Source organism: Arcicella rosea, from assembly GCF_040543805.1.
Taxonomy (GTDB): Bacteria; Bacteroidota; Bacteroidia; order Cytophagales; family Spirosomataceae; genus Arcicella; species Arcicella rosea.
In genome coordinates, this window is the sequence record NZ_JBEUMS010000003.1 from 57,672 (window position 1) to 115,342 (window position 57,671).

At 35.0% G+C, this 57,671-nt stretch carries 52 protein-coding genes (1 of these 52 only partly in view); 23 read left to right on the plus strand and 29 right to left on the minus strand.

Annotated elements, in window-relative coordinates; genetic code table 11:
- On the plus strand, nt 1-1,222 hold the 3' portion of the coding sequence (locus tag ABID42_RS04935) for a serine hydrolase domain-containing protein (RefSeq protein ID WP_367282712.1). It extends 293 nt beyond the left edge of the window; the window shows 1,222 of its 1,515 coding nt (coding positions 294-1,515); the start codon falls outside the window, past its left edge; the stop codon is at nt 1,220-1,222.
- A 50-nt stretch (nt 1,223-1,272) separates the two neighbouring features.
- On the opposite strand, the gene ABID42_RS04940 is transcribed toward ABID42_RS04935, so the two are convergent.
- The 5 genes from ABID42_RS04940 to ABID42_RS04960 all read right to left on the minus strand — a co-directional run bounded on the left by ABID42_RS04940 (nt 1,273) and on the right by ABID42_RS04960 (nt 3,832).
- Nucleotides 1,273-1,734: a GNAT family N-acetyltransferase gene (locus tag ABID42_RS04940; protein WP_367282713.1), complete on the minus strand. Its 462-nt coding sequence runs from the start codon at nt 1,732-1,734 to the stop codon at nt 1,273-1,275.
- 45 nt (nt 1,735-1,779) lie between these two features.
- On the minus strand, nt 1,780-2,073 hold the full coding sequence (locus ABID42_RS04945) for a helix-turn-helix domain-containing protein (RefSeq protein ID WP_367282714.1): 294 nt from the start codon (nt 2,071-2,073) through the stop codon (nt 1,780-1,782).
- The gene (locus ABID42_RS04950) at nt 2,070-2,414 is read right to left on the minus strand and encodes a type II toxin-antitoxin system RelE/ParE family toxin (protein WP_367282715.1); all 345 of its coding nucleotides are present in this window, start codon (nt 2,412-2,414) and stop codon (nt 2,070-2,072) included. Before ABID42_RS04950 ends, ABID42_RS04945 begins: the two co-directional genes overlap by 4 nt.
- 101 nt (nt 2,415-2,515) lie before the next feature.
- The gene (locus ABID42_RS04955) at nt 2,516-2,929 is read right to left on the minus strand and encodes a Dabb family protein (RefSeq protein ID WP_367282716.1); all 414 of its coding nucleotides are present in this window, start codon (nt 2,927-2,929) and stop codon (nt 2,516-2,518) included.
- Between the two features lie 33 nt (nt 2,930-2,962).
- A complete protein-coding gene (locus tag ABID42_RS04960) occupies nt 2,963-3,832 on the minus strand; it encodes a 3-keto-disaccharide hydrolase (RefSeq protein WP_367282717.1) in 870 nt (289 codons plus the stop codon).
- 123 nt (nt 3,833-3,955) lie between these two features.
- On the opposite strand from ABID42_RS04960, the gene ABID42_RS04965 reads away from it, so the two are divergent.
- The 4 genes from ABID42_RS04965 (at nt 3,956) to ABID42_RS04980 (ending at nt 7,369) form a co-directional block, all read left to right on the plus strand.
- Entirely contained in the window at nt 3,956-4,795 is an 840-nt protein-coding gene (locus tag ABID42_RS04965) for an AraC family transcriptional regulator (RefSeq protein WP_367282718.1), read from the plus strand.
- A 213-nt stretch (nt 4,796-5,008) separates the two neighbouring features.
- Nucleotides 5,009-5,854, plus strand: coding sequence for a glycerophosphodiester phosphodiesterase family protein (locus tag ABID42_RS04970; RefSeq protein ID WP_367282719.1), 846 nt, complete (start codon nt 5,009-5,011; stop codon nt 5,852-5,854).
- Nucleotides 5,855-5,901: 47 nt separating this feature from the next.
- Nucleotides 5,902-6,711: a 4-(cytidine 5'-diphospho)-2-C-methyl-D-erythritol kinase gene (ispE, locus tag ABID42_RS04975; RefSeq protein ID WP_367282720.1), complete on the plus strand. Its 810-nt coding sequence runs from the start codon at nt 5,902-5,904 to the stop codon at nt 6,709-6,711.
- Nucleotides 6,712-6,796: 85 nt separating this feature from the next.
- A complete protein-coding gene (locus ABID42_RS04980; RefSeq protein WP_367282721.1) occupies nt 6,797-7,369 on the plus strand; it encodes a cytochrome c oxidase subunit 3 in 573 nt (190 codons plus the stop codon).
- 46 nt (nt 7,370-7,415) lie between these two features.
- On the opposite strand, the gene ABID42_RS04985 is transcribed toward ABID42_RS04980, so the two are convergent.
- The 5 genes from ABID42_RS04985 to ABID42_RS05005 form a co-directional block, all read right to left on the minus strand.
- Nucleotides 7,416-10,028 carry a TonB-dependent receptor gene (locus tag ABID42_RS04985; RefSeq protein ID WP_367282722.1) on the minus strand — a complete coding sequence of 871 codons (2,613 nt, stop codon included), beginning with the start codon at nt 10,026-10,028 and terminating at the stop codon, nt 7,416-7,418.
- 19 nt (nt 10,029-10,047) lie between these two features.
- On the minus strand, nt 10,048-10,764 hold the full coding sequence (locus tag ABID42_RS04990; protein ID WP_367282723.1) for a sulfite exporter TauE/SafE family protein: 717 nt from the start codon (nt 10,762-10,764) through the stop codon (nt 10,048-10,050).
- 156 nt (nt 10,765-10,920) lie between these two features.
- Nucleotides 10,921-11,274 (minus strand): winged helix-turn-helix domain-containing protein, encoded by a 354-nt coding sequence (locus ABID42_RS04995; protein WP_367282724.1) that lies wholly within the window; start codon nt 11,272-11,274, stop codon nt 10,921-10,923.
- Nucleotides 11,275-11,421: 147 nt separating this feature from the next.
- On the minus strand, nt 11,422-12,951 hold the full coding sequence (locus tag ABID42_RS05000; protein ID WP_367282725.1) for a GH3 auxin-responsive promoter family protein: 1,530 nt from the start codon (nt 12,949-12,951) through the stop codon (nt 11,422-11,424).
- A 145-nt stretch (nt 12,952-13,096) separates the two neighbouring features.
- Nucleotides 13,097-14,920, minus strand: coding sequence for a glycosyltransferase (locus tag ABID42_RS05005; RefSeq protein ID WP_323327012.1), 1,824 nt, complete (start codon nt 14,918-14,920; stop codon nt 13,097-13,099).
- A gap of 618 nt (nt 14,921-15,538) precedes the next feature.
- Here ABID42_RS05005 and hemB point away from each other — a divergent pair.
- On the plus strand, nt 15,539-16,510 hold the full coding sequence (hemB, locus tag ABID42_RS05010; RefSeq protein ID WP_323327010.1) for a porphobilinogen synthase: 972 nt from the start codon (nt 15,539-15,541) through the stop codon (nt 16,508-16,510).
- Nucleotides 16,511-16,565: 55 nt separating this feature from the next.
- On the opposite strand, the gene ABID42_RS05015 is transcribed toward hemB, so the two are convergent.
- Nucleotides 16,566-17,672 carry a DUF2911 domain-containing protein gene (locus ABID42_RS05015; RefSeq protein ID WP_323327008.1) on the minus strand — a complete coding sequence of 369 codons (1,107 nt, stop codon included), beginning with the start codon at nt 17,670-17,672 and terminating at the stop codon, nt 16,566-16,568.
- A gap of 211 nt (nt 17,673-17,883) precedes the next feature.
- Between ABID42_RS05015 and ABID42_RS05020 the strand changes: the two genes are divergently transcribed.
- The 3 genes from ABID42_RS05020 (at nt 17,884) to ABID42_RS05030 (ending at nt 19,653) form a co-directional block, all read left to right on the plus strand.
- Nucleotides 17,884-18,441 (plus strand): Riean_0653 family protein, encoded by a 558-nt coding sequence (locus ABID42_RS05020; protein WP_323327006.1) that lies wholly within the window; start codon nt 17,884-17,886, stop codon nt 18,439-18,441.
- A 161-nt stretch (nt 18,442-18,602) separates the two neighbouring features.
- Nucleotides 18,603-19,112: a gamma carbonic anhydrase family protein gene (locus ABID42_RS05025; protein ID WP_367282726.1), complete on the plus strand. Its 510-nt coding sequence runs from the start codon at nt 18,603-18,605 to the stop codon at nt 19,110-19,112.
- Nucleotides 19,113-19,260: 148 nt separating this feature from the next.
- Complete coding sequence (locus ABID42_RS05030; RefSeq protein ID WP_323689763.1) at nt 19,261-19,653, plus strand: HIT family protein; 393 nt, start codon at nt 19,261-19,263, stop codon at nt 19,651-19,653.
- 75 nt (nt 19,654-19,728) lie between these two features.
- Here the strand turns inward: ABID42_RS05030 and ABID42_RS05035 are convergent, their stop codons facing one another.
- The 3 genes from ABID42_RS05035 to ABID42_RS05045 form a co-directional block, all read right to left on the minus strand.
- A complete protein-coding gene (locus tag ABID42_RS05035) occupies nt 19,729-20,754 on the minus strand; it encodes an NAD(P)H-dependent glycerol-3-phosphate dehydrogenase (RefSeq protein WP_323327001.1) in 1,026 nt (341 codons plus the stop codon).
- Nucleotides 20,755-21,448: 694 nt separating this feature from the next.
- Complete coding sequence (locus ABID42_RS05040; RefSeq protein ID WP_367282727.1) at nt 21,449-21,826, minus strand: DUF779 domain-containing protein; 378 nt, start codon at nt 21,824-21,826, stop codon at nt 21,449-21,451.
- A gap of 134 nt (nt 21,827-21,960) precedes the next feature.
- Nucleotides 21,961-23,511: an aldehyde dehydrogenase family protein gene (locus tag ABID42_RS05045; protein ID WP_367282728.1), complete on the minus strand. Its 1,551-nt coding sequence runs from the start codon at nt 23,509-23,511 to the stop codon at nt 21,961-21,963.
- A 281-nt stretch (nt 23,512-23,792) separates the two neighbouring features.
- On the opposite strand from ABID42_RS05045, the gene ABID42_RS05050 reads away from it, so the two are divergent.
- On the plus strand, nt 23,793-24,746 hold the full coding sequence (locus tag ABID42_RS05050) for an AraC family transcriptional regulator (RefSeq protein WP_323689760.1): 954 nt from the start codon (nt 23,793-23,795) through the stop codon (nt 24,744-24,746).
- Nucleotides 24,747-24,827: 81 nt separating this feature from the next.
- Here ABID42_RS05050 and fusA read toward each other — a convergent pair whose 3' ends face one another.
- The 3 genes from fusA to ABID42_RS05065 form a co-directional block, all read right to left on the minus strand.
- Nucleotides 24,828-26,921, minus strand: coding sequence for an elongation factor G (gene fusA / locus ABID42_RS05055; protein ID WP_323689759.1), 2,094 nt, complete (start codon nt 26,919-26,921; stop codon nt 24,828-24,830).
- A gap of 296 nt (nt 26,922-27,217) precedes the next feature.
- Nucleotides 27,218-27,763, minus strand: coding sequence for a hypothetical protein (locus ABID42_RS05060; protein WP_323689758.1), 546 nt, complete (start codon nt 27,761-27,763; stop codon nt 27,218-27,220).
- Nucleotides 27,764-28,054: 291 nt separating this feature from the next.
- Complete coding sequence (locus tag ABID42_RS05065; RefSeq protein ID WP_323689757.1) at nt 28,055-29,008, minus strand: N(4)-(beta-N-acetylglucosaminyl)-L-asparaginase; 954 nt, start codon at nt 29,006-29,008, stop codon at nt 28,055-28,057.
- 343 nt (nt 29,009-29,351) lie between these two features.
- Here ABID42_RS05065 and ABID42_RS05070 point away from each other — a divergent pair, with 343 nt between their 5' ends.
- The gene (locus ABID42_RS05070; RefSeq protein WP_367282729.1) at nt 29,352-30,608 is read left to right on the plus strand and encodes a T9SS type A sorting domain-containing protein; all 1,257 of its coding nucleotides are present in this window, start codon (nt 29,352-29,354) and stop codon (nt 30,606-30,608) included.
- 46 nt (nt 30,609-30,654) lie between these two features.
- Here ABID42_RS05070 and ABID42_RS05075 read toward each other — a convergent pair whose 3' ends face one another.
- Together ABID42_RS05075 and ABID42_RS05080 are read right to left on the minus strand one after the other, a co-directional pair.
- Nucleotides 30,655-31,797: an FAD-dependent monooxygenase gene (locus ABID42_RS05075; RefSeq protein ID WP_367282730.1), complete on the minus strand. Its 1,143-nt coding sequence runs from the start codon at nt 31,795-31,797 to the stop codon at nt 30,655-30,657.
- A gap of 5 nt (nt 31,798-31,802) precedes the next feature.
- The gene (locus ABID42_RS05080; RefSeq protein ID WP_367282731.1) at nt 31,803-32,228 is read right to left on the minus strand and encodes a DUF3995 domain-containing protein; all 426 of its coding nucleotides are present in this window, start codon (nt 32,226-32,228) and stop codon (nt 31,803-31,805) included.
- A 155-nt stretch (nt 32,229-32,383) separates the two neighbouring features.
- Here ABID42_RS05080 and ABID42_RS05085 point away from each other — a divergent pair, with 155 nt between their 5' ends.
- Complete coding sequence (locus ABID42_RS05085; RefSeq protein WP_323689753.1) at nt 32,384-32,620, plus strand: hypothetical protein; 237 nt, start codon at nt 32,384-32,386, stop codon at nt 32,618-32,620.
- A gap of 60 nt (nt 32,621-32,680) precedes the next feature.
- Here the strand turns inward: ABID42_RS05085 and ABID42_RS05090 are convergent, their stop codons facing one another.
- The 5 genes from ABID42_RS05090 to ABID42_RS05110 all read right to left on the minus strand — a co-directional run bounded on the left by ABID42_RS05090 (nt 32,681) and on the right by ABID42_RS05110 (nt 40,311).
- Nucleotides 32,681-36,034, minus strand: coding sequence for an efflux RND transporter permease subunit (locus tag ABID42_RS05090; RefSeq protein ID WP_367282903.1), 3,354 nt, complete (start codon nt 36,032-36,034; stop codon nt 32,681-32,683).
- A 118-nt stretch (nt 36,035-36,152) separates the two neighbouring features.
- Nucleotides 36,153-37,316 carry an efflux RND transporter periplasmic adaptor subunit gene (locus tag ABID42_RS05095; protein WP_367282732.1) on the minus strand — a complete coding sequence of 388 codons (1,164 nt, stop codon included), beginning with the start codon at nt 37,314-37,316 and terminating at the stop codon, nt 36,153-36,155.
- Nucleotides 37,317-37,373: 57 nt separating this feature from the next.
- Nucleotides 37,374-38,723, minus strand: a complete 1,350-nt coding sequence (locus ABID42_RS05100) for a TolC family protein (protein ID WP_367282733.1) — start codon at nt 38,721-38,723, stop codon at nt 37,374-37,376.
- 7 nt (nt 38,724-38,730) lie between these two features.
- Entirely contained in the window at nt 38,731-39,333 is a 603-nt protein-coding gene (locus tag ABID42_RS05105) for a TetR/AcrR family transcriptional regulator (RefSeq protein ID WP_323689750.1), read from the minus strand.
- A 456-nt stretch (nt 39,334-39,789) separates the two neighbouring features.
- Nucleotides 39,790-40,311 carry a cupin domain-containing protein gene (locus tag ABID42_RS05110; RefSeq protein ID WP_367282734.1) on the minus strand — a complete coding sequence of 174 codons (522 nt, stop codon included), beginning with the start codon at nt 40,309-40,311 and terminating at the stop codon, nt 39,790-39,792.
- Between the two features lie 146 nt (nt 40,312-40,457).
- On the opposite strand from ABID42_RS05110, the gene ABID42_RS05115 reads away from it, so the two are divergent.
- A complete protein-coding gene (locus ABID42_RS05115) occupies nt 40,458-40,943 on the plus strand; it encodes an ElyC/SanA/YdcF family protein (protein WP_323689748.1) in 486 nt (161 codons plus the stop codon).
- Nucleotides 40,944-40,995: 52 nt separating this feature from the next.
- On the opposite strand, the gene ABID42_RS05120 is transcribed toward ABID42_RS05115, so the two are convergent.
- Nucleotides 40,996-43,071, minus strand: coding sequence for a protein-disulfide reductase DsbD family protein (locus ABID42_RS05120; RefSeq protein WP_367282735.1), 2,076 nt, complete (start codon nt 43,069-43,071; stop codon nt 40,996-40,998).
- 227 nt (nt 43,072-43,298) lie between these two features.
- A complete protein-coding gene (gene msrA / locus ABID42_RS05125; protein WP_407654188.1) occupies nt 43,299-43,865 on the minus strand; it encodes a peptide-methionine (S)-S-oxide reductase MsrA in 567 nt (188 codons plus the stop codon).
- Between the two features lie 237 nt (nt 43,866-44,102).
- Here msrA and ABID42_RS05130 point away from each other — a divergent pair, with 237 nt between their 5' ends.
- Nucleotides 44,103-44,861 carry a phosphatase PAP2-related protein gene (locus tag ABID42_RS05130; RefSeq protein ID WP_367282736.1) on the plus strand — a complete coding sequence of 253 codons (759 nt, stop codon included), beginning with the start codon at nt 44,103-44,105 and terminating at the stop codon, nt 44,859-44,861.
- A 409-nt stretch (nt 44,862-45,270) separates the two neighbouring features.
- Nucleotides 45,271-46,086, plus strand: a complete 816-nt coding sequence (locus ABID42_RS05135) for a phytanoyl-CoA dioxygenase family protein (protein ID WP_323327086.1) — start codon at nt 45,271-45,273, stop codon at nt 46,084-46,086.
- A gap of 81 nt (nt 46,087-46,167) precedes the next feature.
- Here ABID42_RS05135 and ABID42_RS05140 read toward each other — a convergent pair whose 3' ends face one another.
- A complete protein-coding gene (locus ABID42_RS05140) occupies nt 46,168-46,809 on the minus strand; it encodes a VTT domain-containing protein (protein WP_323689744.1) in 642 nt (213 codons plus the stop codon).
- Between the two features lie 117 nt (nt 46,810-46,926).
- Complete coding sequence (locus tag ABID42_RS05145; RefSeq protein WP_323326963.1) at nt 46,927-47,688, minus strand: phosphosulfolactate synthase; 762 nt, start codon at nt 47,686-47,688, stop codon at nt 46,927-46,929.
- A gap of 321 nt (nt 47,689-48,009) precedes the next feature.
- On the opposite strand from ABID42_RS05145, the gene ABID42_RS05150 reads away from it, so the two are divergent.
- The 8 genes from ABID42_RS05150 to ABID42_RS05185 all read left to right on the plus strand — a co-directional run bounded on the left by ABID42_RS05150 (nt 48,010) and on the right by ABID42_RS05185 (nt 56,262).
- Entirely contained in the window at nt 48,010-48,432 is a 423-nt protein-coding gene (locus ABID42_RS05150) for a DUF2147 domain-containing protein (RefSeq protein ID WP_367282737.1), read from the plus strand.
- A gap of 43 nt (nt 48,433-48,475) precedes the next feature.
- Entirely contained in the window at nt 48,476-49,090 is a 615-nt protein-coding gene (locus ABID42_RS05155; RefSeq protein ID WP_367282738.1) for a TetR/AcrR family transcriptional regulator, read from the plus strand.
- Entirely contained in the window at nt 49,083-49,529 is a 447-nt protein-coding gene (locus ABID42_RS05160; protein ID WP_367282739.1) for a PaaI family thioesterase, read from the plus strand. The genes ABID42_RS05155 and ABID42_RS05160 overlap by 8 nt, the downstream gene beginning before the upstream one ends.
- A gap of 120 nt (nt 49,530-49,649) precedes the next feature.
- Nucleotides 49,650-51,032, plus strand: a complete 1,383-nt coding sequence (locus ABID42_RS05165; RefSeq protein WP_367282740.1) for a TolC family protein — start codon at nt 49,650-49,652, stop codon at nt 51,030-51,032.
- Between the two features lie 18 nt (nt 51,033-51,050).
- On the plus strand, nt 51,051-51,614 hold the full coding sequence (locus ABID42_RS05170; RefSeq protein WP_367282741.1) for a glutathione peroxidase: 564 nt from the start codon (nt 51,051-51,053) through the stop codon (nt 51,612-51,614).
- A 33-nt stretch (nt 51,615-51,647) separates the two neighbouring features.
- Nucleotides 51,648-52,697: an efflux RND transporter periplasmic adaptor subunit gene (locus ABID42_RS05175; protein WP_367282742.1), complete on the plus strand. Its 1,050-nt coding sequence runs from the start codon at nt 51,648-51,650 to the stop codon at nt 52,695-52,697.
- A 161-nt stretch (nt 52,698-52,858) separates the two neighbouring features.
- The gene (locus ABID42_RS05180) at nt 52,859-55,921 is read left to right on the plus strand and encodes an efflux RND transporter permease subunit (protein WP_367282743.1); all 3,063 of its coding nucleotides are present in this window, start codon (nt 52,859-52,861) and stop codon (nt 55,919-55,921) included.
- Nucleotides 55,922-56,013: 92 nt separating this feature from the next.
- Entirely contained in the window at nt 56,014-56,262 is a 249-nt protein-coding gene (locus ABID42_RS05185) for an acyl carrier protein (RefSeq protein ID WP_184135108.1), read from the plus strand.
- 131 nt (nt 56,263-56,393) lie between these two features.
- On the opposite strand, the gene ABID42_RS05190 is transcribed toward ABID42_RS05185, so the two are convergent.
- A complete protein-coding gene (locus ABID42_RS05190) occupies nt 56,394-57,665 on the minus strand; it encodes an aminotransferase class V-fold PLP-dependent enzyme (protein WP_367282744.1) in 1,272 nt (423 codons plus the stop codon).
- Nucleotides 57,666-57,671: the final 6 nt, after the last annotated feature.

The window sequence follows — 57,671 nt, forward strand, 5'->3', positions numbered from 1 at the left end:
AATGGCGATTTTGAAACTGAGAGATGAAGGAAAATTGAAACTGGATAATCCAGCTTATTTGTACATTCCTGAATTAAAAAACCAACAATTACTTAGCAAAGATGCGCCAGCGATTACTGTTCGTAATTTATTGACACATTCAGCAGGTTTTCCGGAAGATAATCCGTGGGGCGACCGACAATTAGCCATCAGCGACGAAGCCATGTTGAAGATGTTCCGAAAAGGCATTTCATTCTCTAACAACCCAAGTACCGCTTATGAATATAGCAACATGGGTTTTGCGATGTTGGGTTATATCATTAAAAAAGTATCTGGAAAAACATATCAACAATACATCAACGAAAAAATTTTGAAGCCTTTAGGCATGAACCATACTTATTGGGAATACAGCCAAGTACCAGCAGAACAATTAGCGCACGGCTATCGTTGGCTCAATGAAAATTGGGTTGAACAACCATTATTGCACGACGGAGCTTATGGCGCAATGGGCGGAATGATTACCACGATTGATGATTTTGCGAAGTACGTTGCTTTTCATCAATCGGCTTGGCCAGCGAGTGATGCACCAGAAAAAGGACCCGTAAAAAGAAGTTCTGTGCGTGAAATGCAACAGCCTTGGCAGTTTATTGGTGTGAATCCAAATTACAAATATCCGACTGGTCGCAAAACACCGATGGCAAATGCTTATGGCTATGGTTTAGGACATGCTACGGATGGAGAAGGAAGACGTTCGGTAGGTCACAGTGGAGGTTTGCCCGGCTTCGGAAGTAATTGGCGTATTTTACAAGATTATGGTTTGGGCGTAATTTCATTCAGTAATCTTACTTATGCCAATGCGGGCTATTTTAATGTACAAGTTTTGGATACTTTGGTGGCTCTTGCTCATTTAAAACCAAGAGTCATTCCAGTTTCTCCGATTTTGAAACAAAGAACAAAGGAGTTAATTGCCATATTGCCTACTTGGAAAAATGCAGAAAGTACAGGCATTTTTGCAGAGAATTTTTTCCTTGATTACTTTGAAGAAAGCCTAAGAAAAGAAGCAATTCCAATTTTTGAAAATGCAGGAAAGATTATCGGTTTAAAAGAAATCAAACCTGAAAATAATCTAAGGGGCGTTTTCACTTTAGAAGGCGAAAAAGCCAATATTGAAATAAGCTTTACGCTAACGCCAGAAAATCCAGCTTTAATTCAGGAGTATCATATTAAATTGGTTGGGAAATAAGAAGGACGTTTGCTGTTGTTGGTAAAAAATACTAACAACAGCACATTGCTTTATAACCCCAACCTCATCTCAATCATGTGTTTTGTAAAGCCAATTTTCTCATACGCTTTAATGGCTGAAATATTATCGTGATATACATCTAAACGCAATTCTGTAATGTTTTGAGAGCGAACCCAATCTTTCAACCCATCCATAATTTTCTTGTTTATTCCTTTTCCACGATGAGCAGGTGCCACATACATAAAACCTAAATAAGCATGACGACCATGTTTTAAATAAGGTTTCGCACTTTCAATACGAGCATATCCCGAACCTATTACTTCCCCTTCGGATTCCGCCACCAACAATTCTATATGCGAAGCCCTTATCATTCCTTCAATATCATAATAGTGTATTTCATCATTTTTTAAGGTAGAGTCAAAAGGTCTTTCGGCTTCGATAACGCCTTGTTCGAAAAGAAAAAGTGTAGCTAAATCATCAAATGTGGCTTTCCGTATCGTAATTTGATTCATGTGTTTTGTATGAAGCAGTAATAGTATAACTCTCCATGTTTAGTTTTATTTGGGTAATTCAATTTGCAAGGTAACTTTTGCCTTTAAAGCTGTAAACACTTTCATCAGTGTATCAATCGTCACATTACTTGCATTACTTTCAAGGCGTGAAATTTGTGCTTTTTGGACGCCAATGAGTTTACCTAATTCTTCTTGAGTCAGATGTCTTTCTTGTCTGGTTTGTTTAATTGCTTTTCCAATTAAATCCATTTGCAATTCATATTCAAATTTATCTCTTTCTGTCGTTCCAATTTCACCAATCAATTGGTCTTGAACGTCCTCTAATGTGTATGTTTTCATGGTTTATCCTTTTCTGCAAAATATCTAACCCTAATTTGTTTTGCTTTTTGTATTTCGTTATCTGGCACTTTACTTCTCTTTTTCACAAATCTATGTGTTGCAATAATTAATGTGTTTTCAGTACTTGATTTGTCCCAAAAAGCTAATAAACGATATTGGGTTCCTTGATAAAGTGTTCTAAACTCCCAAATGTCATCACTAAGTTTTTTGAGAAGTTCAGCGTTATTTTCAACTTGTGACTTACGAATATTAAAAAGTATTTTCTCTGAATGTTTTTTGTCTAAGTTTCGTAGAAATTCAACAGCCTCTTCTAAGAATTCTACCTTAAAATTGTTTTGCATTTTACATAAATATTAAAGGGTGTAAAATATAAATACAAAGGTACAAAAGTTTCCTTTAAGAGAAACTTTTGTACCTTTGTATTTTCTTATTCTGGAATTAATTATTTCGAAGATGAAACTTCTTCCGAATCAAAAACCGTTACTTTTTCCCACAGATGTGAGTAATCTGCGATAAATTTTAAATGAATCGGATGTGTTTGATATATTTCTTCTTCTGCCAGATTATCAAAAAACAACATCCACGAAACTGAATAACTACGCTCTATCACACTACGATTGGTACTGGCAGGTAAGCCAATATGATGGAAACGAATAGTTGGTACTTTCGATAAAGCCGTTAGTCCTTCGATAAGCTTACTTCTATCGGCTTCGCTTGATGGATTCTTTAACCAAAAATACACGTGATGTATAAAGGTTTTTTTCTTAGGTTTTGCCTCTGATGGCAAAGCAACTGCTCCTAAAGCAGAAGTAATTGCTACATTCGTCAAGAATGAACGTCGTTTTATTGTTTTCATTTATTTAACAATTTGTTATGGTTTGTAAAATACTTAAAATAATTTTTCATAAGCTTTAGGCATCGCCGTCAATGGTTTTAAACGAATGTCTCTATAAAACACTTCGGCAGCTTCGCTTTGTAATTGAATTTTACCGCTGGTTAATGGTACTTCTTTTCCTTCAGGAGTTATATAGCGTGAATTTTTTAAGACCATTACAACGTGTCCATTTACAATGTGTAGGCTTTTCCCTTGATAGCAAATAAGTTCTATCGTCGTCCATTCACCAGCAGGACTTTCATAATTTCCTGAACGCATACAATAATAGTCGCTCCCTTTTTTGAAAGTAATAAATGGCTGTTTTTCATCAGCAACGCTACTGGCAACACCTTCTGATGGAAATGAACGTATATCAATGGCAGAATTAGCTTGACACCAAAAGTCACCGGTATGTCCTTCCATAATTTGAAATTCTTGAGAAAGCATCCATGAACGAAAATATTCTGCCCCTGCTTCTCCGATAGAATGATATAGAATTCCGCTATCTCTCCCTTTGTTCACACGTGGTTCAAACTTTTTTTCGCCCCATTTTACTTGAAGTTTAAGGTGATAGTTTTCGTAAGACTTCTTTGTAAACAAACAACCATAAATCTCTCCACTTACTTTTAATACTGGTCCACTTGGTTCATTCATAACAGAAAAGACATGCGTATTATCTTTATTATAACCAATAGGCTGAATAGGAGTTCCTAATGAATCTTTCGGTATTTTTCCATTATAATCACTTTTATGACGATAGCTCAAATAATTTTCCCATTGTGTAAGATTTTTATCTAAAAGTAGCTCCCATTCGTCTGATTGATTCATGGATGGCAGTAAAATAAGGGATGAAAAAAGCGTAATCAACAGTAATATGCGTTTCATAGTTGTATGGGTTTATTGGTATAATTGATTATACTTCACAAAACTACTCCAAAGCAAAGCTGTATAAGTTGTAAAAATCCAATATATGTCGGTACTTTTATAACTATATTAAATACGATGATAATGAAAAGATATATCCTCCATACTCCTTTTAATATTTATCATTTCGAGGCTAAAAAATGGATGCACTCGGTTCATAAACATACTTACTTCGAGATTATTTTTATCTTGAGAGGAAATGGTATTCACAACATCAATGGAAATACTTTTCAATATGCTGAAGGTGATGTTTTTCTATTGGGTCCAGAAGATTATCATGATTTTGAAATTCATGATTTAACTGAATTTTGCTTTATTCGTTTCAATGAATCTTTTCATCAACAGATTGGCGAAAAAGACAGCACTTGGCAGCAAATTATGAAAACGTTATTATATACTTCTTCGCAAAGTCGTGGCTCTATCGTGAAAGATAAACAAGAAAAACAGAAGCTTCATAATCTGCTTACTGTATTAGAAGGTGAATATGAAAATCATCAATCTCAATACTTTGAAATCATTCGTGATAGTTTAATGAGAAGTATGATGATGATTCTGGCTCGCAATTTATTTGGTCAAACTCCTGTAAAACCAGTTTTGCAAGATTCGGTAGAAACGATTTTAATGTATATCAAACAACATATCTATAATCCTTCCGAACTCAGTGTGGAACATTTAGCCGAGGTTTTCAATTACGCTCCTGCTTATATTAGTATTTTTTTCAAAAAGCACACTGGCGAATCGTTGAAACAATACATTACTAAACATAAAATCAAACTTATCGAAGCCCGTTTGTTGTACAGCCAACTAACGCTGACAGAAATTGCAGATGAATTTGGTTATACCGATGAAAGTCATTTTTGTAAACAGTTTAGAAAATACACGGGAAATACACCAACTGCTTTTAGAAAAAATACTTTATCTTAAATCTTTTCTAAAAAAGTCAAGTAGTGATTGGTAATTAGTTTTTAATCTACTAATTATCAGACACTTGAAACAAATAAACCTTACTTAAATAGTATCAATTACTCGACAAGTTTTTATAAGTACCTTTTAGTATTAACTTATAGAATTTTCTAATTCTAATAACTAATCCGTTCCAAAAACTAATCACAAATCACTAATTACCAATCACTTCTTATGCCACAAAATACATTTGAAATAGAAGGTCACAGAGGTTGCCGTGGACTGATGCCTGAAAATACTATCCCAGCTTTCCAAAAAGCTTTGGATTTGGGCGTTGATACTTTGGAATTAGATGTTTGTATTAGCCAAGACCACCAAGTAGTTGTATCGCACGAACCTTATATGAATGCACTTTTTGCTTTTCATCCAAACGGTTCGCCTGTGCTGAAAAAGGAAGAAAAAACACTGAATTTATATCAAATGAATTATCAGGAAATTCAGCAATTTGATACGGGTTTACGTGGAAATAAACTTTTTCCTGCACAACAAAAATTGGCAACTCATAAACCTTTGTTGAGCGAAATGTTGGCTTTCTGTGAAAATTATATTCAACAAAAAGGACTCAAAGCAGTTCATTATAATATAGAAATCAAGTCGGAAGAAAAAGAGTATGGAATTTCACAACCTGAAAGTATTGAAGTATTTTCTGATTTGGTTTATCAGGTTTTGAAACAATTCATTCCTGCCGAAAGAGTAATTATCCAAAGTTTTGATTTTAACATCCTTCAGTTTTGGCATCAGCAAATTCAAAACCAAAAGTATCCAAAATTCACTTTGTCTGCATTGGTCGAACGTGAAGGAATTGAGCCTTCTTTACAGAAATTAGGCTTTTTACCAGACGTTTTCAGTCCGTACTTCAAGCAATTAACCAAAAGGAAATTGGCGATGTGCCATCAAAAAGGCATCAAAGTAATTCCGTGGACAGTCAATGAAGTAAAAGATATGTTAACAATGAAAGCATTAGGCACAGACGGACTCATCACTGATTATCCAGACAGAGCTTTAAAATTATGGAAATAGCTTTTTTGTAAAGTATTTTTGTTTTTCAATTCCAATAAACAAACCCAATGGTTACTTTTCCAAACGCAAAAATCAATATTGGTTTATACATCACCGAAAAACGTGCAGACGGCTTTCATAATCTTGAATCTTGTTTTTATCCTGTTGGCTGGTGCGATATTTTAGAAATTTTACCAGCCGAAACATTAAGTTTCAGAAGTACGGGCTTGGATATTCCGGGAAATCCAGAAAGTAATCTTTGCCTAAAGGCATACCATCTTTTAAAGCAAGATTTTGACATTCCTCCCGTAAGTATTCACCTCCACAAAGTTGTGCCAATTGGGGCAGGCATGGGTGGAGGTTCAGCAGATTGTGCTTTTACAATCAAAACTTTGAATGAGCTTTTTGCGTTACACTTATCAGTGGAACAAATGGAAAACTATGCTCGTAAATTGGGAAGTGACTGTGCTTTTTTCATTCAAAATCGACCGCAATATTGTTTCGGCAAAGGCGATGAATTTGCCAATATTGCTGTCGATTTATTAGGAAAGTACATTGTATTGGTGAATCCAAATATTCATATTTCAACAGCAGAAGCATATTCGGGTGTAAAGCCACAAAAAAGTAATATTGACTTACAAGAAGTATTACAGAAACCAGTAAACGAATGGAAAGATTTGGTAAAAAATGATTTTGAAAAACATCTTTTGCCCAAATATCCCATTATAGAAAACATCAAAAATCAATTGTACGAAATCGGGGCAGCTTATGCAAGTATGACAGGCTCAGGCTCAACGGTTTTTGGGATTTTTAATGAAGAAATAGAGACAAAAACTCATTTTGAAAAATATAGTATTTGGCAAGGAAAACTTAATTGATTTGAAAATTTGAAGATAAGCTAATTTGAAAATTGAGTTTGCTATTTATCCTCTGTAATTTCTGAATCTAAGAATGACAAAAAATATGCAACGCAGAGAACCTTTTAAATTTATGCTTCAAATGTCAATTTTCGGAAGTGGATTGATGTTTTTAGGCTTATTAACAACCTATTTAGGCTTAGAAAGACCCAACGCTGGTTTTGGAAAAATACAATTACCTGCTGTTTTTTGGGTAAGTACTTTACTGATTTTAATAAGTAGTTTAACGCTTCATTTAGCCAACTTAAATTTTAAAGAAGACAAATTTCTGAGTTACAGAATTTATATGGGTTTTACGCTTTTACTTGGCTTTTTGTTTGTAGGAATGCAATTATGGGGTTGGCAACAGCTTTTTGCATTAAATGCCAATGCAACTTTACGTACTTCAAGAGGGTTTATTTATATGCTTTCTGGGCTTCATATTTTGCATATTATAATAGGATTATTCTTTCTTCTTAAAATTTTTATTGAAGCTATCAAAAGAGCGTCATACATAGAATCTTTCGTCTATTCTGTAAATCCACCCAACCAATTAAAAATCAATTTAATTGTATTTTATTGGCATTTTGTAGATTTACTTTGGGTGATATTATTTCTGTTTTTACTTTGGCAGAATTGAGAAATTGTGGATTTGTGATTGTAACAATCACAAATCCACATACAGTTTAAAGGTTAAACGTTGCACTCAAATAATAAAAACCACCCACACTTGGTCCAGCCAAAAAGTTGTAATAATACTTATTCAGCAGATTTGTTCCGCCTAACTTCAAAATCAAATTCTGTGCAGGTAAAATATATGTAATTTGTCCATCAATGGTAGAATAAGCTGGTACATTTCCCGTTGCTAAAGACGATTGCCACAGAAAATCTTCTTGCCATTTCAAATTCACGTTAAAGCCCAAACGTTCAGTAATTTTTCGATTATTGAGTGAAACATTCAAAATCCAACGAGGCGTATTGAAAGCTTCTTCCAAACCATCATTTGTCGTTTTATGATCTAATTGTGCATACGAAGCATTTGTTGAAAGCATAAAATCTTTATAAACTCTGTATCTCAAACCAATACTTCCACCATAATTAAAAACCGTAGTTTTTGAGTTTGTCCACAAACGATAACGCTGATTTTTGGTGCGGTCATTTAAAGCAAAAGCGATAGAATCAGTATTTGCACTTTGTGTTAAAGGTAAATTCGTTTCTACTTGTGCCATAAAATTTTGGTATTGATTATAGTAAAAATCGACATCCACATACAAGCGTTTATCAAACCAAAGTCCTTTATAACCGATTTCAAAACTATTTACCGATTCTGGTTGAATATAGCCATAGTCATTCTTTTTCAACAAACCTTTGTTTTTCACCACCGCTTGAGCCGTCGTTAAGCCATTTTTATTCACATCATTCGTAATGGCAGTTTGAAAAGCATCAACTGAAGTTTTGAAGTATGAATTTTCAAAAATTCCTTGTGACATAATCGGTAAACCTCCTACTCTTTTTACGCCTCCGCTATTTACATTCGAAAATGCTTCAAAAAGACTTGGGAAACGATAAGCATTTTGGTAGGAAATTCTAATATTTTGGTCGTCGGTTGGGGAATAAACAATCGCCAATCTTGGATTCCAACGTAAATCAAAGTATTGATTTTTATCGGCTCTCAGCGAAGCATTCAGTTTCAGTTTATCATTCAACAATAATTTTGTCAATTGTACAAAACCGCCCACTTTATTATAAGTAAGATTTTGATTGGGTTCGGTCGGATTGATAAAATAGTTTCCGTCGGGCAATACTTCAAACATCCTATAATCAAAACCCGTCAGAATACTCAAACCATATTTTTCACGCAAAGCACTGAATAATTGTTGCGTCAAATCCGCCTGAGCTTCCACGTGATATAACCAAGATTGTACCCTCAAAGCTGCTCCAACATCCCAGTTATTAATGTCTCCCAGTTTTTTAATTAAAGCATCAAATTCAGCTGTATGGGGTTGTGGTCTGCCTTTGTCAGCCAGATTTCTTGCTGATTGTAAAGCATCTGTGACACTCATTCCAGCTTTTGTACCTGCATTAAATTGATTAGAAAAATCTGTAAACCAAGTATCATCCGATTTAAAAGTACGCTCAATATTCTCAGCCATTGAACGAATATTATAGGATTGCCCCGTATTTTCATGCGTTAAATAAGCTTTTGCTTGAATCGAAGGCGATTTAAAACTAATACTGTGTTGGTCGATACGATAATCTCTCAATCTAAAACGGTTTGTTCGCTGATAAAGATTATCTAAAATGCCGAAACGATAAGTATAAGAAACTTCCCAATCTTTCTTCGGACGGACGAATAAACTCACATCGCCTTTGATATTTCTCAATGAAAAATCAGCAATTTCTTTTTCTAAATAACCCGTTCGGGCAACGGAATAACGTTTTCCACCCAAGGTTAAATTTCTTCGATTCGACGACTCATTTCCGTAAGCATTGATGCCATCATAAGCAGGATTATCTGTTCCGAAAAGGTTCAAAGACACATTTCCATTCGGATTCAAATCGGTATTATTGTCTGAAATCCAATCGTAACCCGTTAAATATTCAAAATTGATTTTGGTAGCGAAAGTATTACTAAATGCCTTTGCCCAACGAATATTACTTTCGCTAAATAAATGCACAGAAGTATTATTATCGTTGAAATGATTCGCCCCTGTTTTCTGCTGAAAACTTAATCCTTGATGTTCAAAAGGATTTTTAGAGAAAATATTCACCAAACCGTTCAAGGCATTCATTCCATACAAAGCTGAAGCTGCACCGTGAAGGATTTCCACATGGTCAACATCCAAATCAGTTGGGGCTAAAGCCCCAGCAATCGGTGAACCAATATGTGGTGCTTGGTTATCCACACCGTCAACCAATTGCACAAAACGAACGTTAGTCGGATTAGCGAAACCACGAGTATTATACACTTTAAAACCCAAACTTGGTGTAAGTAATTGAACCCCTTTGATGTTTTCGATGGCATCATAAAACGATGGAGCTGCCGAATTTTGAATGGCACGATTATCTAACAAAGCAATACTGATGGGCGATTTCAATACGTTTTCGGGCATTCTTGATGCCGTTACGACTACTTCTGATAATTGTCGAACAGTATCTTTATAAACTATTTGCTGGATTTTCTTTTGGGCTTTTAGATTGAACAACAATATGCAAACGAATAAAGAAGTATTAGTTATTCTCAAAACGCTATATTTATTAAAACATAACGATAGATAAAAGAGTATATATTGTTTCATAAGTCTAAAAAATAAGTTTCTAAGTAAAAATCAATTTAGCACAAGCAATTACTAAACCCAGCGCCAATAAGTAACGAAGTGTGGGTAAATTGAATTTTTGGCTACCAAAGTACGAGCCTAACAAACCTCCAAAAATCGTTACAGCTATCGCCCATTGTAAGTTTTCAGGAATTTGAATATTCCCTTTTACGAGCTGACCATATAAACCAGAAAGTGAATTCACAAAAATGAAAAGTGCCGAAACAGCAGCTGTTTCTTTGAGTTTTGCCCATTTCATCAACAACATTAATGGGCTCAAAACGATGCCTCCGCCAATGCCAATCATGCCCGAAAGCAAACCAATTACTCCACCAGAAGTTAATCCAGCCCAAAGTGGTACTTCACGATTTTCCGTTTCTTCTTGCTTGAACTGATACAGTAAACGTGCAATCGAAATCAAAATACAGATGGCTAAAATTTTCTTATAAATCGCATCTGAAAGTGTCATCGTTCCGCCCAAATATGCCAATGGAATACTGGTAATGGCAAATGGCCAAAAGAGTTTGATTTTGAAAAAGCCTGCTCGATAAAAACCTAAAAAGGAAAAGAGTGAAACAGCAAGATTCATAATCAAAGCCGAGGATTTCATCAAGGTAGGCGAAATGCCCACAATTGCCATCACCGCTAAGTAGCCACTTGCTCCACCATGCCCCACAGATGAATATAAAAAAGCCACAATGCTTAAAAGCAAGAGCATCAGTAAGAAAGTTGAATCCATAGTAAACGCTATATTTCAACAAATATAGCGAACTATCTCAAAAAACCGAAATCTGATTTCGGAAAAGAAATAATATGGCTTTAATTAAAAAGTGCATAAAAATTGTTTGCTGACAACTGAAATCCGACAGCTAATTCAACTATTTTCTTGAGCAAGAAAAGCTTGAAAGCGTATTTGAAGAGATTTATAGGCTTCAATCGCTTGAAGTCCTTCAGGAGTGACAATGGCTCCTCCTCCACTTTTTCCACCAACTTGGGTAATAACGAAAGGTTTTGTAGCCTGAAAGTTCATAGAAGTAATTAAATCCCAAGCTCTTTTGTAGGACATTTCCATCGCTTTGGCAGCTTTGGAAATTGAGCCATGTTCGATGATGAGTTCTAATAATTGAATTCGTCCTTTTCCTAAAAAACGCTCTGAACCATCATGGTTTTCTATCCAAATTGCTCCAGTGATTTTTACTTTATTTGTTGTAGGAAGAAGGTTTTTCATTTTTTTTACTTGAAGACTTTAGGATTTTTAGACACAAGAGACAAGATTCAAGAATTTTTAAAAGGACGATAGGACATTAGATTTTAAGAGTTTTAGACACAAATATTCCCCAAAAAACGGAAATCTGAAATCCCATATCCAAAACCCTTAAACGCAGACTTCTTTCGCCAACAGTAAAATTTGTTCTAAAAATTCTCTTGAATTACTCAATCTTGGCACTTTATGTTGTCCGCCTAATTTACCACGGTTTCTCATCCAATGATAAAAAGTATCTTTGGGTACAACATTAATTTTGGGAGCTGACAGCACCATATCTTTATATCTTTTGGCATCATAATCAGAGTTAATTTCTCTAAGTGTTTCATCCAAAATTGTATTAAAAATTACTTGGTCATTCGGTACTTGCGAAAATTCTATAATCCATTCATGGCAGCCTTGTTGCTTGTTGTCCATATAAACTGGTCCAGCCGTATAATCACTCAAAATAGCATTAGTTGCTTCGCAAGCACGAGTAATGGCTTTTTCAGCATTTTCAATAATGAGTTCTTCACCAAAAGCATTGATAAAGTGTTTGGTTCTGCCAGAAATCTTGATTCTATAAGGATTACGTGAAGTAAATTTTACAGTATCACCAATTTTATAACGCCATAAACCTGAATTGGTAGAAATCAGAATTGCATAATTCTTATTCAATTCTACTTCGGACAAAGTCAACACTTTAGGGTTTTCAGATTCAATTTCTTCCATTGGAATAAATTCGTAGAAAATACCATAATCAAGCATTAACAACATTTCATCTTTGCGATTGAAATCGTCTTGAATGCCAAAAAAGCCTTCCGAAGCATTATAAATTTCAAGGTAATTTACCGAACTCGACGGAAAAACTTGATGACTAAACAATTCTCTGTAAGGCTGAAATGCAACAGCACCATGAATAAAAAACTCAAAATTAGGCCATACTTCTAAAATATTCTTCTTGCCTGTAATTTCTAATACTTTATCAATCAACACTAAAGTCCAAGTCGGAACACCCAAAATACTCGTCACATTTTCTTGAGAAGTAACCTCTGCCATTTTCTGGATTTTCTCTTCCCAAACGTCCATCAGAGCTACTTCCAAAGAAGGAGTACGAATTAGTTGCGCCCAAATTGGTAAATTTTTCATCACCACCGCCGAAACATCGCCTAAATAAGTACGAGAATTCAGTTGACTTGATTGTAAACTCCCCCCAATAGAAAGTCCTTTTCCAGAGAAAACCTCTGTATCAGGTTTGTTTTCTACCAAAAGCGTCATCATATCTTTTCCGCCCATGAAGTGACAATCTTCAAGCGATTCTTTAGAAACAGGGATGAATTTACTGCGAGCGTTGGTTGTACCAGAAGATTTTGAAAAATATTGAATGTCTGAACTCCAGAGAACATTTTGTTCGCCACGCATCATACGTTCAATGTATGGAAATAGACTTTCGTAATTTGAAACGGGTACTCTTTCTTGAAAAGTTTTAATAGAAGCAATGGATTGATATTCATATTTTTTTCCCCATTCTGTGTACTTAGCTGATTGAATCAGATTCCAGAACATTTCCTCCTGCGTTTCCATAGGTCGTTCCATAAACGACTGGATTCGAGGCAAACGTCTTTTCATCAACCAAGCGATTGTTTCATTGAGAATATCCATAAGTTAAGAATATCGGCTTTTATATTAGAGATTGTGTATTTACAAACTTAATAGAATTTATTGAATGTATCAAGTAGGTAAATTTTGGTGTCGCTGGCTTCCAAAATAGAGAAGTCAGCCTTGAACAGCCGACTTCTCATTTTATTTATTTTCTTCTTTTGAGTGCTAAATCTTGAGCAGTATCGTAATAAGCTCTCAGGTTACTCCAGTCAAAAGTATCTGAAATACTTTCTACTCTATTCCTTTGCGTAATTCTTTCTCGGAGTGATTGTTTCACAAATTTCAACATCATTTCAGACAATTGTTCTGCTGCTTTGTGGAAATCTTGTGTTTTACGATTCACAACCATTACGCCCCATTGTTCATAATCACGCATGATTTGCATCATATAATCTCCAAAACCAGAAAGGTCTGAAGTAATCGTAGGAACACCACGAGCGATACATTCTAGCGGAGTATATCCCCAAGGCTCATAATAACTTGGGAAAACGCCCAAATTACAGCCACGTACAAATTGTCCATAATCAAGCCCGAAAAGTGGATTTGTCGAAACAATGAAATCTGGGTGATATACAATCTTTACTTTATCGTCTGGATTATTCAGCAAATTAGCTTTTTTGGTATAATCCGTAATGCCGTCTTCATTTTTCAATAAATGTGTTACTACTTTCGGACGCTTATTTGTTTTCCAAGTTTGAATCGTTCTACGCAAACGCAAACGCCAATATTCATCAATAAATCCGTTCAAATCTGGCATTTGTAAATCTGTTGCCGAAGCCGAAGCGTTGAACAATTTCTCCCCGATTTGCTTTTCAATCGCATTACAAGTTTCATGGATTTCGTCCATTACCGCTCTCGATTGTAATACTTCTGGGTCGATTGAATGATAAGGTTGTTTCGTAATAAAAAACATTACCACCGTTTTATCAATCTTAGCTTGTTTCATTTTCCAGTTCAAACGAGCCAAAGCTTCAAGCGTAATGTCATAGCCTTTATTTGAAAACTCATAACGACCAGAAGTAAAGAAGTAAAGTGTTTTACCAAGGTCGAAAGGTTGGCTTTGGAAGAAATGTCCCATCACAAATTCATTGATACGATCTTTGAAAAGCGTATGTAAATTTTGATGTTCGTGCATTGCCGAAAATCTAGTAATGTTTAAGCCATTCGGTAAAATTAAATCTGGTACTTTGCCTAGTAAAAATTCGCATTCACGAGCGGTCACATCACTTACCGTCGTCATTACATGGCACATATTCGCTGCCAAGCGTTCAATGGTTGCTTGTGCTTCAATGCCATAATGACGAGCTTCGTCTAGCCAATTGAAAGTATGCAATTTATCATAAAAATCAGGCACATTTCCCGCTAAATAACGACCAAGCATCGTAGCGTGAGTGGTAAAAACTGTCGCTATTTTTACGCCATCTTTTTTCAAATCAGGCAAACAAGTAGCCGACATCCATTCATGAATATGTGCTACAATATCAGATTTACTGGCTTGGTCACTGGCTAATTCTGTTAAGAAAATACGAATCATCTCTCCAAACAAAATCGTTTGGTTCACAATATCTTCAACATGCAAAGTAGAAACTTGATGTTTTTCCCAAAGACTCGCCTTGATTTGATTCAATTTAGGTGTAACCGTTGCCAAATCGAACAATACAATTCTTGGTTTTCCAGTTACTAACCAATATCCATAATGTACTCCTAAACCCATTGAACGCATTTTTTGGATAGTTTTACCCAAAATTGAATCGTCCAAATCATGAATTGGCTCAAACTCTGCCGAAGCTGTTTGCGGAAAATATGGTCCCAATAAAAAATAATTATTACCCCACTTTTCAACCATTGATGGTACTTTGGTACGAATTACGGTGTAGATTCCACCAACTTGATTACAGGTTTCCCAAGCAATCTCGATTAAAACTTTTTGCTTATTAGCGGATGATGTGAGAGGATTTTGAATTTCCATTCGTCGGTAATTAAGTTTTAGGATATTTTTCGTTAGATAAACATAAATTTATAAATATTCATATTTCAAGAAAAACTAAAATAAAATCAATTTAACAATAACCCTAATTCTAGTATCTTTTCAAGCTAAAGGAATAATTTATAATCTATATTTATTTATAAAAATTGCTTTCAGTTAAATAAAGCTCAGCTTTCAATTTAGTATTACAATGCTATACTGTTATCTAGGAATGAATACTCATTGAAAATTAATTGAATACAAATCTAAAAGAATGAAGACAATTTCGTGCTTAATTTTAATTAATATTTAGTGCTTTTAGGATTATAGAGTAATTAATATGGTATTTACTCTTTTTAGCGATTAATGTTCAGTTTTTTTTCACATTTTAGAGGTATCACTGAACAAAATAATACTTTATCGTGGTTCTAAAAGAGATGGATAAAAATGGCTGATATTTCTTTGAAACAAAGTAAAAAGCCTAAATTGATTCAGAAATTCAGATAATACTTCCCATATCAGGATAATATTAAAGTTAAAATATTCCAACATTTGTTTAATGGTTTTACGAACTTTGTATCTGAGTAAATCAGCAAAAACCAGAGAACAATAATTATAATTATGCTAAGAAGACCCAGAAGAAACCGCCAGTCAGCCGCAATCCGTGCGATGGTTGAAGAAACTACTTTATCGGTAAATGATTTTATCTATCCGATGTTTGTCATGGAAGGCAATAATCTTACAAGTGAGGTAAAATCTATGCCCGGTATTTACAGATACTCTATTGATAAGATATTAGAAGAAATGTCTGTTGTGCAAGATTTAGGCATTCGTTCCATCGCACTTTTTCCACTCTTGGCAGAAGATAAAAAAGATAAAATTGCATCTGAAAGTTACCGTAAAGGAAACGTCTATTTAGAAGCCATACATCAAATTAAAAGTAAGTTTCCAGAAATCGCTATTATGTCAGACGTAGCAATGGATCCTTACTCTTCTGATGGACACGATGGTTATGTTGATGAAAAAGGAAATATTCTGAACGATGAAAGTTTAGAGATTTTAGCCAAAATGACTGTAGCTCAGGCAGAAGCTGGCGCTGATATCGTTGGTCCTTCTGATATGATGGACGGACGAGTAAGAGTACTCCGTGAAGCATTAGATAGCAAAGGTTTTATCAATGTGTCGATTATGGCTTATTCTGCCAAATATGCTTCAGCTTTTTATGGACCTTTCCGTGATGCTTTGGATTCTGCTCCAAAATTTGGAGATAAGAAAACCTATCAGATGAATCCTGCCAATGTTCGTGAAGCGTTGATTGAAGCAGAACTTGATTATAGCGAAGGAGCAGATTTTTTAATGGTAAAACCAGCTTTAGCTTATTTGGATATTATTAAATCTTTGAATGATAATTTTGATATTCCGATTGCTGCTTATAATGTTTCTGGCGAATATGCGATGGTAAAAGCTGCTGCTCAAAATGGTTGGTTAGACGGCACCAAAACAATGGTAGAATGTTTAACATCTATCAAAAGAGCTGGCGCAAAAGTAATTTTAACTTACTTCGCCAAAGAATATGCAAGCCTTACAAAGTAATGATGAGTATTAATGAAAAAGGGTAAAAGTTCGATAGACTTTTACCCTTTTTCATTCAATTAATATCTTTCCCTTCGCTAAGTGTTTTAATCATTTTGGCGACATTATCTTTTTCTACATCACTTGGTGCAATGGCTATGGCTAATTTTGCTTGTTTCAAAGCATTTTTATAATCTCCCAAAGCCGAATATCCTCTTGCTAAACCCACCAAAGGAGTGTATTCGTTTGGGTTTTTACTTGCATTGAGTTTAAATGCCTCAAAAGCTTCTTGTGTTTTTTTCTCTTTCAATAAAGCTCTGGCATATTGATGGATTTCCAGCATATTTCCTTTGGGTAAAGCTTCTTTCATGACTGTTTCGGCTTCGGCTGTTCTGCCCAATAGTTTCAAGATTTCAGCTTTTGTACTTAATGTGGTAAAATTAGCTTCGCCAATATATCGCTCTTTGATTGAACGTTCTGCCCACGACAGTCCTTCTTCCAAATTTACTTTATTGGTTAAACAATAGTTGGCTGCTTGGTTAAATGCTCTCCAATCAAAAACTTTTTCTCCTCTGACTTCATTTCTCATAGAAGCAAAAACGGTTTCGTGCAAATCTACTTCTACTTTAAAAGGAATTTTCCATTTTTCCCAAAGCAAAGCAATCGTTGCAGAAGCTTCTGTTTGGTCTAAAAATTCAAATTTCAATCTTTCTACAAAAGCTTGCTCTTTTTGTGGCTTTACTTTTACTCTTAAAGCATCTTCTTTTTCATCATAATAATAGCTTCCCCAAGAAGTTGTATTTTTAGTGAATATCACCGTAACTTCATTTTCTTGCACAGCCATCATCAAACCATACTTTCCTGCTGGCAAAGCTTGTCCTTCAATTTTCACTGGTGTTGAAAAACTTATCGTCGTGTTTTCATTAGCGCCTGCTCGCCAAGGTGCCGCCAACGAAGTACCAAAACCCAAATCTGCAAAACCATAATGCACTAATTGTCCCCAAATTTTACCTTCACGCCCTTTTACTCCCGGACGATGATAATTAATCGTTACATCTGTTAAACCAATTCGTTCACTTACCGATGCCATTTTGTTGCCACCATTCGGCGGTACGGTCAATTGAGCAGTGATGTCAAACATCAAAAACGTTGACAAGAGAAATGATAAGAAGACTTTTTTCATGTTTTCTAGCTTTAAATTTTTCGACAAAAAAAGAGAATATTTGAGACTGAAATTTTTATTTATGATAGATGGTACCGACCAAACATATTTTACGTAGGTATTTGGGTTGAGAATCTTATTTTTAAAATAATTTAAAATAAATTTCTTAGATTAATACATTTTAATTAAAGATTATTTATAAATTCGTAGCGATAGATTAAATCGTTCATTTATGAGAACAAATCGTTACCTAATCATTCTGCTTACATTAGTATCACTCCTTAGCTGCGAGATGAACGATTATGTACAGCCAGAAGCATTACCAGCGGTTACTCAGATTGGCAAGCAAACTTTTGGTGCAAAAATTAATGGTACTATCTGGACGCCCTTCCAACGATATAAAGCTAATCCGAATTTCAAGCCTGTTCCTGTAGTGTGGGGAAAATATCAAAACGCTACGCTCAGGTTGTCTGTAACTAATCAGAATACTTTGGAGTCGATGAGCTTTATGATTAATAATGTGAAGGATACTGGCAGATACCAATTCATGCGATATTTTCCTAAAAATGCTGTTGAATTTACTCCTTTTGCGAGCGTCTATCAAAAATGTATTAACGGCAATTGCTCGCAATACGCTATTTGCCAAACCTGTGAAAACGAAGTGAACATTACCCGTTTTGACCCTGTTTCAAAAATTTATTCGGGTACTTTTAGCGTAACTTTTCAGAACAAAGAAAAGCCTTCTGAAATTTTGGCTTTGAAAGATGGTCGGTTTGACATCAAGGAGTAATCTAAAAATGTATTATTTTCAATCAAAAACAATTTATATTTTACGTTCATGCTAGGTTGTTCGGTGTTTCACTGAACAACCTTTTTTTATTGTCAAAGGGTTTTCGTTTGTATATTTGTCGCATCTTAAAGTTTTAAAATTTACGTTTAATCATTCAAAAAATGCCTTTAATAAAACCTGTAAAAGGAGTATCGCCTAGTTTAGGTGAAAATTGTTGGCTGGCAGAAAACGCCACTGTCGTCGGAGATGTGAAGTTTGGGAAAAACTGTACCGTTTGGTTTAATGCTGTGGTAAGAGGCGACGTAAATTCGGTAATCGTTGGTGATAATTCGAATATTCAAGACGGAGCAATTATTCATTGTACTTATCAAAAAACGAAAACGACTATCGGCAATTATGTTTCTATCGCACACAATGCTATCGTTCACGGTTGTACGATTGAGGACAAAGTATTAATTGGAATGGGTGCTATCGTAATGGATGGTGCTGTGATAGAAACTGGTTCAATCATTGCCGCTGGCGCTATCGTTACCCAAAACACTCGTGTTCCTGCTGGGACAATCTATGCAGGAAATCCTGCTAAATTCTTGAAAAATGTTTCTCCAGATGCCGCTGAAGTATTTATGAGAACTGCCAATAATTATATCATGTACGCCGAATGGTTTAAATAGCTTTTTAGCTATGAGCTTTGAGCCGTGAGCTTTGAGCTTTTCTAAATTGCTATAAAGATTCGTTATTACAAAATATCATATATTATTCATTAAAAATCTCAAAGCTAGTGGCTCAAAGCTGATAGCTGATACCTAAACAAATTTTTCCATGCCAACTATATTCACAAAAATTGTTAATGGCGAAATTCCTTGCCATAAAATTGCAGAAGACGAAAACTATCTTGCTTTCTTAGATATTACGCCACTTGCCGAAGGACATACTTTGGTGATTCCGAAAAAAGAAATTGATTATATCTTTGATTTAGATGATGATTTATTGGCTGGATTAATGATTTTCGCTAAGAAAATTGCGCCTGCTTTACAACAAGCGGTGCCTTGTAGAAGAATCGGTGTTTCGGTAATTGGTTTGGAAGTACCGCACACACATGTTCATTTAATTCCTTTGAATTCTATGAACGACATTAATTTTACAAGAGAAAAGATGAAGGTTAGTCAAGAAGAATTGAAGGCAACAGCGGAGAAAATTACGAGCTTTTTATAATTTGAAAATTGGTTGATTTGAAGATTTGAAAATGAAAGAATTGTTAATCATTTTCAAATCTTCAAACTTTCAAATCTACTTCAAATGTGTCTTCAATATATTGATTTCGGCTACTGGGGCAGCTTTTTCGTATAAAATTCTATAAACGGCATCAATGATTGGCATATCTACGCCATATTTTTCATTGATTTGATGAATACTTTTTACAGCATAATATCCTTCTGCCACCATATTCATTTCTATTTGCGCTGATTTTACTGAATAACCACGCCCAATCATATTTCCGAAAGTACGGTTTCTTGAAAATTGTGAATAAGCCGTCACTAATAAATCACCTAAGTATCCAGAATTATTCAAATCACGAGATGCCTGTGGATAAGCGTAATCTAAAAAACGCTTGATTTCCTGCATTGCATTTGAAACCATTACCGCTTGAAAGTTATCACCAAAACCCAAACCATGGGTAATTCCGCAAGCCATTGCTACGATATTTTTAATAACAGCACAGTATTCCACGCCATATAAATCGGCAATTGGGTTCGCTTGAATGTACCTACAACTTAATAAATTCGAAAATTCTTGCGCTAAATTAATGTTTGGCGAGCCAATCGTTAAATAAGACTGCTTTTCTAAGGCAACTTCTTCGGCATGACAAGGACCAGCAATCACACACATCTGTGTTAATGGCACGCCAAATACCTTTTCCATCCAGTCGGTCACCAACATGTTTTCATCAGGAATCATCCCTTTGATAGCCGATACTACTTTCTTTCCTGCAAAATGGTTACGAGTAAGATTTTTCAAAGCATCAGGCACAAAGGCTGCTGGCACAGCCAAAATCACATAATCTACCCCATAAAGAGCGTCATACATTTTGTAATATGCCTTTACTTTTCTTGGATTCAGTAATGCGTCTGTCAGATAACTAGGATTATGATTATACTTTTTGATAAAATCTACATCCGATTTACGGCGAAGCCACCACTTCACTTTAACATTATTTTCAGTTAAAATTTTAATGATAGCCGTTGCCCAACTACCACCGCCCAATACAGCAATTTGTGTGGGTAAACCTTTTTTGAAAGCAGGTATTTCTGTCATATTAAATTTAAGGGAAGAAAAACTCTTCAAAATACTTTTACTAAGACAATTAGCGCAAGTATCAATTATTATTCTTAGCTATCTAGGTCGATGTTGGCAAACATCTGATTGAGATGCAAAGGTTGATTTACAAATCTAACAAGGCTCTGAGCAAAAAGAAAACAAAAGCAAACAATATTTTGAAGAGTTTAGCCTAATAGGCTTGTAAAGCGTTTATTTGTCTCAAAGATTCTCCAGATTTTTCGATACTCTTTCCTTCTTGAAAAGTGTACAATTCTAAAATAATTTTCCACAATGACTATTTCATCTTCCGCAATTCAGTTTGAAAAGCACACAATCCTAAAATAATTTTCCGCAATGGCTATTTCATTTTCCGCAATTCAGTTTGAAATGTACACAATCCTAAAATAATTTTCCGCAATGACCATTTCATCTTCCGCAATTCAATTTGAAATTACACAATCCTAAAATAATTTTCCGCAATGGCTATTTCATCTTCCGCAATTCAATTTGAAAAATACACAATCCTAAAATAATTTTCCTCTAAAGCATTTACCACATACTCTTTTCTAATCTCATTATTAGTAATACAGATAAAACAAAAAAGCCTCAAGCAATGGAGAAACGCCATTATCTGAGACTTCTTGTAAAAATGGTTTGTCGATGCCTGTGTAAAAATTAGCGTCAAAACTTTCTAAGCTCCATTCGAAACAGGACTTAGGTTTTTTAATTCTTCTTCTGTATAAACTTGTGAACGAATGATAAAGCGTAAACCCAAAGGAATTTCTAATGAAAAACTAGCTCCTCTTCCCTCCACTACATCCAAAGTCAGTTGAGTATATTGCCAATATTCAAATTGGAAGGCACTCATATAAAACTCGCAACCATAAATTTCACCCAACAAAACATCATTTTCCCCAGTTTTGAACTCCCCTACTGGAAAACACATCGGTGCCGAGCCATCACAACAACCACCACTTTGGTGAAACATGATTGAACCATGTTCAGCACGAAGTCTATCAATCAGTTCCTCTGCCGCAGCAGTGAGTAATACTCTTAGGGTTTTGTCCATGATTTTTTGATTTGGGATATGGGATTTCGGACGTCGGATGTCAGCTTTCAGTCATCGGCTTTTTTGCATTTAGCAAATAGCTATTTATCTAAATTTCCGATAGCCGATGACCGATAGCTGACAGCTGATAACGTCTAAAAGAATCCTAATGCCTTTTTATCATAAGAAATCAACATGTTTTTGCAAGAACGATAATGGTCAAGCATCATTTTATGGTTCTCACGACCAAAGCCTGATTTTTTGTATCCACCAAAAGGCGCATGAGCAGGATAAGCATGGTAACAATTCACCCAAACACGACCCGCTTGGATAGCTCTTGGTACTTGATACAATTCATGCGCATCACGAGTCCACACACCAGCACCTAAGCCATAAAGAGTATCGTTAGCAATTTCAATCGCCTCCTCCACTGTTTTGAAAGTCGTTAAAGCTGCCACTGGTCCAAAGATTTCTTCTTGGAAAACACGCATTTTGTTATGTCCTTTCAAAATAGTTGGTTGAATATAATAACCATTAGCAGCATCACCCTCTTGTAAATGTGCCGCACCACCACAAAGTGTTTCAGCACCTTCATCTGCACCGATTTTCAAGTACGATAAGATTTTTTCGTATTGGTCATTAGAAGCTTGCGCACCAATCATCGTCGTCATATCCAATGGATGACCTTTTTTGATAGCATTTACTCTGGCAATTAATCTTTCAATAAAAGCATCGGCAATAGATTCATGTACAAGAATTCTTGAAGGACAAGTACAAATTTCACCTTGGTTCAAAGCAAACATTGCTGCACCTTCCAGACATTTATCAAAGAATTCATCATCAGCCTCCATTACACTTGGGAAGAAAATATTCGGAGATTTTCCACCTAATTCCATCGTCACAGGAATGATATTTTCAGAAGCGTACTGCATAATCAAACGTCCAGTAGTGGTTTCACCCGTAAACGAAACCTTTGCAATTCTAGTAGAACTTGCCAAAGGTTTGCCAGCTTCTAAACCAAAACCATTAACGATGTTCACAACACCCGCTGGTAAAACATCTTGCAATAATTCCATCAAACACATGATGCCTACTGGTGTTTGTTCGGCTGGTTTCATCACAATGGTACATCCTGCTGCTAAAGCTGGCGCCATTTTCCAAGTAGCCATTAAAAGTGGGAAATTCCAAGGGATAATCTGACCAACCACACCAAGTGGTTCATGGATAATTAGAGAAAGAGTATTTGGGTCATGTTCAGACGCTGTTCCTTCATCTGTTCTGATACATGCAGCAAAGTAACGGAAGTGGTCAACGACTAAAGGTAAATCTGCTAAAATCGTTTCTCTGATTGGCTTACCATTATCCACCGTTTCAACAACAGCCAAGTAATTGAGATTTTGTTCAATAATATCTGCAATTTTCAGGAGGATATTACTTCGGGTTGTAGCAGAAGTTTTCGACCAAGTTTTAAAAGCTTCATGTGCTGCATCCAAGGCTAACTCTACATCTTCTTTGGTAGAACGAGCAACTTTTGTAAATACTCTACCATCAATTGGCGAAGGATTTTCGAAGTATTGACCCTTCACAGGAGCAACCCACTGACCACCGATAAAGTTTTCGTATTGATTTCTAAAGATTGGTCTTGCTACAAGATTGTCGGTATTTGAGCTCTCTACAAGAGGAGCATCTATTTCAAGATTTTCCATAATAAAAATTAAATTCGTTTTGAGTGATTTATTTTTTACAAATTTATCTTGAATTATTACCATAAGTATTTACTTTTATATCACAAAACTTGATGATAGTATCATTATCATTAAATGCTGTAACTCAATAAGATGGCTAATAAATTGATGATACTCTCATAAAAATTGACAATCGTATCATTAGAGATTGGCACAATTGCATCGGTAATTTAGCTATTGTATTATTGTAAGAAAGTCTTAAAGAATTTGAATCCTAATAAAACACAAAGTACAAAATCAACATGAGACAAATCCATAAACCCCAGTCGCCCACTTTAAAGCCGATAAAGGATTTACTGACACTCGTCGAGAACCGTACTGTATATTCATTAGATAATTTTGAATTGAATATTTTTGAAACGCATCAAAAGAGTGAAGATGTTCATTTGAAGTTCAATAGTTTTGTATTGACGACGATGTTCAGAGGAAAGAAAGTAATGCACCTTTTTGATAAGCAAGGTTTTGAATACCTTCCGGGGGAATCTGTCATTGTGCCAGCGAATGAAGAAATGAAGATAGATTTTCCAGAAGCTGATTTTTCAAATCCGACACAATGTATGGCTTTGGCAATCAAAAGCGAGCAAATTAAGGAGACTGTAAATTTATTAAATGAAAAATATGCCAAAGTAGAAGAGCACGAATCTTGGCAAATAGATTTAGACACTTTCCATTTAAAGAATTCTTTAGAAGTAACCAACACGATTGACCGTCTGGTAAAAGTTTCAACAGAAACCAATTCGGCAAAAGATTTATTTGCCAATTTTATGATTAATGAATTGTTAATCAGATTGATGCAGACACAAGCAAGAGTTTTAATTGTAGATAATTATAAAAAATATGCCAATACCAATCGTTTTGCTTTTGTGATTCAATACATCAAAGAACACATTACTGAAAAATTGAGTATTGAAAAATTATGTGATTTAGCTTGTATGAGTAAACCCAATTTCTTTCGTCAATTCAAAAGAGAATTAGGCATTACACCGATTGATTTTATTAATCAAGAAAGGATTAAAATTGCCAAAGAATTATTGGCAGAAACTAGAAATGATATTAGCGACGCTTGTTTCAAAGCAGGTTTTGGAAGTACCAATTACTTCTTTATCATTTTCAAAAAGCATGTTGGCATTACGCCAGGGAAGTTTAAGGAAATGTGTATGTTATCGGGTGGAAAAAATATTTTAAAACTTACTTAGTAGAATTTTTAGGTTAGAGAAAAGCAAAAAGCCCTCACTCGTTAAAGTGAAGGCTTTTTTTATTGTTATTCTGAATGATTATTACAAACCTTTCGCTTTTTTCACGATTTCTTCAGCCAAGTTTTGTGGCACGAATTCATAGTGAGAGAAAGTTAAGTTTGCAGTAGCACGTCCAGAAGACATAGTACGTAAATCAGTTACATAACCGAACAATTCAGATAAAGGAATATCTGCTTTCAAGATTACAGCACCTTGTTTAGAATCCATACCTTTCATCATACCACGACGACGGTTCATGTCACCAGTGATAGGTCCAGTGTATTCGTCAGGAGTAACAACTTCTACTGCCATGATTGGTTCCATGATTTTAGCACCAGCTTGTTTAGCAGCTTCTTTGTAACCCATACGAGCAGCCATTTCGAATGACAACGCATCTGAATCGACATCGTGGAAAGAACCGTGGAATAAACGAACTTTCATTGAATCCATTGGGTATCCAGCCAAAGCACCATTTTTCATTGCAGCTTCGAAACCTTTTTGGATTGAAGGGATAAATTCTCTTGGAATCACACCACCAACGATACCGTTAACGAATTCCAAACCTTCTTTACCATCTTCTCTTGGTCCCATTTCGAATACGATATCGGCAAATTTACCTTTACCACCTGATTGTTTTTTGTAAACTTCACGGTGTTCAGTAGATTTCGTCAATGATTCTTTATAAGCCACTTGAGGAGCACCTTGGTTTACTTCTACTTTGAATTCACGACGCATACGGTCGATGATGATTTCAAGGTGAAGCTCACCCATACCTTTGATAATAGTCTGTCCTGTTTCTTCGTTAGATTCTACTTGTAAAGTTGGATCTTCTTCGATTAACTTACCAATAGCTTTAGAGAAGTTATCTTGGTCAGCAGATTTCTTAGGCTCGATAGCATAACCGATAACTGGATCAGGGAATACCATTGATTCAAGAACGATTGGGTTTTTCTCATCAGATAAAGTATCACCAGTTTTGATGTCTTTAAATCCTACTACCGCAGCGATATCACCAGCTTCTAATCTTTCGATAGAATTTTGCTTGTTAGCGTGCATTTGGAAGATACGAGAGATACGTTCTTTGTTTCCAGAACGGTTGTTCAAGATATAAGAACCAGCTTCTAACACACCTGAATAAGCACGAACAAAACATAAACGACCTACGTAAGGGTCAGTTGCAATTTTGAATGCTAATGCAGAGAAAGGTTCTTTAGTCGAAGGTTGACGAATTACTTCAGCATCAGTACGTGGGTCAGTTCCTACGATATTATCTTTATCCAAAGGAGACGGTAATAATGCCATCACATAGTCAAGCATTGTTTGAACACCTTTGTTTTTGAATGAAGAACCACATAACATTGGAACGATTTTCATCGCAATCGTAGCAGCACGAAGAGCAGCTAAGATTTCATCCTCAGAAATTGATTCTGGATCTTCGAAGTATTTTTCCATCAAAGACTCATCAAATTCAGCTACTGCTTCCAATAATTTCTCACGGTATTCAGTTGCTTCATCAATCATATCTTCAGGAATAGGCACAACTTCAAAAGTCATTCCTTTATCGTGCTCGTTCCATTTGATACCACGGAAGTTAACTAAGTCAACAACACCTTCAAATTTATCTTCAGCACCGATTGGTAATTGTAAAGGCACTGCATAAGAACCTAACATTTCTTTTACTTGACGACAAACGTTCAAGAAGTCAGCACCAGAACGGTCCATTTTGTTAACAAAACCTAAACGAGCTACGTTATAGTTGTTTGCCAAACGCCAGTTAGTTTCAGATTGAGGCTCAACACCATCAACAGCACTAAATAAGAACACAAGACCATCTAATACACGTAAAGAACGGTTTACCTCAACGGTAAAGTCAACGTGACCAGGAGTATCGATAATGTTAATGTGGTAATCTTGTTCTCTGTATTTCCAGCTTACAGTAGTTGCAGCTGAAGTAATGGTAATACCTCTTTCTTGCTCCTGCTCCATCCAGTCCATTGTTGCTGCACCATCGTGTACCTCACCAATTTTGTGGCTTACGCCAGCATAGTAAAGAATACGTTCAGTGGTTGTTGTTTTACCCGCATCAATGTGAGCAGCAATACCAATGTTTCTTGTGTACTTTAAATCACGTGCCATTGTTAATATGTTGATTATTTGTTTTTTATCGTTTTTCTTAGGTTAATTATGACCAACAAAATATAATTTAAAAACTCTTTTTTAAATATGTTCGCCTTTATCCTAATAAATTAGGGTGCAAAATTACGCAATCTTAGTTAAATACAAAAACTTTGTGTGTTTTGTTTTGATTATCAGTCACATCTAAGCCCTTAAAAAAACAAAAAACGTCTGATGCAATTGCTACAGACGTTTTAGTATCACCTAACCACTAAATATAATATTGTTAAATGAGCGATATTAGTACTCATTATATGCTAAATCTTCGCTTTAAACCTTGCAGATTCTAATTGAGCTTGTTTTCCATCAGAATTATTACCGATAATTATCAGTTCTCCTTCTATTTCAGAATCAGTCAATTTTGTAATATTTACTCTACCTACTCCGTTTTTCAAACCCTCATCATTTGATAATGTTGTTTGATAAAAATTATTCAATTCTCTAAAACGGTTAACGTCTTTTATCAAATTCCCTATATTTTGTACTTTACCTTCACCCGGAATAAAAAACGTGCCTTTCTCTTGAACATCATAAAGCTTAACAAAAACGGATTCTGATGTTTTTTCATCAATTATTGCAATTGATAAAGTTTTTAAACCTCTTTCTGTCCCTTTTTTTACTTCTACTTTATCAGAGTAAATAACATGTTTATAGCTATCTCCAAAATTGATTTTTCCGGAGAAAAAACCTTTGTTAGCATTATTCAAGGCTTCAATATTTCTACTGTAGGTAATAACAGTTGCTATTGAAAGCAACAAAATTGAGATTACTACGATAGGATTGTTTTTTAAAATTCGTTTCATAGGTTTTATTGAAATCAATTGTTTTTACAAGCTATTAATTTCTTTTTTCAATAAATGTTAATTGTACTTTTCTTATATTTCAGCCACAAAATTACAAATTAATTTCCGAAAGTTACAAAAGACTTAACATTATGTCTTGTTTAATTTATTATGCGGTCATTATTTTGTTTAACGCTGTATTCAACAGTTAACTGCTTATAATTTTAAATTAACTATTCTACTCAGTACTAACAGTAAAGACGTGTAAAATTCCCAAATGGTTGTCTCAACACTTTACTTTTTCTTAAATACTTATTTCATATATGACGCAGACTCATACACTTTGGTCACTCCATTAGTTGTTAAAGTATAATTGAATCCCGGTTGGATGGCATAAGCACCGTATTCACCTTTTTTATTTAATGCCAAATAACCAATTTGGAATTCTTTGTAATTATATCTTTTTACAATTCTCATGATAGCTTCTTCACAAGCTTGCTGAGGCGTCTTTCCATTACGCATCAATTCTACGATTAGAAATGAACCAAGTGTTTTTAACACAAATTCACCAAGACCTGTTGCACAAGCGCCTCCAACTTCGTCATCACAAAAAACGGCAGCACCAATTACTGGTGAATCCCCTACTCTACCGTGCATCTTAAAAGCTAATCCACTTGTTGTACAAGCGCCTGAAATTTCTCCTTGATTTCCCAAAGCAAGTAAGCCAATGGTATCGTGGCGTTCAATGTTAATTTTGGGTTCATATTTAGATGTTTTCTTCCACTCTTCCCAAGCTTTTTTGGCGGTTTCAGTTAAGAGATTTTCTTTTTTGAAGCCTTGAGAAAGTGCAAACTGTAAAGCACCTTCACCCGAAAGCATTACGTGTGGTGTTTTTTCCATTACTGCTCTTGCTACAGAAATTGGGTGCATGATATGCTGTAAAAAAGTAACCGAACCAGCATTCCCTTTTTCGTCCATAATACAGGCGTCTAAAGTAACATTGCCATCTCTGTCAGGAAAACCACCGTATCCTACCGAAGTATCATTGGGATCAGCTTCAGGGATTCTTGCACCAGCTTCAACAGCATCTAAAGCTCTTCCTGTTTTTTGGAGTGATTCCCAAGCGGCAGTATTGGCTTTTTCATTTTTCCATGTTGAAATAACGACAGGAAATTTAGCCACATTTTGACTATTGGAAGCTTTAGCACTTACTGAGGCAATTGCCGACAAAGCGGTAGTTTGTTTAATAAAGGTTCTGCGTTGCATGAAGTATTTGTTGATTAAAGGTAGTTTTTATTTCTACCAAAGATTTTAAAAGATAAGGATAATAATGCTACAAAGATAGCTCATCAATTTATCAAAAAATCTAATCATTTAAAACTCTTTCGCTTTGAAATATACAAATTCTATGCCTGATTATTGATTTCAAAATCTTACATAGCTCATAAAGCATTTATTGAGATACTTAATCGTGCATTTGTTTACTCAACCTTCCAAAATGGCACAATCAATTGATTTTCAGAGATAAAAATTAAGAAAGATATTCTATAAATATTTTTTTTGATTATTTTAGTGTAGAAAATCTACAAAGTCAAAACCAGTTCTCTTCATGAAATCAACACTTATATTACTTATTTGGGGATTTTTTTTCTCAATCTGTCAAGCACAAACTATTTACTTTAGTCAAAACTTCAATACTGCTACCACTAGCTCGCAAACTCCATTTGAAAATGCCACAGCTCCAACAGTTGGTCAATTCAATTACATTACCAATGCTTTGATTACACCAACTGGCGAGAAGTTTTTAAAATTCATTGGTAATAATTCTATTTGCAGAGCTACTAGAAGTACCGAATTTTCTCCCATTCCTTCCACATTATATGTACAGTTTTCAGTTAGAGCCAGTAGTATTGGTGCAGAAAACGCCGATGCTGTAGAATTCTATTTCGGAAACGGTGCTAATTTTGATAATACTACGGCGGCTCCAAGTACTCCTGTGATGAGTATCAAATTTGGCGTCAATACTCCTTCAAACTTGATTATTCAAGGCAGTAGCCAACTGGCTACCCAATTTTTGACGGTTACTTTATTCATTAACAATGATAATCGTTCGATGACTTACAACGATGGAACAAGAAGTGGAACAGTTGCTGCAAAAAAGTATGATTTGTATGTTGGAACAGCACTAATCAGTAATGACGTATCAGTCAATAATACCTTGGGTAACTTAAGCCAATTCAAGATTTTAACGAAAAGTATTACAGGTTCACCTACTTTAGATTTTGATAATTTCATCATTAAAAATGATTTCGTGGTACTTCCAATCGAGCTGATTTTTTTCAAAGCTCAACACTCAGGAAATCAGCAAGTAGCACTTACTTGGGCAACTGCCACTGAAATTAATAGCGATTTTTTTGTTGTGGAAAGAAGTAGAAACGCCATTGATTACAGCGAAATCAGCAAAATAAATGCTGTTGGAAACTCTTCAAAAACGGTTAACTATCAATTTGTTGATGAAAGTCCTTTGTTCGGAACAAATTATTATCGTTTAAAACAAGTAGATAAAGATGGGAAAGAGCAAATTTTTCGTCCTCAATCTGTCATTATTTCAGATGAAAAAATTCCTTTCGGAGTATTTCCCAATCCAACAAATACCTCAGAATTTTATGTAAAAGTGGAAGATGTTGATGAAGCTACACTTGTTCTTTTTGATTTGCATGGCAAAAATATCAACTTTGAAAGAATCAATGTCACACAAACTTTAGTTAAAATGATCCCTTCGTCTGTACTTCCAGAAGGTACTTATTTGCTAAAAGTAAAAACCTTTGGTGACATCAAAGAACATAAATTGGTAGTTTCGAAGTAGTTGTAAATATTTCGTCCAGTTAAAACAATTTCAACTGGACGAAATATCAATATTCTACTTCATACAAAAATTTATACTGCTTTTCGCTAAGGCTTTCTGGTGTGTAACGGACAATCAAATTCCTTAACTTTATCAAGGTTGGGTTTTCGAGTTGAGCCATTTTCCCAATACTCCAAGAACGATTCACGACTTCGGTTGTTCTTGGTAAACGATTGGCTTCAAAATCAGTGAAGACGCTTTCAATGGGTTTTACATTGCTAATGTATTTTCTTAAAATCATTGCATCCTCAATCGCCTGACATGCTCCTTGTCCCATGTTTGGAGTGGTAGCATGAGCGGCATCTCCAGCTAAGAGTACTTTCCCAAAAGCAAATTGTTTAATTGGTTTTAAATCAACAATATCATTCAAAAGTATATTTTCATCCTTGGTTGCGCCCAATACTTGTGGAATCGGAAAGGCATATTGTTTGAATCTTTCCTGTAAATCTTGAGCTTTTAAGCGTTTAAAATCTTCATTTTGCTCGCTTGTATTCACACAAAGAAACCAATAAATATGTGTGTCGGAAATAGGTACAAAGCCGAATCTACCTTTGGCACCCCAACATTCGAAAGCCTTTTTAAAATCACAATCAATATCACGAACATCTGTTATTGCTCGCCAGCAAGTATAACCAGCGTAACGTTTCTGAGCATTAGGCAATAATTTTTGACGAATTTTAGAGTTAATCCCATCCGTAGCAATGATGGCATCACAAATTTCAGTTGAGCCATCTATAAAAGTAACAGAACACGATTTTTCATCTTGTTCAAAATCTATTACTTGTTTTCCTAAAAACAAGGTTTCGGGCTTTAGTTTATTGGCTAAAATATGGTGTAAATCATAACGAGCAATGGTGAAATTACCAATTCCGTATCGTTCAAAAAAACGTTTGGCATATACTTCACTAAGCGTATTGAGTTTTTCATCGACAATGCTAAAAGTATCAACAATATGTCCTTTCGCCATAATTTCTTCTTGCAAACCTAATATTTGCAATCCTTTCATCGCATTGGCGGCAAGTACAATGCCAGCACCTACAGGACGAATCTCTGAAGCGCTTTCAAATATTTTTACGTCAAATCCTTTTTGTTGAAGAGCTATCGCTGTCGTGAGTCCACCGATTCCAGCTCCAATAATGGCAATCTTCATAAGTTTTAAGGTTTAATGATTAAATAAATTGAAAAGGCAATGCCCGCTATCAGCAAACACAAAGGCGAGAAAAAGTAAGTATCATTTTTAGCAAAAAGAGTACCTTTTACCTGCTTGAAAAATCCTACATAATTAAAATCTCCGATGGCACGCAAGCAAAACACAATGGCAATTCCCAAATTTCCATAAACTAAAACCGTAGCATTATTTGTAAGAAGGGGCATCCACGAAAAAAAAGATGCCAGTAACATGGCAATTGCTACAGTTATCGTAGCGATGGGCGATGGTGAAAAAAGTGCTTTATCTTTAATGGATGGAATAACGGATGTTCCTCCAAATTTTCCACCAAAAGCCCAATAAAAATGAAAGCACGCAATCACTACAAAAATAAAAGTATTAATAAATTTAAGTACGAAGAAAAGTGTATCCATGATTTCAAGGTTTAGTAACAACAAAAGCCTAAGTAAATGTACTTATTCTATCCTAATTCTTGTTAAAACACAAAATATAAACAGCCAAGAAACGGTAAAATATGTTATATTTGATTAAACAACCGCCGATGAAATCCATTTAAATAATCACAACTATGGCACTACAATACTTATCAGACACCCACGGGAAAACGACCGCTGTTGTTATACCAATAAAAATCTGGGAAATTATAACAGATAAACACCAAGATTTGAAAAAACTGGAAGGTGCTTTTACACAAAATAAAGAAACCGAACCACTTGAAGATATTGAGAAAAGTTTCAAAGAAATGCAAAGAGTGAAAAAAGGTAAATTACTCAAGAAAACCTTCGTTGATTCTTTTCACAAATAGTCCGTCTGTAATTTTTTGAAAATTAAGAAGCCACAACTTTTGCTGTGGCTTCTTTGTATTTTATACTTCTGGAACTACTGGTTTTCCAAAGTATTTTTGTCTGATTCTTTCGTTGATGTAATACATACAAGGAACGATAACAAGGGTAAGAATCGTAGAGAACGTAAGTCCGTAGATAATTGTCCAAGCCAAGATATTCCAGAATGCAGCACTGTCAGAACCCGTATGAATATGCGGATTTAGTTCAGTAAACATCGCCACAAAGTCGATACTTAAACCAATCGCCAAAGGTACTAAACCTAAAACTGCGGCAGCAGCTGTTAAGATTACTGGTGTTAAACGAGTACTTCCAGCTTCGATAATGGCTTTTTTCAATGGATAACCTCTGTGAACTAGCTCATCAGTAAATTCGATAAGAAGAATACCATTTTTTACAACAATACCAGCCAGTGCGATAATACCAACACCCGACATGATGATTGAGAAAGTTTGACCAAATGCCATGAAACCCAATAATACTCCAATGAACGAAAGTAAGATGGTTACAAAAATGATAATTGGTTTCGAGATAGAGTTAAACTGCATCACCAATACCAAGAAAATCAATAATACCGCAGCGATAAGTGCTCCACCCAAGAAGTCTCCTGTTTCTTTTTGGTCTTCTTGCTCACCACCCATACGAAGAGTATAACCACTTTTTACTTCCATATCGTCAATTAAAGTCTGAATCTCCGCTACAATTTCATTAGCATTATATCCTTGAACAACGTTTGAACTTAAAGTAACAACACGCTCTTGGTTCTTACGGTTAATCTGACTGTATGATGTTGAATATGAAATATTAGCAATAGAATTCAAAGGTACTTGTCGCAAAGCTCCGTTCATTACCATATCTCTGTAAGTAATGTTCAAACTCAATAGCTTTTCAATCTGATTTCTGTCTTCAGATTTGATTCTTAATTGAATTGGATACTCATCTTTATCATCTCTGAATTTAGAAATCTCAGTACCAAACAAGGCTGTACGAACTGCCATCGCTACTTGTGCTGACGATATTCCTTCACGTTGTGCTTTTTCTTTGTCAACGTCAATAATAATTTCAGGCTTGTTCGTAATTAAATCAGATTTTAATTCTTCAATTCCTTTGATACCAGATTTATCAATAGCTAGACGAACTTCTTTTTCCAATTTCACCAATTCGTTGAAATCATCACCAGCAATTTCAATGGCAATTGGTGCACCAGTTGGTGGTCCATTATTTTCTCTATCAACCGAAATGACTGAACCCGGCAAAGGCAATGCTTTGATTTCTTTGCGTACTTTATCTAAAATTACTTCTGAAGAAATTCCTCCACGATTAATTTTACTGACAAAAGCAATCGTAACTTTTGATTTATGTGGCGTTGGCGCTCTATCTGGATTAAAAGGGTCACCAGCATTTTTACCAACGTTTGAAATCACCGAGTTAACAATTCCTTCGGCATTTTCTTTTTTCAATACTTCAAAAACCTTTTTCTCAATTACTTTAGTGACAGAATCTGTTACTCTAGCATCTGTACCAATTGGCATATTGTTGTAGATATAAACATAGTCAGGGTCGCCACTTGGGAAGAAAATCACTTTAGGCTGTACAATTCCCATCAACACAAAAGTAAAAATCAATAAAGCCACCATTCCGATTACCGCAAAAACTGGACGATAACCTGTAATTACCCAAGAAATCAATTTTTGATAATTATTCTTGAAAGCAGGTAATGATTTTTCTTGGAAAGGAATAATAATTCTTGGCGTAAGGATAAAGTGGTTGAAAGCATACAAAAGAATTATCAACACAAAGAAATTACCCAAACCAACATTTACTAAATAACCCAACAATGCACAAACACCCAATATAATTAAAGGCTTTTTCAAGGAAGCCACGCTTGTATCAACGTGTTCGTTTTCGTCATGACGTACCATGAATGAAACAGCAAAAACAGGGTTCATTACATAAGCAACAATCAAAGAAGCAATCAAAGTACAAATCAAAGTAATTGGTAAGAATTTCATGAATTCACCAACAATACCCGGCCAAAAAAGTAATGGTACAAAAGGCATTACCGTTGTAGTTGTTCCTGATAATACAGGAATAAATACTTCAGAAGCTGCTAATTTCACCGCATCTACAATTGAAATATGACGATAGCGATTGAAAATACGGTGCGAGTTTTCGATAACCACAATGGCATCATCCACTACAATTCCTAATCCGAGTAAGAATGCAAAAAGTACGATTGTATTCAAAGTAAAGCCCATGAAATACAATGGAATAAATGCTAACAAAGCCGACAAAGGAACTGATAAGCCTACGAAAATAGCATCACGAACGCCCATGAAGAACATCAAAACCAATACTACGAAGATAAAACCTAGAATTACAGTATTAATCAAATCGTTAATATCACCTTTTGTTCTTTCAGATGAATCGGCAGTGATTTTTACTTCTAAACCTTGTGGTAAACGGCTTTCTTTCGCTTCTTCAATAATTTTTTCAATTCTTTCAGACGCTGCAATCAAGTTAGCTCCACCACGTTTGATGACGTTCAATGTAACAACTTTTTTGTTGTTCAAGCGAGCGAAATCTTGTTGTTCTTCACTACTGTCGATTATTTCGGCAACATCACCCAAACGTACTGTAGCACCTAAAGAAGAGCGAAGACGAATGTTTTGGATTTGCTCCATCGACTTAAATTCACCTTTTACTCTTAGCGTTCTACGAATACCTTCTACACTGAGTTCACCGCCTGAAATGTTCACGTTTTCACCTTGAATCGCCATTTGAACATCATTAAATGTAAGTCCAGCAGATTGCGTTTTGTATAAATCAAGGTTAATTTGAATTTCACGAGTTAATGCTCCAACAATATCTACACGAGTAATTTCTGGTAAACCTTCAATCTCATCTTGTAAATCTTCGGCAAAATCTTTCAACTTCGACAATGGAAAATTCCCCGCCAAGTTGATGTTCATAATCGGAAATTCTGAAAAGTTAACATCCTGAACAACAGGCTTTTTTGTTAAATCTTTTGGTAATTCTACAATATCAACTTTATCTTTTACTTTTCTTAAAGCATCGTCAACTTTTACATCAGGATTGAATTCTACAAGAATAATTGAGAAATCTTGTAAGGAGTTTGACTTTACTTTTTTCACCCCCGCAATCGTCTTGATTTGCTTTTCAATGGGTTTAGTAATGGTATTTTCAATATCTCCAGGCGTTGTACCAGCATAAATTGTTTGAACATAAATTTGCGGTACTTTAATATCTGGAAATTGTTCTTTCGGTAAAATATTATAAATCACTATACCGACGACGAACAACACTACGGTGAATAAGTACACCGTTTTTTGATTAGTTGCTAACCAACCAATCATGTCATATATAGCACCTGAACCGTGTTTCTCGTTGGTGAGGGCTTCGTTTTCTTCTTGTTCTTTCATGATAAAACTTGAGTGATAGTATTGTTAATGGTGGTTCAGACAATTGTTATTGTTAATAAGCCACAGGAGTACCATCTACTAGTTCTTGATAACCTTGTGTAATTACCAAATCACCAGCAGTAAGTCCTTCTAAAATTTCAATACTTCCGTTGTATGCAATACCTTTCTTAACAACTTTACTACGAGCTACTTTTTTGCCGTTTTCAGTCACTGCTACATATACAATATCACCCAATTCTGTTTTTTGAATAATGTTTTGATTCACAACCAATGAATTCGCTTTTGTTAAATCATTAATATTTACAATAGCTACTTGGTTTGGTTTTAAACTTCCTCCTAAACTTGGAATATTAGCTTCGATGCCAAATGTTCTTGTTAAAGGGTCAACCAAAGCATTTACCACTGAAATTCTTGTGCTCAGCTCTTTATTAATGTCTGGAAATTTCACTGTCATACTAGCACCTTGTTTCACAGAACCCACATAAGTATCTGCAATTTTAGCAGTGATTTTCAAGTCACCTACATTAACAATTTGAGCAATTGCTGCACCCGGAGCACCCATCTCTCCTGCTTTCTGATTAATTTTTTCAACTGTTCCAGAAATCGGCGCATATACTTTGCTCATTGCCAATTGTGCTTCCATCGTTACAATACGTTTCTCCAAAGCTTCCTTATTTGCCTTTGCTTGAAGATATTGTACTTCTGTACCAATTTGTTGATCCCAAAGTGTTTTTTGCTTGTTGTATAAAGTAACTGCCAATTCTAACTGATGCTTGATTTCAGCCAAAGATTCTTTCAATACATTATTATCAATTGTTGCGACCAGTTGTCCTTTTTTAACAGCTTGACCTTCTACAATCAATAAACTTGTAATTGTACCACCCATTTGTGGTGTAACTTGAAGAATATTTTTAGAAGTAACCACACCTTGTACTTCTACAAAATGTTTGAAGCTTTCGGCTTGAATTGGCGTTACAGCCACTGTAATCACCTTAGCTTCTGCTTTTTCTGTACTTAAGCCTACTTCTTTTTCAAGGGCTTTGATTTTAACATCAAGTTCTTTTTGTTCAGCTTTCAATGCTGCCAATTCAGCTTTTTTATCAACTGGTTTGCTACAAGACGTCAAGAATAAAGTACTTGTTAACATACTCCCCACCAATAATAATTGAAGCCCAGCGAGCTTAGAGGTATTTGGTTTATTCAATAAAGATTTCATGTTGATATGAGGGTAAATTTCTTTTATAATCTAAATTATTTAATGTTTTTGTTGAATTTATTCACTGTAAAGACGACCAAGTGCTTTATCTAAATCTACTTTTGCAACCAAGGCATCATAGAAAGTAGTGAAGTAATTGATTTGAGATTCTTTGTAGGCAATCTCAGCATTCACAACTTCCAAGTTTGAACCTACACCTTGTTGGTATTTTATTTTAGAAACTCTTACAACTTCTTTCGCCAATTCCATATTAGATTTCTGCTCTTGGAGAGTTTCGTAAGCATTTTTCAAAGTAATATGTCCTTGTTTTGTTTGTAAGTCGATTGTGTTTTCATACAACTCAAAAGTATTTTTTATTTTCTGCAAACTATTCTGAGCTTGAACAATCCTGTATTTTCTTTGGAAACCATCAAAAATTGGCACTTGTATCGACAAACCAAGTGTTGCGGCATTGAACCAAGGTTTAGTTACTAAATCGGAAAACTTCGGGCGACCAGCCGAATAACTGTAACTACCATTAAGCATAACTCTTGGCAAATAACCTACCTTTTGGTTTTTCAAATCCAATTCCGCCAAACGATTTTGGGTTTCCAAGATAGAGTACTCAATTCGATTAGCATATTTAAAATCCTGTGGTTTTTCGGGTAGTACTTCAGAAAGCTTAATGTCTGCTAATTTATCCGTCAGGACAATTTCTTCTTCTATTTTCTTACCCATTTGAAACTTCAAAAGATTGTACGTTAAGTCTTGTAAACGATTTACATTCTTCGTTTCAATTTTCAAATTATTCAACTGTACTTCAAGGCGTTGAACGTCAATTTTCTCTACAAAACCTTGTGCATTCAATGCTTTTGTATCACGCAATAACGAATCTAAACGACCAACATTTAAACTAAACAATTTAATTCTTTCGTCATTCACCAAAATTGCATAATAAGTTTTTGTCACACTTTCTGCCGCTTGTTGTTTTGATTGCACCAAGCTTTTCTTAGATAATTCCTTGTAAACATCAGCTGCTTTCAAACCTAATAAGTATGACCCATCAAATAAAATTTGGTTAAGGTTTACGCCTGCTTGTCCGCTGTTAGCAACACCAAATTCAGCCGCTATCACATCTCCTTCTTTAGCACTTGGGTCAAATGTTTTAGCAGGAATAAATACTTTCTGAATGATTAAGTTGTTGGTATAACCAAAATTACCATTTACTTGAGGTAAACCAATCCCCTTTAACTCACTTACTCTTGCTTCAGCAGTCAGAATATCAATTTGAGCATTTTTAATAGAGGTATGATTCTTAACAGCATAATCTACTGCTTCACGAAGAGAGTAGCTTTGCTGAGCTTTTACGATTTGCGAAGTAATTAAGATGCTAAATAACAGCAAATTACCTCTTAGAAATTTTCTCATTGGAAGTTTACTTGGGTTGGTATTCATTATAAATTTGTGTTCCTTTATTCGTTAAAACGCCTCGAATAAAATGGTCTAAAAGTTCTAATTGTACTTCTACTAAAGTATGTTGGGTAATGGAAAAAATATGAGGATCAAAACCCATTTCAATTTGTTCTAACCTCATTTTTGCCAGAATATCTATTTTGATTTCTGGTCTAAAATAACCTTGTTCAATACCTTCAACTAAGTCTTTTTTAAGGTTTTCAAAAATAAAGCGTTGCTTATGTTCTTGAAAAATATTCCATGATCTGGGATGATACTTCTTGATGTCAAACAATGTTGTAGGATTTACCTCAGAAAATGCCTGCTTCATTAACTCCATTGATTTTACCATTCTTTCAATGACATTGCTGGTATTATTGTATAAATCGTCCCATTCGCATTTATCTTCTTTCATTTCACCCAGAAACAATTGATACACAATATCATCTTTGTCTTCAAAATGTAGATAAATTGTTTTTTTGGAGATTCCCAATTCGTTTGCAATATCATCCATCGTAACGGACTTCACCCCGTAACGGAAAAAAAGTTCTTTCGACTTTTTGATGATTCTTTCTTTAATTTCCAATTGATATAAAAATTTGGTACGGAAACTTTAGAAACATTAAAAGTTTCTTATTGCAAAGCTATGGAAACTTTCATCTGTCGCAAAGTTTTTTATGATTTTTTTTAGAAAAGGCGAATGACTATGATAAACGGCTACAACATTCTGGAATCACTATAGATTTAATATGTGTAGGTTATGTTAAATAATTGTAAAGTAAAGTACTTTAATCACTCGAAAATTATTTGTATTTTTTTTATATCCCTCTCTGTCCTGATTATAAATATTTTCTCCAAAATGTATTTTTTCAAAATTTTAATTTCAAAAAACGTACCAATTTTATCATATCTCGCTTTCTTTTTTAAAAGCTTAGAACACAAAAAAGACCGTCAGAAAACTTCATGTTCTTGACGGTCTTTTTTATTGTTGGTTTATTACTCTGATAAATCAGTGACGTAATTTATGAAATAATGGTTGGAATTATCTTCCAAAATCATCTTGTAATCTAACAATATCGTCTTCATCAGAAGGTTTTTCAGGGTCAGTATGTTGCCAAATTTCTGCAACAATACCCCAACCAGATAAACCGATTAAACGGTGGCGTTCACCAGTATCCATTTGAATAAAACTTCCAGATTCTAACACTTTTACTTCTTCTGATTCTTCGTCGGTATCACTAATTTTTACTCCGACAGTTGTGCCAGCAATTACTTTCCAGATTTCAGCACGACGGAAATGGTATTGCCAAGACAAACGTTTCTCTGGTGCTACTACCAAAATTTTAGGTGATAATTTATTAGTAATTTGAATTTCAGACATTTCCAAATGTGGAAAATACTTCGCTGCAAAAGCTGGTGCTTGTGCTTCATCAATCACAAAAAAACCTCCCCAAGGACGAGTTTGGTCTTGCTTTACAACAGTAAAATTATCCTCCGCCAAAGCAGCAGCAATTTGTTCAAAGATAGATGCCTTATCAGCATCTTGAGAAAGGGTAAGATTCATAAGGTTTGACAGTTTTTTGAGCCACAAAGTTAAACGTTTTGAATAAATTCCTTTTCAAAGGGAAAAACTATTTGCAGATTCTGGGCTTATCTTTGTTGAAGACTTCTATCAAATAAGAATAATAAATTATTAAATAGTATTTTAATATGAATGGATTACTGATTGTGATGGCTGATACTAATACTTACGATGGTAATCTTTCTCCGATTGCGATTGATAGAGTATTGGGTGCTTTAAAATTCCTGAAAAATAATCCTGAATTTCATGTGCTTTGTACGGGTGGCTTTGGGAGTCATTTTAATACTTCAGAATATCCTCACGCACAATATTTGCAAAACTTCTTGTTAGAAGAAGGCATTGCGCATAATCGTTTTGTAGAATTTGCTCTTGGCGAAAATGTGATGGATGACATTCAACTTTGCCAAAGAATTATCAATCGATATGAGCCAGACATTGTTGCTGTTATTACTTCGGATTTTCAAGTAGAAAGAATCCGTTTTACTTTCCAAAAGTATTCAGATTACCAATTCTTTATTTTCTTAGAAGTAAAATCAAATTTGTATGAAGAAGAAATGGAAAGATTAGTCAGACTTGAACAACAAGCCTTAAATCGTTTGAGGTTTTTGCCATAAAAAAGAGAGGTTTGTCGATGCAAACCTCTCTTCATTTTAACTAATAAAATTATTACTTCGAAGCATACTTTGCTTTCCCTTCATCCAAAAACTTTACAAAGTTTTCAACATTCAAATCAAATGCTTTTGGTGCAGCCAAAGTACCTTTTTCATCATTAGGATTGACCAAACAATAATATGGCTGTGCATTTCCGTTGAATCTTACAATCTGAAAATCTAAATTCTGGTCACCCATCGACGTTTTTTCTTGTCCGTCATCTTTAGAAGTGTACCATTTTTCTTTGGCTAATTCTGTTTTATCGTCCACATACAAAGCCACCACTACGTAATCTTCTTTCAAACGTTTCAACACTGCTGGGTCTGACCAAACGTTTTCTTCCATTTTTCTACAGTTCACACAACCGTGACCTGTAAAATCTATAAAGATTGGTTTATTTACTTTTTTAGAATATGCTACAGCTTCTTCATAATCAAAAAAACCTTGAAGTCCATGTGGCAAAGTAAGGAACTCACTATACTTCGGTTTCGGAAAATTTGCATCGCCTTCAGTTTTTACCGATGCACCTGACGAAACAAAATCTTGCGTAGTAAGCGGAGGCAACCAACCAGCCAAAGCCTTTAGAGGCGCTCCGAACATTCCGGGAATCATATAAACGACAAAAGAAAAAACTAAAATTGCCATCAACATCTTTGGAACACTTACTTTTTCAGTTTTATCGTCATGAGGTAATTGGATTTTTCCTAATAAATAGAAGCCAATCAAAGCGAAAATCACAATCCATAAAGCCAAATATACTTCTCTATCTAAAATTCCCCAGTGATATACTTGGTCGGCTGTACTTAAAAATTTAAGGGCTAAAGCCAATTCTAAAAAGCCTAAAATTACTTTCACTGAATTCATCCAACCGCCAGATTTTGGCAAGTTTTTCAACCATTGTGGAAAAATAGCAAACAAAGTAAATGGAATAGCAAAGGCTAATGAAAAGCCCAACATTCCGATAACAGGCTTAATAATTTCGCCTTGGGCTGAAGCAATCAAAATCGAGCCAGCCACAGGACCAGTACAAGAGAAAGAAACTAAAACCAAAGTAAATGCCATGAAGAAAACCCCGATGATTCCACCTCTATCTGACTGAGCATCTATTTTATTGACAAAATTGGAAGGCAAAACAATTTCAAACCAGCCCAAAAATGAGATTCCAAAGAAAACAAAAATGACAAAAAACAGCATATTAGGAATCCAATGCGTACTTAGCCAATTGGCAAAGCCCGGACCAGCCAAGGCAGCGATTAATGTACCGAATAATACATAAATGGCTACAATCGAAAAGCCATACAAAAATGCTAATTTTCTACCTCCTTTTTGTTTAGTGAAAAAACTCACTGTCATCGGAATAAGCGGATACACACATGGCGTTAATAATGCCAATAAACCTGCCCCAAAAGCTACCCAGAAAAAAGTAAAAAGTGATTCTTGTACTACAGGCGTTTCTTCAACGCTTGTTTCAACTATCGCATCGGTTTTGGCAGAAGTCAAAGTATCAGCTTTAGCGACAGAATCTGTTTTTGCTAAAACCGTATCTTTACTAATAACGGGCGGAACAACAGTAGTTTCAGTTGGCTTTACAAGCTTTTCTTCGACTTCATTACTGTTTTTTTTTTCAGCTCCAGCTAAAGAGAAAACACCTTTTACAGGTACACATTGACCTGAAGCATCTGAACACGACTGGCTATCGTAAGCACCTTCAATCAGAAATTTCGCTTTTAAAATCTTTACGCTTTGGCGAAAGGTTGCTTTGTGCTTGAAGTAAGTATATTCTCCATTCCAGATTTCCTTGTCGAATTTCTTTATGGGATTAATAGCTTTCAAGCCACCAACGGCCTCATAAGTATCGTTCGCTTTTAATTTAATCGTCGTAACGGTTGGGCCTAAATCTTCACTAAAATCTGAAGAATACAAATACCAATCATCTTGAATATTGACTGTAAAAACGATGTCAACCGTTTCTCCAACAGCAGGATTTGCTTTTGATAAAGCCCAAGACCATTTGGCAGGTGTAATTTTTTGAGCAGAAATTGCTACTGAACAAATAAGTAAAATAAATAAACTAAAAAGTAACTTTTTCATCTGTTGATGGATTGTATAATATGCTTAATTTTCTAAACAGTAATTTGTGGCTGTGAGTTCTATCTTTTAAAAATACAATTTATTAACGCTTTGTATTCATTCAAACTCAAATTTAAAGTATATCAATATTGATAAATGTCTTATTAATGGCTTTCTTAATTTTTATTCAAAATAAAAAAGGCTAAATTTTCTCAAATTTAACCTTTTAAATAATTGTCTCTGTTGAACTAGTTCATTTTCTTCAAATTCTCTTTGAAGACCTTCGTAAATTTTTCCAATTTTGGTTTTATCACTACTTGACAATATGGATTATGCCCATTCAGTTCATAATAATCTTGGTGATAATCTTCAGCAGGATAAAATACTGTAAAAGCAGTAATTTCTGTAACAATTGGATTCGGAAAAACATGTTCAGCATTCAATTTTGCTTTCCAAATTTCTGCTGTTTTCTTCTGAGCTTCGTTATGATAAAAAACCGCCGAACGATATTGCGGCCCTTCATCAGCACCTTGGCGGTTCAAGGTAGTTGGGTCATGTGTTTTCCAGAAAATTTCTAAAATTTTATCGAAAGAAATTTTCTTTGGGTCGAATGTTACTTGCACAACTTCTGCATGACCAGTAAGTCCCGTACAAACTTCTTTATAAGTTGGGTTTTTAACTTTTCCGCCAGAATAGCCAGACTCTACTTTTACAACACCTTCTACTTGTTGAAAAATGGCTTCTACGCACCAAAAACATCCCGCTCCGAACGTCACTACTTCTGTTCCTTCAAGATTGACTTTTTCATTGTTCATTTTTTCTGTATTTTTCTGATTATCAGAACCTTTAGCACATGATATATTTACTAGCAATGTAAATATTCCAAGAAGTACGACATTAATTTTCGATTTCATTGTTGATAACGTTTAAAACTTGATGTAAGTTTGTATTTTTTATGAAAGAATTCTTTCGATGAAGATTCAAATCGATAAAGAACACTTTAATCTAAAAGAATATCCAAAGATAATACCAATTAAAAATTAGATTGTCTGATGAATGACATACTTACGAATACAAAACCACCAAAGATGCCAAAAAGTTATCTTCAAGTTGTTCAACAACGTTGGCAAGATGCTTTAAAAACGAATGGATTTATTATTAAATTACTGACAACCCTTGGTATAGCTACTTTGGCTGCCCCACAATTTCCTTCATTTTTTATCAATATTCAAAAGCGTGATGGCGCTTATCTTTCCGATTTTGTATTAAATCATCTTCCAGCGATTGATGTTTCAACACCGATTTTTGCTCTTATTTATGGAATGTTGGTTTTCTTGCTTTGTAGAGTATTGGTCAAACCAAAGTTATTTCTACTTTTTACGATAACGTTTGTGATTGAAACCGTATTGAGGATGTCAACCATTTATTTTTTTCCATTGAATCCTCCACTAGATTTAGTTCCACTTCACGATACTTTTGCCGAATTACTCATTTATGGAGATACAGAACCTATCACAAAAGATTTATTTTTTTCGGGGCATACTGCAACGATGGTGATGATTTGGTTGTTTCTTGAAAAACCTTGGGAAAAAGCTTTAGCGGCTGTTACAGGCGTTTCAATTGCTATTTTATTATTAATTCAGCACGTTCATTATACAGCAGATGTAATCGGTGCCTTTTTCTTTACTGCACTTTCTTATGTAATTGCTCGTTATCTCAACAAACAGCAATGGCAAATTACTTGTAGTATGTTATTATTGTTTTTATTACTTTTAGAAACACTTTTCTGGTTTAGCCAGAAAATCGTTTAAGTCCAAAAATCATAATCCTTTGTATTTTAAGGAAATGATAGAAAATATATTAATTAATCCTTTAATTTTGCAAGTCATAAATTAGTACATTCTGGAGAGTTATTCATCTTGAAACTAATGATTGTGAATTATCAGAGGTAAATTGTAAATTTTCTAATGAAAAATTTACAATTTCATTACATTCAATTAATTTGCATTGTTTTACCAGAAAAAAGGAAACTTTTTCTTTTTTCTAAAACTAAGTAAAGGTGGTTCTGCCCAACTACGTTTACGAAGCGATTGTCAAAATCGTTTAACTTTATTTTGTACAATTTTTCATAAAACTGGTTTGGTTGAACAAATTAGTTTTGTACCAGGAACTTTTTATCAAATATAGTTCTTGCAAACCACTTTAATTCAGGGTAAAAATATGGTAAAGTTTGAGTCGAAAACCTTCCAATTGGGAGAGAAACTAACACAAGAGCAGAAAGAGTATTTCCGCAAGTATGGTGTAATTCAATTTAAAAATTTCATTAATGCTGAAACGATTCAAACGTTTATCAGCGAATTAGATAAAATTGAAAAGCAATGGTTGGCTGATGGCATTGAGAAAATCAATGGTATTCCGTTGAAGTTTGGTAAAGACGAACACGGCAACAAGATGATTCAAAGAATGTGCTTTACAAACAAGTACAGTACTTTCTTGGGTGAATTTTTGAAAGACCCACGTTTACAATTATTGGTTGAATTATTAGCTCCTTATGACGGTCGTATTAGCGATAACGAAAAAGATGGACTGGTTTTTAACCACTATGTAAATGCACCAAATAGTAAATTCACACAAATGGGATGGCATACAGACAGCCCACGTGATTTATTTTTAGGGCAAAAAATTCTTCCGATGTTAAACGTTGGTGTACACTTAGATAATTGCCCAAGCACAAATGGTGGCTTGAGAGTATTGCCAGGTACACAAAACCAAAGTGTTTTAAAACTTTTATTTGGTAAAAAACAGTTTATCGATCATACTCCAGATGCGAGAGAAGTAGGTTTTGAAATTGAAGCTGGTGATTTAACGGTACATGATGGTCGTTTATGGCACCGAGTAGAAGTTTCTCCTAATTTCGGAGAAAAGTCTCGTCGTAGAGTAATGTATGTACCAATTATTACTGGTAAATACATGCCGAAAAACGAAAACAGCAAAACACCATTTTATCACCGTTTTGCAAAAGTAGTTCAGAAATAAGGAATTGTTTGAATATAAAAAAGCCTGCGAAAATCAAATTTCGCAGGCTTTTTTGATGTATTGTTATCAATGAAGCTTTACTTACTTCGATAGCTTTGATTTCACAAAAGCAAAAATCATTGGTAAAACAGAAACCGCAATAATGCCTAAAACTACTTTTTCAAAATTGTGTTTTACCCATTCGTTATTTCCTAAAAAATAGCCCAATAAAGTAATTGAAGTAACCCAAAGCACAGCTCCTAAAACACAAAAAGTAATATAAGTACTGTATTTCATACTTCCAGCTCCTGCTACAAATGGCGCTACTGTACGAACAATCGGAACAAAACGAGCCATAATAACAGTTTGTCCGCCATGTTTTGCATAAAATTCTTCAGTCTGAGTAATATGTTCACGTTTCAGAAATAGAATTTTATCTTTCGACTTCACAAATTCACTAAAGTACTTTCCAATAAAATAATTCACATTATCGCCCAAAAGTGCGGCGCCAATCAAAAGAGGAATCACAAACGTAATTTCAATTTTACCCGTTGCTGCTGCCAAAACACCTACCGCAAAAAGTAGAGAATCTCCCGGCAACAAAGGCATTACGATTAATCCAGTTTCAACAAAAATAATCAAAAAAAGTAATCCGTAAGTAACTGTTCCGTGTTCGCTGATAAAATCAGAAAGTGCGGTTAATGGGTCTTTGAGGAGTTGTAAAAAAAAGTTGATAATTTCCATTGTGTTCGTTGGGTTTGTTAGTAAGTATTATACATTAAAAATCAGTTATGAGAAAAGGGACTTCTTGAACTCGCCTTGACTGATAACTGATTCTACATGTTTGTCGATGTGATGTGTTTACTTATCTAAGAAATGAGTGAAAGTATCACCTCTTAAGCCCAAACGAATGGTTTCTAAAGAAATTACTTCGTGTGGTGCAATGTTTCCAACGTTTACGTTAGCTCCTACTAATTTCACAAACCAAACTTGTTGAGATTTTTGTGGAGCTTCCCAAATGATTTTTTCTTCAGGAATTTCAGTTAGAATTTCTTCTACCAATCCTTGACGAACTTCACCAGATGCACGGAACAAACCAACGTTTCCGCCTTCACGAGCTTCGCCAATTACTTTCCAAGCACCAGCTTCTAATTCAGCTTTCATCAATTTAATCCATTTGTATGGAGGAATGATTTTCGCCTCATCTTTAGAACCTACTTCTGAAAGTACAGTTACTTGTTTAGCTAAAGTTCTGATATATTCACATTTATCATCTTGTTCCATTTCTAAAGAACCATCAGAAACTTCGGCATACTCCATTCCGAATTCGTCTAAAATACGACGGTACTCATCAAATTGTTTACGAATAATAAAAGCTTCAAATAAAGTACCGCCAAAGTAAACTGGAATACCTGCAGACTTGTAAACGGCTAATTTTTCCTTCAAGTTTGGTGTAACGAACGAAGTAGCCCAACCCAACTTAACGATGTCGGTATAAGCAGCACTCGTTTCCAAAAAATCCTCTATTTGTCTGATACTTAGACCTTTATCCATCACCATTGTGTATCCTTTTTGGCGTGGCTTAGTAGTTCTCTCAGGAATTTGAGTAAGTGGATAATTCATATTTTTGCTATCGGTTATCAGTTGTCACCTATCGTTTTTCTTACCTTAATTCCTCCATAAATCCTTTTAAAAAAGCATATTATTGAATCAAGACAAGAACGTGAATTGCAAAATTAAATATATCCTTTTTATCCCGCAAATTAGAATGTTAATATATTGTGTTAATTCAATACCTATAGCACATAAACCACTCAATAACAGATACTTAATATTTTTTGAAAAATAATTTTTCTTAGATTTATTAAATTTAAACAAAAAGGTGTTTTTTTAATGAACAGTGTTCATTACTTTTGCAATGACTAATCTTTAACTTATCTAAAAATGAAAAAAATCATCAATACACTTGCCATGTTCCTTTTAATAATAAGTGTGGGAAATGCGCAGTCTATCACGAAAGACGCCATCTTAGGTGAATGGCTATCGCAAGAGAAAGACGGAAAAGTATTAATTTTCAAACAAGGTGAGAAATATTTCGGAAAAGTAATTTGGGGGAAAGCGACTGGCAGAAAAGATGAAAAAAATCCAGATGCTTCCTTAAGGCATAGAGACATCATTGGTTCTACTATTTTAAAAGACTTTGTTTTTAAAGGAAAAGCTTGGGAAGACGGCAGTGTTTACGACCCCAACAATGGCAAGACGTACTCTTGCAATATGAAATTAAAAAGTATTGACGAATTAGAAATAAGAGGTTTCATCGGTTTTTCTTTGCTAGGAAGAACAACCGTCTGGACAAAAGTTAAATGATTTTTGTGGAAATTGTATCCACATTTTAATCGAAATTGAAAATATGGGTATTACCGAGAGAAAAGAAAGAGAAAGACAAGAAGTTCGGTCTTTGATTTTAGAAGCCGCACAGCAAGCCTTTATTGAAGATGGTTATGAGAAGGCTTCTATTCGTGCCATTGCCGACCGTGTGGAGTACAGTCCAGCGACGATATATCTTTATTTTAAAGACAAAAGTGAAATTTTCTTTGCTGTACATGAATTAGGTTTTGAAAAATTAATAAATCAACTGTTGGATGCGGTTGAAGGAATTGAAAATCCAATCGAAAAACTTCGACAACAAGGTTATGCTTACATGAACTTTGCTTTGGAAAACCCAGAAATGTACGATTTGATGTTTATTCAAAATGCACCGATGGAAGCCATTTTTGAAAACGAAGAATGGGTTTGCGGACATAGATGTTTTGAGCATTTATGCGATACAGTACAACAATGTATTGATAAAAAACTCATTAAAATTTCAGTATTAGGAGTAGCAACGATGTCAATCTGGTCGTTTATGCACGGCTTGGTTTCATTGAAAATCAGAAATAGATTTAAAACTTTTCCACAAGAACATATACAAAATTTAATGTCGGCATCTGTAGAACAAATGATCGCACTTTTACAAAATGACTAATCCAGCATTTGAGTTTTTTAAAAATAATCTTGGAAAACCTATCGCCGAAAATAGTCCATCGCCTGTTTCAAAATGGTTAGATGGTGTTTTAGTAGCATTAGAAGAAGATTCTCTTTCGGTAGAATACATTATCAGAAAAGATATGTGTAATCCAGCCCACATCCTTCACGGAGGCGTTGCCGCTACCATGATGGATGACATCATTGGAATGACAATTTTCAGCATGGGTCACACTGCTTTTTACGCTACCGTTAATCTTTCTATTGATTACTTATTTTCAGCCAAAATAGGCGAAAAAGTAATTGCTAAATCAAAGATTATCAGGGTTGGTAAAAAAATTGCACATGCCGAAGGGGAAATCAGAAACGAACAAGGCAAAATTATCGCAAAATGTACCACCAACTTGGTATCAACCAGCAACGAGATAAAATCTTTATAAAACATTACCCCAAAGCACTAATAAACCTTTCGAGACTAAGTGCTTTTTATTTTGCTTAACAACTAAACACTGTTTATATTTTAAATAACGTTTATGAAAACCCTCAGAAACTTCAAAAAAATGCTTCAATTTTCCCATCATGCTTATTCAAAATTAGCGATGATGCTACTGTTAGCAATGTGCTTTTTCACTGATACTTTGGCACAGTCAGATATTTTAAATCGATATGTTCAAGAAGGTTTAAGCAATAGCCAGACACTCAAGCAACAGCAATTTTCTTTGCAAAAAGCCGTGTATGCACTCGAAGAAGCCAAAGCGATGTTCAAACCCAATGTGAGTTTCAACACCACCATTTCGGCAGCTCAAGGCGGTAGAAAAATTGAAATTCCAGTCGGAGATTTGGTTAATCCAGTTTACACAACGCTAAACGCTTTGACGAACTCGACAAAATTTCCACAAATCTCAAATACTTCTGAGCAACTTGTTCCTAAAGATTTCTATGATTTACGTTTCAAAACAACCATGCCTATTTTGAATGCAGAAATCAGGTACAATCAAGCCATCAAAAAAGAACAAATCAGCGTGCAACAAACTGAAATTCAAGTTTATAAACGTGAGTTAGTACGTGACATTAAAATTGCCTACTTCAATTATTTGAAAGCAACAGAAGCCGTAAAAGTATATGAAAATGCTTTGAAAATTCTGCAAGAAAGCGAAAGAGTCAATGAAAGTTTGATAAAAAACGGTTCGGCAAATCCAACGGTTTTAGTACGTACTCGCAATGAAATTTCAAAAATTGATGCTGAAATCAGCAATGCCAAAGGCAATCAGCTGAACGCTTCGGCTTACTTCAATTTCCTTTTGAATAAAGATTTCAATGCCAAAATTGAGATTGACAATTTAGACACTTCAGTCCTGAACTTAAATTTAGAAGAAGGACATCGAGAAGAATTAGACAAAATTCAAGCAGGAATTAATATCAATAAACAACTTGTAGGCTTGAGTCAGTCTTATAAAAAACTAAAAGTGGGAGCTTCTTTAGACCTCGGCTCACAAGGTAGATTCAATCAAATTGCGAATAGTGATAAAAACTTTTTCAATCCAAATGCTTTTGTTTTACTCGGCGTTTCTTTCGATTTACCCGTTTACTCTTTCGGCAGAAATCAATTGAAAGTAAAACAAGCTGAAATGGATTTAGCAGCTTTAGACACGCAAGCGCAACAAGTAAAAAATCAATTAGCCTTACAAGCTGAAACGGCTCAAAATTCCCTGAACTCAGCCAAAAAAGTATTTGAATCAAAAGCTTCGCAGATTTCAACGGCGGAACGCTATTACCGTGATATGTTGCGCAGATACAAAGAAGGAAACTTAAATTTCATCGAACTTTTAGACGCTCAAACGCAAATCACGACTGCACAATTACAGCAATCCATTTCTTTATTTGATGTTTGGCAAAAATGGGTGGAAGTAGAAAGAGCCAAAGCCAGTTATGAACTAAAATAATCCTTAAAAAACGAAATCATGTTTAAGACCATTAAAAGCCTTTATAGAAATATTACCGAAAAAGATAATATCATCACCAAACCAAGTAATTCAAAACCTGCTAAAAAATCATTTTACGATTTAAAAATCAGCAATTTAACAGGAAAACAAGAAATCAACTTTGCTGATTTTGTAGGAAAAAAAGTACTCTTAATCAACACGGCATCAAAATGTGGCTACACACCACAGTATGAAGATTGGCAACAATTCCACGAAAAATTTGGTGATAAAGTAATTGTAATCGGTTTGCCTGCCAACAATTTCTTATCGCAGGAATCTGGAAGTGCCTCTGAAATTGAAGAATTCTGCCAAGTAAATTATGGTGTTTCGTTCACAATTACCGAAAAAGTAAGTGTTTCGGGCAAAGACAAACATCCAATTTATCAATGGCTTTCGGAAGAACAAAAAAATGGCTGGAACAATATAGAACCAAGCTGGAATTTCTGTAAATATTTAATCAACGAAAAAGGAGAATTGACACATTTTTTTGGCTCGAATATCAAGCCAGAACATCCTTCTTTCAAAAAAGCAGTAGGAATCTAAATCAATATTTAAAAGAATAAATACGCTAAAGAAATGAAAAAAATTATCTCTTATTCTCTTGGCTTCTCGTTCATGTTTTCCTTGCTGATGGCTTGTGGAAAAAAGGCGGAAGAAAAAAAATCACTGGCTGATGAAGACGTAATTGCCGTAAAAGTAATCAACGTTAGTCAAGCAAATTCTAACGAAGTAATCAAAGCTTCGGGCTTGGTGGCTTCTTTGCAGGAAGCTCGTTTATCTTTCAAAACGGGAGGAATCATCGCCAAAATTTATGTAAAAGAAGGTCAGAATGTTTCAAAAGGGCAATTATTGGCTTCTTTGAATCTGACAGAAATCAACGCACAAGTACAGCAAGCTACCGAAGGCGTACAAAAAGCAGAGCGTGATTTACGACGTGTAACCAATCTTTACAAAGATTCAGTTGCTACTTTAGAACAAGTACAAAACCTCACGACGGCACTGAACGTAGCTAAACAAAACTTGGAAATTGCGAATTACAACCAAGGCTTCTCAAAAATCTACGCTACTTCAAATGGTGTAATTGTTAAAAAATTAATGAACGAGGGCGAATTGGCAGGGCCAGGAACACCCGTATTTTTCATGAATGCAACGGGTGCAAACGACTGGGTTTTGAAAGTTGGTGTTGCCGATAAAGATTGGACTCGCCTGCATTTAGGCGACAAAGCTACGGTTCAATTAGACGCTTTTCCTGATACTCCTTTTACGGCTTCGGTTTCCAATCTTTCGCAAGGTGCTGACCAAAGTTCAGGTTTGTACCAAGCAGAATTGAAGTTGAATACACAAGGCAAAAAAATGGCTACTGGGCTTTTTGGTAATGCTTTGATTACTCCTAATCTTACCCAGCAAAATACTTCAGTCCCCGTTGATGCCGTGATTGAAGGTAACGGAAACGATGCTTTTGTCTATGTAATTGAAAATGGCAAAGCACATAAAGTAGCGATAAAAATTCTTTCGATTGATAACGACAAAGTATTTATCCAAAATTCTTCAACAGCTATCACGCAAGTAATTACAGACGGTTCGGCTTATTTGGTAGAAGGAAGTAAAGTAAAAATCATTCAATAAAATGTTGAGTTGTGAGTGATGAATTGTGAATTAGTGAATTTTGTGTACGGGTAGAAAATTATTAATTAAAATTATAAAAATCTTCACTCAAAAACTCCAAATTCACAACTCCCAAAACTCCTCACTCACAATTCACAACTCAGCATTTAAAAGATATTAATATGAAAATCTCTGAATTCTCAGTTAAAAATTATCAATTCACGCTGGTCGTGTTTTTAGGTATTCTTTCAATAGGGATTTACTCTTTATTGAATATGCCTCGTGGAGAAGACCCTGAGTTTTCTTCTCCTCAGTTTGGCGTTACGGTGATTTATCCCGGTGCATCGCCCAAAGATGTAGAGCAATTAGTAGCGGATGTGGTTGAAAAACGCATCAACGAATTAGATAATATTGAACGAATCAGAACAAGTATTTTTGATGGTGCTGCCATTTTTCAGGTAGAGTACGCTTTTGAGTCTGACCCAGAAGAGAAGTACCAAGAAATTGTGCGGGAAATGAATGCCGTTAGAAAGGAATTGCCTGCCGACGTGTTGGATGTTCGTATCGAAAGATATCAGCCCGATGGTGTCAATATTTATCAATTTGCTTTAGTTTCTGAAACCCTCCCCTACTCTAAATTAGAAAAGTATGCCGACGATTTAGAGAAAACTTTAGAAAAAAACCGTTCGCTCAAAAACATTAAAAGTTGGGGTTTTCCAGAGCGTAAAATTTCGATTGAGCTGAATCAAGCGAAATTGGCGCAAGATAAAATTCCTGTAAACAGAGTTTTAGGAGCGATTCAATCTGAAAATGTGAATATTCCTGGCGGTTCTTTGAATCTTTCAAACAAAAAATTCAATGTAAAAACTTCTGGAAATTTTAAAGATATTGAAGAAATCAAAAATGTAATCGTCTTTACAAACGGCACAAAAATCGTTTATTTAAAAGACATTGCCGAAGTAAAATACGCCTACGAAGACGAAACGCATAAAACTCGTTTGAACGGACATAGAAGTGTTTTTGTAACGGCTTGCCAGAAATTCGGTCAAAACATTATTAAAGTAAGAGCCCAAACCGACCCAAAAATTGAAGAATTTAAAAAGACTTTACCAAAATCGGTCGATTTAGTAAAAGTATTCGACCAAGCAGAATCTGTAGATAAACGTTTGATGCGTTTTGCTAAAGATTTCGGCATTGCCATTCTATTGGTTTTGATTACGCTTTTGCCTTTAGGTTCAAGAGCAAGTTTGGTCGTAATGATTTCAATTCCACTTTCCTTGGCGATTGGTTTAGCTTTACTTTATGCTTTGGGCTTTACGATTAACCAACTTTCAATCGTTGGGATGATTGTCGCTCTGGGGATTTTGGTGGACGATTCTATCGTGGTCGTCGAAAATATTGAACGTTTTATGCGGATGGGCATTCCGAAAAAACAAGCCGCTATTGATGCGACCAAACAAATTAGTATGGCGGTTGTAGGCTGTACTGTATTATTAATTTTCGCCTTTTTACCCGTTGCCAATTTACCAGAAGCCGCTGGAAAATTCATCCGAAGTTTGCCGATGGCAGTAAGTGTTACTGTACTGGCTTCAATGTTTGTGGCTTTGACGATTGTGCCGTTTTTATCAAGCGTCATCTTGAAAAATCATGAGAATGCTGACGGAAATTTTATTTTAAGAGGTATGAAACGTTTAATTTCAGCCACTTATGGAAAATTGATGGATTGGTGTTTACAACATCCAAAAACTACACTTGCAGGAGGAATGGGGATTTTTGTCGGAGTAATGTTGATTGCTAAATTCTTTTTGGGCTTCTCACTTTTCCCAACTTCCGAAAAACCAATGTTTTTGGTAAACGTTTCAACACCCGTTGGAACAAACCTAAAAGCAACCGACGAAGTAGTGCATTTTGTAGAAAATGAACTTAAGAAAGAGCCAGAAATCAAAAATATTGCTGCCAATATCGGTAGAGGAAATCCAAGAATCTATTATAACGTAATCGGCGGAGCAGAAGCTGAAAACTTTGGTCAACTTTTCGTGCTTTTGCAAGATGTTGAAACTAAGGAGAAAAAAGCAATTATCGACCGATTGAGAGGAAAATTAACGAATTATCCAAATGCCAAAATTGAAGTAAAGGATTTTGAACAAGGTCCGCCTTTGGAAGCTCCAATTGCCTATCGTGTTTTCGGAAATAATTTAGATAGTTTAAGAATCATTGCTGGACAAATTGAAAATATTTTGTCTGCTCAGGAAGGTGCTATTTATACAGACAATCCATTAAAAGTACAGCCAACCGACCTAAGAGTACACATCAACAAAGAAAAAGCAGGTTTAATGGCTGTCAATATTTCCGACATCGACCGTACTGTTCGTATGGGAATTGCAGGGTTGAACGTAGGTACTTATCGTGAAGAAGGACAAATTGATGACTATAACATTAATGTTTCGATTCCGAGAATTGGAGCAAAACAAGGTTTTGAAGTATTTGATAATTTGTACGTAAACAATACTTTAGGAACAGCCATTCCTTTAAAGCAATTGATTGAAGTAAAATTTGAAACTTCTCCAAATCAGATAAAGCATTATAATAAAGACCGTTACGTAATGATTTCTACTTTCTTGAAATCAGGTTATAACACTGCGAAAGTAAACCAAGAGTTGATTCAGAAGTTGAATAAATTCAAATTTCCGAAAGGATTTTACTACACCGTTTCTGGTGAAGCAGAAAATGCAGAAAAATCTTTTGGAGGCATAGGGGTAATTATCCTGATAACTGTCTTTGGCATGATTGCGATTCTTATCCTTGAATTTAGGAATTTCAAATCAACGCTTATTGTACTTTCTGTGATTCCTTTGGGGATTGTTGGTGCGATTGTCGGACTGTTAATTGCCGGAGAAAATTTATCTTTTACAGCCGTAATTGGTTTTATCGCCTTAATTGGTATCGAAATCAAAAACTCGCTTTTACTCGTAGATTTTACCAATCAGTTAAGAGAAGATGGAATGGAATTAGATGAAGCCATTCACCAAGCAGGTGAAATTCGTTTTGTACCTATTTTATTAACTTCTTTCACGGCTATCGGAGGCTTAATTCCATTAGTCATTGAATATTCTGATTTGTATTCACCTTTAGCAATTGTATTAATTGGCGGTATTACAAGTTCTACTTTATTGGCTCGTTTGGTTACACCAGTAATGTATAAATTGCTCCCACCAACTATTCATAAAAAAACAGCGCTGGCATAATTATTTTCACAATCATTCGAGGAATACTATTTCAATATCATTGAGCGTTCTAACAGAGAGAATTTTATCTATTAAATTAAAATTTAAAATCAATGAAATTCAGCACGAGTAAACTAATTCAATTTTTATCACGGCATTTCTATATTAATCCGAGATTAATTGCACCACAGAAACGCTTTTATGCAGATTTGGGTATGAACTCGTTGGAGTTCCTTGAATTGATTGTGCATTTAGAAAATACTTACGGAATTGTTTTGCCAGACAATGAAGTGGATAAAATTCAGACGATAAAACAACTCTCTGAAGTAATGGAAGCGAATCTTGTTCGTGTAGAAGCTTAATCAGCTAAGTATTAAGCAAATTACATGTGTTTTGGAATAGTTTAATATAAATTTAATCTTATCCAAAATCATTCAATAATCATCAAAAAGGGTTAGCGATTCATTCGTTAACCCTTTTTTGATAATAAAACTTACCCCGCTATTTCGTTCAACGCTTTCACAAAAGCGTCTAATTCCGCTGTTGTTGTATATAAATGCGGTGTCACTCTTACACCCATTACATTGGCTTTTTGATTGGCAATCGCTACGGTGAAGATTTTGTATTTCTCAAAAAGTAATTTAGATAATTCCGAAGGCGTTTTTCCTTTTACGCCCACATTGGCAATGCCACAACAACGAAAAGCTTCTTTTGGAGTATTCAGAATAATATTCGGATTATCACGTACTTTATCTGTCCAGTATTTTTGAAGGAATCTCAAGCGTGCTTCTTTGCGTTGAATACCAATTTTTTGGTGAAATTTAATCGCATCTTGTATCGCCAAATCCGTTGCTACGGGAATTGTTCCTGTGTGATTTAGTTTACGAATATCATCATCAGCAAAACCCATATCGCCGTACAGTTGCCAAATTTGTTTGATTTTATCTTTCCTCACATATAAAATTCCAGCTCCAAGCGGATTTCCCAGCCATTTATGCAAACTACTTCCATAATAATCGCAACCGCCCAGTTCTTCAATTTTAAAATCTAAATGCCCGAAAGCATGAGCTCCATCCACCATTACTTCTACACCGTGGCGATGTGCCATTTCTACGATTTTTTTTACTGGCAAAATTTGTCCTGTAATATTGATTAGATGACAAATCATCAACAAACGAGTTTTGGGCGTAATGGCTTTTTCATAAACCTCCACAATTTCTTCATCTGATTTGGGATGATTCGGAACAGAAACCATTTTATTGACGATGCCAAATCTGCGAGCCTGCAACTTGAACATATCCAACATTGCACCATAATCTTGTTCAGCCATGATGGCTTCGTCGCCTTCTTTCCAAGAAAATCCTGCGATAATCGTGTCCAAAGATTCAGTGGTGTTTCTGGTAATAATCAATTCTTCATGCGAACAGCCCAATAATTCCGCCAATTGTTTTCTGGAAACCAATTTATCATCAAACTGACGAGTACGCATATAATAAGAAGAAACCTTATTTACATCACGAATATGCTGAATGTAAGCCTCTAATACTTCATTAGAAGCCAAAGAATAATAGCCATTTTCGAGATGAATAAAATCATGCGTGAAATTATAGGCAGTTCTGATTTGTTGCCAAAAAGCCTCATCTTCCGCCAATTTTTGGGCTGGAATCTTTGCTGTTTTGGCTAAAAGGTTTTCAATATCAAGCATTGAAACCGCAGAAATGCCTGTGAATGTTTTGAGAAACTGACGTTTGGAGAAATTTGGCATTGTTTG

Excerpts from the sequence above, each read along its gene's own strand:
- ABID42_RS04940 (WP_367282713.1), bottom strand. The coding sequence starts at position 1,734 with ATGAATCAAATTACGATACGGAAAGCCACATTTGATGATTTAGCTACA.
- ABID42_RS04945 (WP_367282714.1), bottom strand. The coding sequence starts at position 2,073 with ATGAAAACATACACATTAGAGGACGTTCAAGACCAATTGATTGGTGAA.
- ABID42_RS04950 (WP_367282715.1), bottom strand. The coding sequence starts at position 2,414 with ATGCAAAACAATTTTAAGGTAGAATTCTTAGAAGAGGCTGTTGAATTT.
- ABID42_RS04955 (WP_367282716.1), bottom strand. The coding sequence starts at position 2,929 with ATGAAAACAATAAAACGACGTTCATTCTTGACGAATGTAGCAATTACT.
- ABID42_RS04960 (WP_367282717.1), bottom strand. The coding sequence starts at position 3,832 with ATGAAACGCATATTACTGTTGATTACGCTTTTTTCATCCCTTATTTTA.
- ABID42_RS04965 (WP_367282718.1), top strand. The coding sequence starts at position 3,956 with ATGAAAAGATATATCCTCCATACTCCTTTTAATATTTATCATTTCGAG.
- ABID42_RS04970 (WP_367282719.1), top strand. The coding sequence starts at position 5,009 with ATGCCACAAAATACATTTGAAATAGAAGGTCACAGAGGTTGCCGTGGA.
- ispE (WP_367282720.1), top strand. The coding sequence starts at position 5,902 with ATGGTTACTTTTCCAAACGCAAAAATCAATATTGGTTTATACATCACC.
- ABID42_RS04980 (WP_367282721.1), top strand. The coding sequence starts at position 6,797 with ATGCAACGCAGAGAACCTTTTAAATTTATGCTTCAAATGTCAATTTTC.
- ABID42_RS04985 (WP_367282722.1), bottom strand. The coding sequence starts at position 10,028 with ATGAAACAATATATACTCTTTTATCTATCGTTATGTTTTAATAAATAT.
- ABID42_RS04990 (WP_367282723.1), bottom strand. The coding sequence starts at position 10,764 with ATGCTCTTGCTTTTAAGCATTGTGGCTTTTTTATATTCATCTGTGGGG.
- ABID42_RS04995 (WP_367282724.1), bottom strand. The coding sequence starts at position 11,274 with ATGAAAAACCTTCTTCCTACAACAAATAAAGTAAAAATCACTGGAGCA.
- ABID42_RS05000 (WP_367282725.1), bottom strand. The coding sequence starts at position 12,951 with ATGGATATTCTCAATGAAACAATCGCTTGGTTGATGAAAAGACGTTTG.
- ABID42_RS05005 (WP_323327012.1), bottom strand. The coding sequence starts at position 14,920 with ATGGAAATTCAAAATCCTCTCACATCATCCGCTAATAAGCAAAAAGTT.
- hemB (WP_323327010.1), top strand. The coding sequence starts at position 15,539 with ATGCTAAGAAGACCCAGAAGAAACCGCCAGTCAGCCGCAATCCGTGCG.
- ABID42_RS05015 (WP_323327008.1), bottom strand. The coding sequence starts at position 17,672 with ATGAAAAAAGTCTTCTTATCATTTCTCTTGTCAACGTTTTTGATGTTT.
- ABID42_RS05020 (WP_323327006.1), top strand. The coding sequence starts at position 17,884 with ATGAGAACAAATCGTTACCTAATCATTCTGCTTACATTAGTATCACTC.
- ABID42_RS05025 (WP_367282726.1), top strand. The coding sequence starts at position 18,603 with ATGCCTTTAATAAAACCTGTAAAAGGAGTATCGCCTAGTTTAGGTGAA.
- ABID42_RS05030 (WP_323689763.1), top strand. The coding sequence starts at position 19,261 with ATGCCAACTATATTCACAAAAATTGTTAATGGCGAAATTCCTTGCCAT.
- ABID42_RS05035 (WP_323327001.1), bottom strand. The coding sequence starts at position 20,754 with ATGACAGAAATACCTGCTTTCAAAAAAGGTTTACCCACACAAATTGCT.
- ABID42_RS05040 (WP_367282727.1), bottom strand. The coding sequence starts at position 21,826 with ATGGACAAAACCCTAAGAGTATTACTCACTGCTGCGGCAGAGGAACTG.
- ABID42_RS05045 (WP_367282728.1), bottom strand. The coding sequence starts at position 23,511 with ATGGAAAATCTTGAAATAGATGCTCCTCTTGTAGAGAGCTCAAATACC.
- ABID42_RS05050 (WP_323689760.1), top strand. The coding sequence starts at position 23,793 with ATGAGACAAATCCATAAACCCCAGTCGCCCACTTTAAAGCCGATAAAG.
- fusA (WP_323689759.1), bottom strand. The coding sequence starts at position 26,921 with ATGGCACGTGATTTAAAGTACACAAGAAACATTGGTATTGCTGCTCAC.
- ABID42_RS05060 (WP_323689758.1), bottom strand. The coding sequence starts at position 27,763 with ATGAAACGAATTTTAAAAAACAATCCTATCGTAGTAATCTCAATTTTG.
- ABID42_RS05065 (WP_323689757.1), bottom strand. The coding sequence starts at position 29,008 with ATGCAACGCAGAACCTTTATTAAACAAACTACCGCTTTGTCGGCAATT.
- ABID42_RS05070 (WP_367282729.1), top strand. The coding sequence starts at position 29,352 with ATGAAATCAACACTTATATTACTTATTTGGGGATTTTTTTTCTCAATC.
- ABID42_RS05075 (WP_367282730.1), bottom strand. The coding sequence starts at position 31,797 with ATGAAGATTGCCATTATTGGAGCTGGAATCGGTGGACTCACGACAGCG.
- ABID42_RS05080 (WP_367282731.1), bottom strand. The coding sequence starts at position 32,228 with ATGGATACACTTTTCTTCGTACTTAAATTTATTAATACTTTTATTTTT.
- ABID42_RS05085 (WP_323689753.1), top strand. The coding sequence starts at position 32,384 with ATGGCACTACAATACTTATCAGACACCCACGGGAAAACGACCGCTGTT.
- ABID42_RS05090 (WP_367282903.1), bottom strand. The coding sequence starts at position 36,034 with ATGATTGGTTGGTTAGCAACTAATCAAAAAACGGTGTACTTATTCACC.
- ABID42_RS05095 (WP_367282732.1), bottom strand. The coding sequence starts at position 37,316 with ATGAAATCTTTATTGAATAAACCAAATACCTCTAAGCTCGCTGGGCTT.
- ABID42_RS05100 (WP_367282733.1), bottom strand. The coding sequence starts at position 38,723 with ATGAGAAAATTTCTAAGAGGTAATTTGCTGTTATTTAGCATCTTAATT.
- ABID42_RS05110 (WP_367282734.1), bottom strand. The coding sequence starts at position 40,311 with ATGAATCTTACCCTTTCTCAAGATGCTGATAAGGCATCTATCTTTGAA.
- ABID42_RS05115 (WP_323689748.1), top strand. The coding sequence starts at position 40,458 with ATGAATGGATTACTGATTGTGATGGCTGATACTAATACTTACGATGGT.
- ABID42_RS05120 (WP_367282735.1), bottom strand. The coding sequence starts at position 43,071 with ATGAAAAAGTTACTTTTTAGTTTATTTATTTTACTTATTTGTTCAGTA.
- msrA (WP_407654188.1), bottom strand. The coding sequence starts at position 43,865 with ATGAACAATGAAAAAGTCAATCTTGAAGGAACAGAAGTAGTGACGTTC.
- ABID42_RS05130 (WP_367282736.1), top strand. The coding sequence starts at position 44,103 with ATGAATGACATACTTACGAATACAAAACCACCAAAGATGCCAAAAAGT.
- ABID42_RS05135 (WP_323327086.1), top strand. The coding sequence starts at position 45,271 with ATGGTAAAGTTTGAGTCGAAAACCTTCCAATTGGGAGAGAAACTAACA.
- ABID42_RS05140 (WP_323689744.1), bottom strand. The coding sequence starts at position 46,809 with ATGGAAATTATCAACTTTTTTTTACAACTCCTCAAAGACCCATTAACC.
- ABID42_RS05145 (WP_323326963.1), bottom strand. The coding sequence starts at position 47,688 with ATGAATTATCCACTTACTCAAATTCCTGAGAGAACTACTAAGCCACGC.
- ABID42_RS05150 (WP_367282737.1), top strand. The coding sequence starts at position 48,010 with ATGAAAAAAATCATCAATACACTTGCCATGTTCCTTTTAATAATAAGT.
- ABID42_RS05155 (WP_367282738.1), top strand. The coding sequence starts at position 48,476 with ATGGGTATTACCGAGAGAAAAGAAAGAGAAAGACAAGAAGTTCGGTCT.
- ABID42_RS05160 (WP_367282739.1), top strand. The coding sequence starts at position 49,083 with ATGACTAATCCAGCATTTGAGTTTTTTAAAAATAATCTTGGAAAACCT.
- ABID42_RS05165 (WP_367282740.1), top strand. The coding sequence starts at position 49,650 with ATGCTTCAATTTTCCCATCATGCTTATTCAAAATTAGCGATGATGCTA.
- ABID42_RS05170 (WP_367282741.1), top strand. The coding sequence starts at position 51,051 with ATGTTTAAGACCATTAAAAGCCTTTATAGAAATATTACCGAAAAAGAT.
- ABID42_RS05175 (WP_367282742.1), top strand. The coding sequence starts at position 51,648 with ATGAAAAAAATTATCTCTTATTCTCTTGGCTTCTCGTTCATGTTTTCC.
- ABID42_RS05180 (WP_367282743.1), top strand. The coding sequence starts at position 52,859 with ATGAAAATCTCTGAATTCTCAGTTAAAAATTATCAATTCACGCTGGTC.
- ABID42_RS05185 (WP_184135108.1), top strand. The coding sequence starts at position 56,014 with ATGAAATTCAGCACGAGTAAACTAATTCAATTTTTATCACGGCATTTC.
- ABID42_RS05190 (WP_367282744.1), bottom strand. The coding sequence starts at position 57,665 with ATGCCAAATTTCTCCAAACGTCAGTTTCTCAAAACATTCACAGGCATT.